This is a genomic window from Streptomyces sp. NBC_00239, assembly GCF_036194065.1.
In the GTDB taxonomy this organism is placed as follows: domain Bacteria; phylum Actinomycetota; class Actinomycetes; order Streptomycetales; family Streptomycetaceae; genus Streptomyces.
This window is the reverse complement of sequence record NZ_CP108095.1, coordinates 3493471-3549363: the sequence shown is the minus strand read 5'-3', so window position 1 is coordinate 3549363 and position 55893 is coordinate 3493471. Positions and strand designations below refer to the sequence as shown.

Annotated in this window: 62 protein-coding genes, 3 tRNA genes and 1 pseudogene (1 of these 66 only partly in view); 59 read left to right on the top strand and 7 right to left on the bottom strand. The window is 68.2% G+C overall.

All coding sequences use genetic code 11. The features are described from left to right. Positions 1-126: 126 nt before the first annotated feature. The 9 genes and pseudogenes from OG764_RS15515 (at position 127) to OG764_RS15475 (ending at position 5806) form a co-directional block, all read left to right on the top strand. Positions 127-199, top strand: a tRNA-Thr gene (locus OG764_RS15515). A gap of 50 nt (positions 200-249) precedes the next feature. Beyond that, a tRNA-Met gene (locus OG764_RS15510) sits at positions 250-322 on the top strand. 98 nt (positions 323-420) lie between these two features. Continuing rightward, the gene (rpmG, locus tag OG764_RS15505) at positions 421-585 is read left to right on the top strand and encodes a 50S ribosomal protein L33 (RefSeq protein WP_007265873.1); all 165 of its coding nucleotides are present in this window, start codon (positions 421-423) and stop codon (positions 583-585) included. Between the two features lie 124 nt (positions 586-709). Then, a complete protein-coding gene (locus tag OG764_RS15500; protein ID WP_328969003.1) occupies positions 710-1165 on the top strand; it encodes a MaoC family dehydratase N-terminal domain-containing protein in 456 nt (151 codons plus the stop codon). A gap of 1 nt (position 1166) precedes the next feature. Then, complete coding sequence (locus OG764_RS15495; protein WP_328969002.1) at positions 1167-1595, top strand: MaoC family dehydratase; 429 nt, start codon at positions 1167-1169, stop codon at positions 1593-1595. Positions 1596-1979: 384 nt separating this feature from the next. After that, complete coding sequence (locus tag OG764_RS15490) at positions 1980-2549, top strand: TetR/AcrR family transcriptional regulator (RefSeq protein WP_328969001.1); 570 nt, start codon at positions 1980-1982, stop codon at positions 2547-2549. Positions 2550-2627: 78 nt separating this feature from the next. Further along, entirely contained in the window at positions 2628-4085 is a 1458-nt protein-coding gene (locus OG764_RS15485; protein ID WP_328969000.1) for a DHA2 family efflux MFS transporter permease subunit, read from the top strand. 78 nt (positions 4086-4163) lie between these two features. Next, positions 4164-5234 (top strand): annotated as a pseudogene (locus OG764_RS15480) (UDP-N-acetylmuramate dehydrogenase); the annotation flags it as partial. Positions 5235-5326: 92 nt separating this feature from the next. Further along, complete coding sequence (locus OG764_RS15475; protein ID WP_328968999.1) at positions 5327-5806, top strand: hypothetical protein; 480 nt, start codon at positions 5327-5329, stop codon at positions 5804-5806. On the opposite strand, the gene OG764_RS15470 is transcribed toward OG764_RS15475, so the two are convergent. Both OG764_RS15470 and OG764_RS15465 read right to left on the bottom strand, forming a co-directional pair. Further along, on the bottom strand, positions 5741-6760 hold the full coding sequence (locus tag OG764_RS15470; RefSeq protein WP_328968998.1) for an adenosine deaminase: 1020 nt from the start codon (positions 6758-6760) through the stop codon (positions 5741-5743). The genes OG764_RS15475 and OG764_RS15470 overlap by 66 nt on opposite strands. 140 nt (positions 6761-6900) lie before the next feature. Next, positions 6901-8127: a pyridoxal phosphate-dependent aminotransferase gene (locus tag OG764_RS15465; RefSeq protein WP_328968997.1), complete on the bottom strand. Its 1227-nt coding sequence runs from the start codon at positions 8125-8127 to the stop codon at positions 6901-6903. 194 nt (positions 8128-8321) lie between these two features. On the opposite strand from OG764_RS15465, the gene OG764_RS15460 reads away from it, so the two are divergent. From OG764_RS15460 to OG764_RS15415, 10 genes are all read left to right on the top strand, one after another. Continuing rightward, positions 8322-8394 (top strand) — tRNA-Trp (locus tag OG764_RS15460). A gap of 105 nt (positions 8395-8499) precedes the next feature. After that, on the top strand, positions 8500-8781 hold the full coding sequence (secE, locus tag OG764_RS15455; RefSeq protein WP_328968996.1) for a preprotein translocase subunit SecE: 282 nt from the start codon (positions 8500-8502) through the stop codon (positions 8779-8781). Positions 8782-8867: 86 nt separating this feature from the next. Then, positions 8868-9797, top strand: a complete 930-nt coding sequence (gene nusG, locus OG764_RS15450) for a transcription termination/antitermination protein NusG (RefSeq protein WP_328968995.1) — start codon at positions 8868-8870, stop codon at positions 9795-9797. Positions 9798-9975: 178 nt separating this feature from the next. Continuing rightward, on the top strand, positions 9976-10410 hold the full coding sequence (gene rplK, locus OG764_RS15445; protein ID WP_266785572.1) for a 50S ribosomal protein L11: 435 nt from the start codon (positions 9976-9978) through the stop codon (positions 10408-10410). A gap of 85 nt (positions 10411-10495) precedes the next feature. Beyond that, on the top strand, positions 10496-11218 hold the full coding sequence (rplA, locus tag OG764_RS15440; RefSeq protein WP_328968994.1) for a 50S ribosomal protein L1: 723 nt from the start codon (positions 10496-10498) through the stop codon (positions 11216-11218). 132 nt (positions 11219-11350) lie between these two features. Then, positions 11351-12226, top strand: a complete 876-nt coding sequence (locus OG764_RS15435; RefSeq protein ID WP_328968993.1) for a hypothetical protein — start codon at positions 11351-11353, stop codon at positions 12224-12226. A gap of 248 nt (positions 12227-12474) precedes the next feature. Then, positions 12475-13002: a 50S ribosomal protein L10 gene (gene rplJ / locus OG764_RS15430; protein ID WP_328968992.1), complete on the top strand. Its 528-nt coding sequence runs from the start codon at positions 12475-12477 to the stop codon at positions 13000-13002. 110 nt (positions 13003-13112) lie between these two features. Further along, positions 13113-13496 carry a 50S ribosomal protein L7/L12 gene (gene rplL, locus OG764_RS15425; RefSeq protein ID WP_328968991.1) on the top strand — a complete coding sequence of 128 codons (384 nt, stop codon included), beginning with the start codon at positions 13113-13115 and terminating at the stop codon, positions 13494-13496. A 558-nt stretch (positions 13497-14054) separates the two neighbouring features. After that, positions 14055-17537, top strand: coding sequence for a DNA-directed RNA polymerase subunit beta (gene rpoB, locus OG764_RS15420; protein WP_328968990.1), 3483 nt, complete (start codon positions 14055-14057; stop codon positions 17535-17537). Positions 17538-17638: 101 nt separating this feature from the next. Next, positions 17639-21538, top strand: a complete 3900-nt coding sequence (locus tag OG764_RS15415) for a DNA-directed RNA polymerase subunit beta' (protein ID WP_328968989.1) — start codon at positions 17639-17641, stop codon at positions 21536-21538. A gap of 81 nt (positions 21539-21619) precedes the next feature. Here OG764_RS15415 and OG764_RS15410 read toward each other — a convergent pair whose 3' ends face one another. Beyond that, the gene (locus OG764_RS15410) at positions 21620-24109 is read right to left on the bottom strand and encodes a YfhO family protein (protein WP_328973022.1); all 2490 of its coding nucleotides are present in this window, start codon (positions 24107-24109) and stop codon (positions 21620-21622) included. Between the two features lie 373 nt (positions 24110-24482). Here OG764_RS15410 and rpsL point away from each other — a divergent pair, with 373 nt between their 5' ends. The 35 genes from rpsL to truA all read left to right on the top strand — a co-directional run bounded on the left by rpsL (position 24483) and on the right by truA (position 46733). After that, positions 24483-24854 (top strand): 30S ribosomal protein S12, encoded by a 372-nt coding sequence (gene rpsL / locus OG764_RS15405; protein WP_007265893.1) that lies wholly within the window; start codon positions 24483-24485, stop codon positions 24852-24854. A gap of 2 nt (positions 24855-24856) precedes the next feature. Further along, the gene (gene rpsG, locus OG764_RS15400; protein WP_109778523.1) at positions 24857-25327 is read left to right on the top strand and encodes a 30S ribosomal protein S7; all 471 of its coding nucleotides are present in this window, start codon (positions 24857-24859) and stop codon (positions 25325-25327) included. Positions 25328-25366: 39 nt separating this feature from the next. Beyond that, complete coding sequence (gene fusA, locus OG764_RS15395; RefSeq protein WP_328968988.1) at positions 25367-27499, top strand: elongation factor G; 2133 nt, start codon at positions 25367-25369, stop codon at positions 27497-27499. 148 nt (positions 27500-27647) lie between these two features. Further along, a complete protein-coding gene (gene tuf, locus OG764_RS15390; protein WP_190182995.1) occupies positions 27648-28841 on the top strand; it encodes an elongation factor Tu in 1194 nt (397 codons plus the stop codon). 500 nt (positions 28842-29341) lie between these two features. Continuing rightward, complete coding sequence (gene rpsJ / locus OG764_RS15385) at positions 29342-29650, top strand: 30S ribosomal protein S10 (protein WP_003948644.1); 309 nt, start codon at positions 29342-29344, stop codon at positions 29648-29650. Between the two features lie 14 nt (positions 29651-29664). Beyond that, positions 29665-30309 carry a 50S ribosomal protein L3 gene (gene rplC, locus OG764_RS15380; RefSeq protein ID WP_328968987.1) on the top strand — a complete coding sequence of 215 codons (645 nt, stop codon included), beginning with the start codon at positions 29665-29667 and terminating at the stop codon, positions 30307-30309. 5 nt (positions 30310-30314) lie between these two features. After that, positions 30315-30965, top strand: a complete 651-nt coding sequence (gene rplD / locus OG764_RS15375) for a 50S ribosomal protein L4 (protein ID WP_328968986.1) — start codon at positions 30315-30317, stop codon at positions 30963-30965. Next, positions 30965-31288: a 50S ribosomal protein L23 gene (rplW, locus tag OG764_RS15370; protein ID WP_037792012.1), complete on the top strand. Its 324-nt coding sequence runs from the start codon at positions 30965-30967 to the stop codon at positions 31286-31288. Before rplD ends, rplW begins: the two co-directional genes overlap by 1 nt. Before the next feature lie 39 nt (positions 31289-31327). Beyond that, positions 31328-32164 (top strand): 50S ribosomal protein L2, encoded by an 837-nt coding sequence (rplB, locus tag OG764_RS15365; RefSeq protein WP_136213227.1) that lies wholly within the window; start codon positions 31328-31330, stop codon positions 32162-32164. Positions 32165-32176: 12 nt separating this feature from the next. After that, complete coding sequence (gene rpsS / locus OG764_RS15360) at positions 32177-32458, top strand: 30S ribosomal protein S19 (protein ID WP_023539342.1); 282 nt, start codon at positions 32177-32179, stop codon at positions 32456-32458. A 41-nt stretch (positions 32459-32499) separates the two neighbouring features. Then, complete coding sequence (gene rplV, locus OG764_RS15355; RefSeq protein WP_007265904.1) at positions 32500-32847, top strand: 50S ribosomal protein L22; 348 nt, start codon at positions 32500-32502, stop codon at positions 32845-32847. Next, positions 32847-33686 carry a 30S ribosomal protein S3 gene (gene rpsC / locus OG764_RS15350; RefSeq protein ID WP_328968985.1) on the top strand — a complete coding sequence of 280 codons (840 nt, stop codon included), beginning with the start codon at positions 32847-32849 and terminating at the stop codon, positions 33684-33686. Before rplV ends, rpsC begins: the two co-directional genes overlap by 1 nt. Before the next feature lie 5 nt (positions 33687-33691). After that, positions 33692-34111 carry a 50S ribosomal protein L16 gene (rplP, locus tag OG764_RS15345; RefSeq protein WP_328968984.1) on the top strand — a complete coding sequence of 140 codons (420 nt, stop codon included), beginning with the start codon at positions 33692-33694 and terminating at the stop codon, positions 34109-34111. Continuing rightward, positions 34111-34335 (top strand): 50S ribosomal protein L29, encoded by a 225-nt coding sequence (gene rpmC / locus OG764_RS15340; RefSeq protein WP_054222532.1) that lies wholly within the window; start codon positions 34111-34113, stop codon positions 34333-34335. The genes rplP and rpmC overlap by 1 nt, the downstream gene beginning before the upstream one ends. Further along, positions 34335-34616 carry a 30S ribosomal protein S17 gene (rpsQ, locus tag OG764_RS15335; RefSeq protein WP_328968983.1) on the top strand — a complete coding sequence of 94 codons (282 nt, stop codon included), beginning with the start codon at positions 34335-34337 and terminating at the stop codon, positions 34614-34616. Before rpmC ends, rpsQ begins: the two co-directional genes overlap by 1 nt. Before the next feature lie 139 nt (positions 34617-34755). After that, complete coding sequence (gene rplN, locus OG764_RS15330) at positions 34756-35124, top strand: 50S ribosomal protein L14 (RefSeq protein WP_003956455.1); 369 nt, start codon at positions 34756-34758, stop codon at positions 35122-35124. A 2-nt stretch (positions 35125-35126) separates the two neighbouring features. After that, on the top strand, positions 35127-35450 hold the full coding sequence (gene rplX / locus OG764_RS15325; protein ID WP_328968982.1) for a 50S ribosomal protein L24: 324 nt from the start codon (positions 35127-35129) through the stop codon (positions 35448-35450). Continuing rightward, positions 35450-36001: a 50S ribosomal protein L5 gene (gene rplE, locus OG764_RS15320; RefSeq protein WP_030298216.1), complete on the top strand. Its 552-nt coding sequence runs from the start codon at positions 35450-35452 to the stop codon at positions 35999-36001. Before rplX ends, rplE begins: the two co-directional genes overlap by 1 nt. Before the next feature lie 5 nt (positions 36002-36006). Then, entirely contained in the window at positions 36007-36192 is a 186-nt protein-coding gene (locus tag OG764_RS15315) for a type Z 30S ribosomal protein S14 (protein WP_003956452.1), read from the top strand. Between the two features lie 223 nt (positions 36193-36415). Beyond that, positions 36416-36814: a 30S ribosomal protein S8 gene (rpsH, locus tag OG764_RS15310; RefSeq protein ID WP_007265911.1), complete on the top strand. Its 399-nt coding sequence runs from the start codon at positions 36416-36418 to the stop codon at positions 36812-36814. Between the two features lie 20 nt (positions 36815-36834). Continuing rightward, the gene (gene rplF / locus OG764_RS15305; protein ID WP_328968981.1) at positions 36835-37374 is read left to right on the top strand and encodes a 50S ribosomal protein L6; all 540 of its coding nucleotides are present in this window, start codon (positions 36835-36837) and stop codon (positions 37372-37374) included. 2 nt (positions 37375-37376) lie between these two features. Continuing rightward, a complete protein-coding gene (gene rplR, locus OG764_RS15300; RefSeq protein WP_030026334.1) occupies positions 37377-37760 on the top strand; it encodes a 50S ribosomal protein L18 in 384 nt (127 codons plus the stop codon). 45 nt (positions 37761-37805) lie between these two features. Beyond that, positions 37806-38408: a 30S ribosomal protein S5 gene (gene rpsE / locus OG764_RS15295; RefSeq protein WP_254372698.1), complete on the top strand. Its 603-nt coding sequence runs from the start codon at positions 37806-37808 to the stop codon at positions 38406-38408. Next, a complete protein-coding gene (gene rpmD, locus OG764_RS15290; RefSeq protein ID WP_005313525.1) occupies positions 38408-38590 on the top strand; it encodes a 50S ribosomal protein L30 in 183 nt (60 codons plus the stop codon). The genes rpsE and rpmD overlap by 1 nt, the downstream gene beginning before the upstream one ends. Position 38591: 1 nt before the next feature. Continuing rightward, the gene (gene rplO, locus OG764_RS15285; protein WP_328968980.1) at positions 38592-39047 is read left to right on the top strand and encodes a 50S ribosomal protein L15; all 456 of its coding nucleotides are present in this window, start codon (positions 38592-38594) and stop codon (positions 39045-39047) included. Positions 39048-39388: 341 nt separating this feature from the next. Beyond that, positions 39389-40705: a preprotein translocase subunit SecY gene (secY, locus tag OG764_RS15280; RefSeq protein ID WP_328968979.1), complete on the top strand. Its 1317-nt coding sequence runs from the start codon at positions 39389-39391 to the stop codon at positions 40703-40705. Next, positions 40705-41364 (top strand): adenylate kinase, encoded by a 660-nt coding sequence (locus OG764_RS15275; RefSeq protein ID WP_328968978.1) that lies wholly within the window; start codon positions 40705-40707, stop codon positions 41362-41364. The genes secY and OG764_RS15275 overlap by 1 nt, the downstream gene beginning before the upstream one ends. A 95-nt stretch (positions 41365-41459) precedes the next feature. After that, positions 41460-42311, top strand: coding sequence for a type I methionyl aminopeptidase (map, locus tag OG764_RS15270; RefSeq protein ID WP_328968977.1), 852 nt, complete (start codon positions 41460-41462; stop codon positions 42309-42311). A 175-nt stretch (positions 42312-42486) separates the two neighbouring features. After that, positions 42487-42708: a translation initiation factor IF-1 gene (gene infA, locus OG764_RS15265; protein WP_003956442.1), complete on the top strand. Its 222-nt coding sequence runs from the start codon at positions 42487-42489 to the stop codon at positions 42706-42708. Between the two features lie 61 nt (positions 42709-42769). Further along, a complete protein-coding gene (gene rpmJ / locus OG764_RS15260; protein WP_003956441.1) occupies positions 42770-42883 on the top strand; it encodes a 50S ribosomal protein L36 in 114 nt (37 codons plus the stop codon). 185 nt (positions 42884-43068) lie between these two features. Continuing rightward, positions 43069-43449 carry a 30S ribosomal protein S13 gene (gene rpsM, locus OG764_RS15255; RefSeq protein WP_146481856.1) on the top strand — a complete coding sequence of 127 codons (381 nt, stop codon included), beginning with the start codon at positions 43069-43071 and terminating at the stop codon, positions 43447-43449. A gap of 68 nt (positions 43450-43517) precedes the next feature. Further along, positions 43518-43922, top strand: coding sequence for a 30S ribosomal protein S11 (gene rpsK, locus OG764_RS15250; RefSeq protein WP_003956432.1), 405 nt, complete (start codon positions 43518-43520; stop codon positions 43920-43922). A 195-nt stretch (positions 43923-44117) separates the two neighbouring features. Beyond that, positions 44118-45140 (top strand): DNA-directed RNA polymerase subunit alpha, encoded by a 1023-nt coding sequence (locus OG764_RS15245; protein ID WP_008739666.1) that lies wholly within the window; start codon positions 44118-44120, stop codon positions 45138-45140. A gap of 164 nt (positions 45141-45304) precedes the next feature. Further along, on the top strand, positions 45305-45766 hold the full coding sequence (gene rplQ / locus OG764_RS15240; RefSeq protein ID WP_328968976.1) for a 50S ribosomal protein L17: 462 nt from the start codon (positions 45305-45307) through the stop codon (positions 45764-45766). 103 nt (positions 45767-45869) lie between these two features. After that, positions 45870-46733 (top strand): tRNA pseudouridine(38-40) synthase TruA, encoded by an 864-nt coding sequence (gene truA, locus OG764_RS15235; RefSeq protein ID WP_328968975.1) that lies wholly within the window; start codon positions 45870-45872, stop codon positions 46731-46733. A 109-nt stretch (positions 46734-46842) separates the two neighbouring features. Here truA and OG764_RS15230 read toward each other — a convergent pair whose 3' ends face one another. Continuing rightward, positions 46843-47652 (bottom strand): hypothetical protein, encoded by an 810-nt coding sequence (locus OG764_RS15230; RefSeq protein ID WP_328968974.1) that lies wholly within the window; start codon positions 47650-47652, stop codon positions 46843-46845. Positions 47653-47724: 72 nt separating this feature from the next. Here OG764_RS15230 and OG764_RS15225 point away from each other — a divergent pair, with 72 nt between their 5' ends. The 5 genes from OG764_RS15225 (at position 47725) to glmM (ending at position 53487) form a co-directional block, all read left to right on the top strand. Then, positions 47725-49344, top strand: a complete 1620-nt coding sequence (locus OG764_RS15225) for an ABC-F family ATP-binding cassette domain-containing protein (protein ID WP_328968973.1) — start codon at positions 47725-47727, stop codon at positions 49342-49344. A 122-nt stretch (positions 49345-49466) separates the two neighbouring features. Continuing rightward, positions 49467-50759: a glycosyltransferase family 87 protein gene (locus OG764_RS15220; RefSeq protein ID WP_328968972.1), complete on the top strand. Its 1293-nt coding sequence runs from the start codon at positions 49467-49469 to the stop codon at positions 50757-50759. Between the two features lie 231 nt (positions 50760-50990). Beyond that, positions 50991-51434: a 50S ribosomal protein L13 gene (rplM, locus tag OG764_RS15215; protein ID WP_328968971.1), complete on the top strand. Its 444-nt coding sequence runs from the start codon at positions 50991-50993 to the stop codon at positions 51432-51434. 42 nt (positions 51435-51476) lie between these two features. Then, a complete protein-coding gene (rpsI, locus tag OG764_RS15210) occupies positions 51477-51998 on the top strand; it encodes a 30S ribosomal protein S9 (protein WP_328968970.1) in 522 nt (173 codons plus the stop codon). A 130-nt stretch (positions 51999-52128) separates the two neighbouring features. Further along, entirely contained in the window at positions 52129-53487 is a 1359-nt protein-coding gene (gene glmM / locus OG764_RS15205) for a phosphoglucosamine mutase (protein WP_328968969.1), read from the top strand. 69 nt (positions 53488-53556) lie between these two features. Here the strand turns inward: glmM and OG764_RS15200 are convergent, their stop codons facing one another. From OG764_RS15200 to OG764_RS15190, 3 genes are all read right to left on the bottom strand, one after another. After that, positions 53557-54525, bottom strand: a complete 969-nt coding sequence (locus OG764_RS15200; RefSeq protein WP_328968968.1) for a DUF389 domain-containing protein — start codon at positions 54523-54525, stop codon at positions 53557-53559. 20 nt (positions 54526-54545) lie between these two features. Further along, positions 54546-55541 carry a type I pantothenate kinase gene (coaA, locus tag OG764_RS15195; RefSeq protein WP_328968967.1) on the bottom strand — a complete coding sequence of 332 codons (996 nt, stop codon included), beginning with the start codon at positions 55539-55541 and terminating at the stop codon, positions 54546-54548. Between the two features lie 246 nt (positions 55542-55787). Beyond that, positions 55788-55893, bottom strand: partial view of a hypothetical protein gene (locus OG764_RS15190; protein WP_328968966.1) — the end only. 368 nt of this gene lie beyond the right edge of the window; the window shows 106 of its 474 coding nt (coding positions 369-474); the start codon falls outside the window, past its right edge; its stop codon occupies positions 55788-55790.

The following is a 55893-nucleotide window of genomic DNA, read 5'->3' as shown; positions in this document are numbered from 1 at the left end:
GGGTTTCGGAGGGGGTTCGGGAGGGCTCCGGGACGGTCGAAAAGCTCCCCGCGAGAGGCCCCCGAGGCCCCTTGCCGCAAAGGATTTGGGCGATCGGCGGGCAACCGTGTAATGTCTTCATCGCTCGCCCCAATAGCTCAGTCGGTAGAGCGTCTCCATGGTAAGGAGAAGGTCTGCGGTTCGATTCCGCATTGGGGCTCTGGTGTGAACGGTCCCTCACTGCTTGCGGTGAGGGGCAGATCACATCAAAGCGGTGTAGCTCAGTTGGTAGAGCAAGCGGCTCATAATCGCTGTGTCACCGGTTCAAGTCCGGTCACCGCTACTCAAGCAGCACCAAAGTAGCCGATTGTGGGGTCGGTCTCCCGATCGGCTACTCTTTTATGCGTTCATCCGTCCACCCGTCCGTCAAGGAGCACTCACGTGGCTGCCACCGACGTCCGCCCGAAGATCACGCTGGCCTGCGTGGAGTGCAAGGAGCGGAACTACATCACCAAGAAGAACCGGCGTAACAACCCGGATCGCATGGAGATGAAGAAGCACTGCCCGCGCTGCAACTCGCACACCGCGCACCGCGAGACCCGCTGACCCTAGCGAGTCTTCGTATACAGGCTTAGTCATGAGGTCGTCCCCATTCAGGGGGCGGCCTCGTGGCGTTTGGGGCAGTCGATCATTCGATCGGCTTGATCAGTTCGACCAGGAGGAGTGAGCCATGGCGCTCGACCAGTCCTTCGTGGGGCGGGCCTATCCGCCCACCGAGCCCTACGAGGTCGGCCGCGAGAAGATCCGGGAATTCGCGGAGGCGGTGGGCGACGCCAATGCCGCGTACACCGACCCGGAAGCGGCCAAGGCGCTCGGCCATCCCGACGTGATCGCTCCGCCGACCTTTGTGTTTGCCATCACGTTCAAGGCGGCCGGCCAGGTCATCGCGGACCCGCAGCTGGGGCTCGACTACAACCGCGTCGTGCACGGCGACCAGAAGTTCGCGTACACCCGCCCGGTGCGGGCGGGCGACCGCCTCTCCGTCACGTCCACCATCGAGGCGATCAAGTCGATGGCGGGCAACGACATCCTGGACATCCGCGGCGAGGTCCACGACGCGACCGGCGAGCACGTCGTGACCGCCTGGACGAAGCTCGTCGCCCGCGCCGCCGCCGAGGAGGCCTGAGATGACCGCCAAGATCTCGTACGAGGAGGTCGAGGTCGGCACCGAGCTGCCGGCCGCGAGCTTCCCCGTGACCCGCGCCACGCTGGTGCAGTACGCGGGCGCCTCCGGCGACTTCAACCCGATCCACTGGAACGAGAAGTTCGCCAAGGAGGTGGGCCTGCCGGACGTCATCGCGCACGGCATGTTCACCATGGCCGAGGCGATCCGCGTCGTCACCGACTGGGCCGGCGACCCGGCCGCGGTGGTCGAGTACGGCGTGCGCTTCACCAAGCCGGTCGTGGTCCCGAACGACGACGAGGGCGCCCTGATCGAGGTCAGCGCCAAGGTGGCCGCCAAGCTGGACGACAACCGGGTCCGCGTGGACCTCACCGCGATGAGCGCGGGCCAGAAGGTCCTCGGCATGTCGCGCGCGGTCGTACAGCTCTCCTAGCCCCACCGCGGCCGCCCCGGCCCGGCAGTCGGGCCGGGGGCTCCGCGCCCCCCTCGCTTCACGGCGGCCCCTTCCCGGGCCGGCGGCCGCCCGCGCGGCCCTCGGCCCGGGAGCCCGCACCCTCGGCCCGGGAGCCCGCACCCTCGGCCCGGGAGCCCGCACCCTCGGGCTCGGGAGCCCGCACCCTCGGGCTCGGGAGCCCGCACCCTCGGGCTCGGGAGCCCGCACCCTCGGGCTCGGGAGCCCGCGCCCCCGGGCCCGGGAGCCCGCGCCCTCGGCCAGGGAGCCCGTTCCCGCCCGGCCCTCCGACCCCCCTCCCCGCCGCTTCCGGCCCGCGCACAGCCACCCTTGACGGAGTTAGTGATTGAGTACTAACTTCGATGCATGGTCAGGATGAGTGCGGGAGAGCGGCGCGAGAGCGTCATCCGCGCGGCGATGCACGAATTCGCGCGCGGCGGGTACTACGGCACGTCCACCGAGGCGATCGCCAAGCGGGTGGGCGTGTCGCAGCCGTACCTGTTCCGGCTCTTCCCGAACAAGCAGGCCATCTTCCTCGCCGCCGCCACCCGCTGCATGGAGGAGACCCGCGAGGTCTTCGCCGACGCCGCGGAGGGGCTGGAGGGCGAGGAGGCGCTGGACGCGATGGCGAACGCGTACACGCAGCTGATCGCCGACGATCCCGACAAGCTCCAGATGCAGCTCCAGACGTACGTCGCCGTGGGGGCCGCCGAGGCCGCCGGCGAGCACGAGTTCGGCGAGATGGTCCGCACCGGCTGGCTGGAGCTGTGGAACACCGTTCACGTGCCCTTGGGCGCGGACGAGAAGGAGACCACGACGTTCATGGCGTTCGGGATGCTGATCAACACCCTCGCCGCCATGGGATTCAAGCCGGACCACCCCATCTGGGAGGGCCTGTACCCCTCGGCCCGGGCCAAGGGGCGCCTGGAGAAGTGAGCGCGCGCCACGGGGTGGCGCGCGTGTTTTTCTGCCCGAGAAAGTTAGTCAGCAATAACTAACAACCAAGGGGAAGCGATGAACCAGCAGCCCACCACCCTGCGCGGACCCGCCGTGTGGGCCCTCGTCATCACCGGCGCCGCCAGCTTCATGGCGGCCCTCGACAACCTCGTCGTCACCACCGCCCTGCCCGCCATCCGCACGGACCTCGGCGGCGCGCTGGAGGACCTCGAATGGACGGTGAACGCCTACACGCTCACCTTCGCCGTCCTCCTGATGCTCGGCGCGGCCCTCGGCGACCGCTTCGGCCGCCGCCGCCTCTTCCTGGCCGGCCTCACCATCTTCACCGGCGCCTCCGCGGCAGCCGCCCTCTCCCCGGGCATCGACGAGCTGATCGCCGCCCGCGCGGTCCAGGGCGTCGGCGCCGCGATCATGATGCCGCTCACCCTCACCCTGCTGACCGCCGCCGTCCCCGCCGCCCGCCGGGGCATGGCCCTCGGCATCTACGGAGCCGTCACCGGCATCGCCATCGCCAGCGGCCCCCTCATCGGCGGCACCCTCACCGAGCACATCTCCTGGCAGTGGATCTTCTGGCTGAACGTGCCGATCGGCCTGGCCCTGCTGCCGCTCGCCCGCTTCCGGCTCGCCGAGTCCACCGCCCCCGGCGCCCGCCTCGACGTCCCCGGCACCCTGCTGATCAGCTTCGGCCTCTTCGGCATCGTCTACGGCCTGGTCAACGCCAACGCCGAGGGCTGGACCAGCGCCCCCGTACTCACCGGCCTGATCGGCGGCGCGGCGCTCACCGGCGGGTTCGTCCACCACGGCTTCCGCAGCAAACACCCCCTGCTGCCCATGAAGCTCTTCCGCAACCGCGGCTTCTTCGGCATCAACGCGGCCAGCCTGCTGATGTTCCTCGGCATGTTCGGCTCGATCTTCCTGCTCGCCCAGTTCCTCCAGGGCGTCGCCGGGTTCTCGCCCACCGAGGCCGGCATCCGGATGCTGCCCTGGACCGCCATGCCCATGCTCGTCGCTCCGCTCGCCGGAATCCTCTCCGACCGCATCGGCGGCCGCCCCGTCGTCGTCGCCGGCCTCGCCCTCCAGGCCGCGGGACTGTCCTGGTTCGCCGCCACCCTGGAGCCCGGCGTCTCCTACGTCCTCCTGCTGCCCGCCCTGATCCTCGGCGGCATCGGCATGGCGCTCTTCATCGCCCCCGCCGCCAACGTGCTGATGTCCACCGTCGGACCCGCCGACCACGGCATGGCCTCCGGCGCCAACAACGCCCTGCGCGAAGTCGGCGGAGCCCTCGGCGTGGCCGTCCTGTCCTCCGTCTTCGCAGGCCAGGGCGGGTACGAGAGCCCCCAGGCGTTCACCGACGGCACCGTCCCGGCCCTCTGGATCGGGGCCGGCGCGGTCGCCCTCGCCGCCCTCGCCGCCCTCCTGATCCCCGCCAGGTCCCGGTCCGCCGCCACCGTGGTCGCCGCGGGCACGACCGCCGGTGCCCGGGAGGACGAGGAGCGCCGTCCGGCCGCCGTATGACCGGCCGCGGTGTGAGCAACCGCGCACCGGGAACCCCCGTACGGTCCGTGGCCCCGCCGGGAAGGCAGGGCCACGGACCGTACTCTTGTCCACGTGCAGGAACTCCACGACGCCCCCCTCGCCCCGCTGACCACCTTCCGGCTCGGCGGTCCGGCCACCCGGCTGGTCACCGCGACCACCGACGCAGAAGTCGTCGACGCCGTCCGCGCGGCCGACTCCCAGGGCACCCCGCTCCTGGTCATCGGAGGCGGCAGCAACCTCGTCATCGGGGACAAGGGCTTCGAGGGCACCGCCCTGCGCATCGCGACCACCGGCGTCCGCATCGACGGCACCACCGTGGAGCTCGCCGCCGGCGAGAACTGGAGCGACGCCGTCGCCCGCACCGTCGAGGCAGGCCTGGCCGGCCTCGAATGCCTCGCCGGCATCCCCGGCTCGGCCGGCGCCACCCCGATCCAGAACGTCGGCGCCTACGGCCAGGAAGTCTCCGGCACCATCACCGAGGTCGTCGCCTACGACCGCAGCCGCGGCGAAACGGTCACCCTGACCAACGCCGAGTGCGAGTTCTCCTACCGCCACAGCCGCTTCAAGGACCGGCCCGACCGGTACGTCGTCCTGCGCGTGCGCTTCGGCCTGGAGGACGCCGACGGCCTGTCCGCCCCGCTCCGGTACCCCGAGACGGCCCGCGCCCTCGGCGTCGAGGCCGGCGACCGGGTCCCGCTCGCCGCCGCCCGCGAGACCGTCCTGCGGCTGCGCGCCGGCAAGGGCATGGTGCTGGACCCCGCCGACCACGACACCTGGTCGGCCGGCTCCTTCTTCACCAACCCGATCCTGACCGACGAGGACTACGCCGCCTTCGTCGCGCGCGTCCACGACCGGCTCGGCGCCGACACCGCCCCGCCCGCCTACCCCGCCGGCGAGGGCCGTACGAAGACCTCCGCGGCCTGGCTCATCGACAAGGCGGGCTTCACCAAGGGCTACGGCAGCGGACCCGCCCGCATCTCCACCAAGCACCCCCTCGCCCTGACCAACCGCGGCGAGGCCACCACCGAGGACCTCCTGGCACTCGCCCGCGAGGTCGTCGCGGGAGTCCACGCCGCCTTCGGCGTCACCCTGATCAACGAACCGGTGACGGTCGGCGTCAGCATCTGAGGACACACCCGAGAAGACCCGAGGACACCGGAGGACCGCGGCCGGCCATGCGCTGCCCCCTGCACGGGACCGGAACGGATCCCACACGCCTGGTGGGACGGACGATCGAGCGGATCGTCGCGTCCTGGCACGTCTACGAGGGCGAACGCTCCGAGGTCCCCCTCGACGTCTGGCTGATCGACGGCCTCGGCGACGCCACCCGCATCACCACCGGATCCGACTGGTGCCTGATCGTCGAGGCCTCCGCCCCGCACGAGTCCTACGAGTCGCACGACATGGGCGCCTGGGGCCGCATCGAGATCGGCGAGGACCTCGGCGACCACCCGCTCCTGCGCCACCTCGGCGAAACGATCTCCTCGGTCGCCGAATTCGCCCTGCCCGAACACGGCCGCACCCACCTGGAGATCGGCTTCCCCGGCGGCCAGGTGCGCGCCGACTGCCACGAGGGCGACCTGCGCCTCACCCGGATCGGCAGCGCGCCGCCCGCCCCCGCCGGCCGGCCCCCGTCAGCCCGCGAGCCAGTCGTCGATGCCCGCGAGGAGCTTCGCACGGACACCCTCGGGCGCCGCTGAGCCTCGCACCGACTGCCGTGCCAGCTCGGCCAGCTCCGGGTCCGTGAACCCGTGGTGGCGGCGGGCGATCTCGTACTGCGCGGCCAGCCGCGACCCGAACAGCAGCGGGTCGTCCGCCCCCAGCGCCATCGGGACCCCGGCGTCGAACAGCGTCCGCAGCGGCACGTCCTCGGGCTTCTCGTAGACGCCCAGCGCCACGTTGGACGCCGGACAGACCTCGCAGGTCACCCCGCGCTCCGCGAGCTTGCGCAGCAGCCGCGGGTCCTCCGCCGCCCGTACGCCGTGCCCGATCCGGGAGGCGTGCAGATCGTCCAGGCAGTCCCGCACCGAGGCGGGGCCGGTCAGCTCCCCGCCGTGCGGGGCGGCGAGCAGCCCGCCCTCCCGGGCGATGGCGAAGGCACGGTCGAAGTCGCGGGCCATGCCCCGGCGCTCGTCGTTGGACAGCCCGAACCCGACGACGCCGCGGTCCGCGTACCGCACCGCGAGGCGGGCCAGGGTGCGGGCGTCGAGCGGGTGCTTCATGCGGTTCGCCGCGATCAGCACCCGGATCCCGAGCCCGGTGTCCCGGGACGCGGCGTCGACCGCGTCGAGGATGACCTCGATGGCCGGGATCATCCCGCCGAGCAGCGGGGCGTACGAGGTGGGGTCGACCTGGATCTCCAGCCAGCCGCCGCCGTCCCGGACGTCCTCCTCGGCGGCCTCGCGGACCAGCCGGTGGATGTCGTCCGGCTCGCGCAGACAGGCGCGGGCGGCGTCGTAGAGGCGCTGGAAACGGAACCAGCCGCGCTCGTCCGTGGCACGGAGCTTGGGCGGCTCGTCCGCGGTCAGCGCGTCGGGCAGCCGCACGCCGTACTTGTCGGCGAGCTCCAGCAGCGTCGAGGGCCGCATCGACCCGGTGAAGTGCAGGTGCAGGTGGGCTTTTGGCAGAAGCGTGAGATCGCGTACGTGCTCCATTTGCTGATCCTGCCGCACGAACGGGTGGTTTGGGAGGGCGTTTTCCCGATCGTGGAGCCGTCCGAACGCAAAAGCGGGCAGTGCCCCGAGTGAGGCACTGCCCGTTTTCGTGTGCTGCGGGACCCGCGGGTCCTACCGGATCAGGCCTTGGCCTCGGCCAGCAGGTTCTGGATCCGGGTGACGCCCTCGACCAGGTCGTCGTCGCCGAGCGCGTACGACAGGCGCAGGTAGCCGGGGGTGCCGAAGGCCTCACCGGGGACGACCGCGACCTCGGCCTCGTCCAGGATCAGCGCGGCGAGCTCGACGGAGCTCTGCGGGCGCTTGCCGCGGATCTCCTTGCCGAGCAGCTCCTTGACCGACGGGTAGGCGTAGAACGCGCCCTCCGGGGTCGGGCAGAACACGCCGTCGATCTCGTTGAGCATCTTCACCATGGTCTGGCGGCGGCGGTCGAAGGCCTTGCGCATCTCCGCGACGGCGTCCAGGTTGCCCGAGACGGCGGCCAGCGCGGCGATCTGCGCCACGTTGGAGACGTTCGAGGTCGCGTGCGACTGGAGGTTCGTCGCCGCCTTGACCACGTCCTTGGGGCCGATGACCCACCCGACGCGCCAGCCGGTCATCGCGTACGTCTTGGCGACGCCGTTCACGACGATGCACTTGTCGGCCAGCTCGGGGACCAGCACCGGCAGCGAGGTGAACGTCGCGTCGCCGTAGACCAGGTGCTCGTAGATCTCGTCGGTCAGCACCCACAGGCCGTGCTCGGCGGCCCAGCGGCCGATCGCGCGGGCGTCGTCCTCGCTGTAGACCGCACCCGTCGGGTTCGAGGGGGAGACGAACAGGACGACCTTGGTGCGCTCGGTGCGCGCGGCCTCCAGCTGCTCGACGCTCACCCGGTAGCCGGTGGTCTCGTCGGCGACGACATCGACGGGGACGCCGCCCGCCAGCCGGATCGACTCCGGGTAGGTGGTCCAGTACGGGGCCGGGACGATGACCTCGTCGCCCGGGTCCAGGATCGCGGCGAAGGCCTCGTAGATCGCCTGCTTGCCGCCGTTGGTCACCAGCACCTGGGCCGGGTCGACCGCGTACCCGGAGTCGCGCAGGGTCTTCTCGGCGATCGCCTTCTTCAGCTCCGGCAGACCGCCGGCCGGCGTGTAGCGGTGGAACTTCGGGTCGCGGCAGGCCTCGACCGCGGCCTCGACGATGTAGTCCGGGGTCGGGAAGTCGGGCTCGCCCGCACCGAAGCCGATCACCGGGCGCCCGGCGGCCTTGAGGGCCTTGGCCTTGGCGTCGACGGCGAGGGTGGCGGACTCGGAAATGGCGCCGATACGGGCGGACACCCGGCGCTCGGAGGGAGGCGTTGCAGAGGTCATGCGGCCCATCGTCCCAGAAGGAAATCGGGGCCCGCACACCGTTTCAGGGACCGGACGTCAGCCGTCCGGATCGCGTCTGTTCGACGTCGGGACCAAGACCACGTACACTCACCTGTCGTTGGCCCTCGCCGATCGCACAGAACGCGTGCACTCCGTGCACTCGCTCCGATGCGGTAGGTTTGGGGACGCAACAAAGGGTCGTAGCTCAATTGGTAGAGCACTGGTCTCCAAAACCAGCGGTTGGGGGTTCGAGTCCCTCCGGCCCTGCTCCACACTCCTTCTCCGGATGTGTGCGCAGGTACGTACTTCGATGCCACGCCGTGCGGCTCAACCGGGCGCGGCACGGCCATGACCCGGATTCAGGTGAGAGACGTGACGGACGCCCTGGGCTCCATCGACATGCCTGACGCCGATGACGACACCCGCGAGAAGAAGGCCCGAAAGGGCGGCAAGCGCGGTAAGAAGGGCCCCCTGGGCCGCCTCGCGCTGTTCTACCGCCAGATCGTGGCGGAACTCCGCAAGGTCGTATGGCCCACCCGTAACCAGCTGACGACGTACACCACTGTGGTGATTGTCTTCGTCGTCATCATGATCGGTCTCGTTACCGTGATTGACTATGGGTTCCAGGAAGCCATCAAGTACGTCTTCGGCTGATCCCCGCGGAGGGCGGCGCCTTGACAGGGCTGCCGCCCCTTTTCGCATGTTCCACCACACTTTGTATCCAGGAAGAAGCAGCCACCGTGTCTGACCCGAACCTGAACGTGAGCCACGACTCCGTCGAGTCCGTCGAGGACGAGCTCGACATCGTCGAGGCGGCGGACGCTGTGGACCCTGACGAGGTTGAGACCGCCGACGCCGAGGCGGGTGAGCCGGCCGAGGAGGCCGCGCTGCACGCCGAGGGCGACGCGGACGACGAAGGCGAGTCCGACGAGGACGCGGCCGACGAGTCCGAGGACGAGGACGAGTCCGGCGACGACGAGGACGACGAAGAGGCCGCCGAGGTCGAGTCCGAGGAAGCGGCCGAGGCCGCCCCGGAGGAGCCCGCCGAGCCCGTCGACCCCATCCAGGCGCTGCGCGACGAACTGCGCCTGCTCCCGGGTGAGTGGTACGTCATCCACACCTACGCGGGCTACGAGAAGCGCGTGAAGGCGAACCTGGAGCAGCGTGCCGTCTCGCTGAACGTCGAGGAGTTCATCTACCAGGCCGAAGTGCCCGAGGAAGAGATCGTCCAGATCAAGAACGGCGAGCGCAAGAACGTCCGCCAGAACAAGCTTCCCGGCTACGTCCTGGTCCGCATGGACCTCACCAACGAGTCGTGGGGTGTCGTCCGCAACACGCCGGGCGTCACCGGCTTCGTGGGCAACGCGTACGACCCGTACCCGCTGACCCTGGACGAGATCGTCAAGATGCTCGCCCCGGAGGCGCAGGAGAAGGCCGCCAAGGCCGCCGCGGAGGAGGCCGGCCTGCCGGCGCCCGCCGTCAAGCGCACCATCGAGGTCCTGGACTTCGAGGTCGGCGACTCGGTCACCGTCACGGACGGCCCGTTCGCCACGCTCCAGGCGACGATCAACGAGATCAACCCGGACTCGAAGAAGGTCAAGGGTCTCGTCGAGATCTTCGGCCGCGAGACCCCGGTCGAGCTCAGCTTCGACCAGATCCAGAAGAACTGATCCGGCGGATCCGGCTCTTCTGAAGCGCAGCTTTCGGACAGGTCAGACCAGCCCTGGAGGGCGGTCTGACCTGCTCGGTTTTCAGCCTCGCACCCATACCCGTTATCGTGGTGCGGTATGCCTCCATCCGGATGACCGGCTGGCGGCGAAAAACTCTCACTAGGACCCGGAGAGAGCAATGCCTCCCAAGAAGAAGAAGGTCACGGGGCTTATCAAGCTCCAGATCAAGGCCGGCGCGGCCAACCCGGCTCCGCCGGTCGGCCCCGCGCTCGGTCAGCACGGCGTCAACATCATGGAGTTCTGCAAGGCCTACAACGCCGCGACCGAGTCGCAGCGTGGCATGGTCGTGCCGGTGGAGATCACGGTCTACGAGGACCGCTCCTTCACCTTCATCACCAAGACTCCGCCGGCGGCGCGCCTCATCCTGAAGCACGCGGGCGTGGAGAAGGGCTCCGGCGAGCCCCACAAGACCAAGGTCGCCAAGCTCACCGGCGCCCAGGTCCGCGAGATCGCCGAGCTGAAGATGCCCGACCTGAACGCCAACGACATCGACGCCGCCGTGAAGATCATTTCCGGCACCGCGCGCTCGATGGGCATCACCGTCGAAGGCTGATCCAGCCACCCCCAGCACCACCAGTGGTAGGGCCAAGCGCTGGTCCGCACCACGACTCCACGCCTGAAACAACACAGGAGCAGAAGTGAAGCGCAGCAAGACTCTCCGCGCTGCGGACGCCAAGGTCGACCGGGAGAAGCTGTACGCCCCGCTCGAGGCCGTCCGTCTCGCCAAGGAGACCTCCGCCGTCAAGTTCGACGCGACCGTCGAGGTTGCCTTCCGCCTGGGTGTCGACCCGCGCAAGGCCGACCAGATGGTCCGTGGCACCGTGAACCTCCCGCACGGCACCGGTAAGACCGCCCGGGTCCTGGTCTTCGCGACCGGTGACCGTGCTGCGGCCGCGGAAGCCGCCGGCGCCGACATCGTCGGCTCGGACGAACTGATCGACGAGGTCGCGAAGGGCCGTCTGGACTTCGACGCGGTCGTCGCCACCCCGGACCTCATGGGCAAGGTCGGCCGCCTCGGCCGCGTGCTCGGTCCGCGTGGTCTGATGCCCAACCCGAAGACCGGCACGGTCACCATGGACGTGGCGAAGGCTGTCACGGACATCAAGGGCGGCAAGATCGAGTTCCGCGTCGACAAGCACTCGAACCTGCACTTCATCATCGGCAAGGTCTCCTTCACCGATGAGCAGCTGGTCGAGAACTACGGCGCGGCCCTGGACGAGATCCTCCGTCTGAAGCCGTCCGCCGCCAAGGGCCGCTACATCAAGAAGGCCGCCCTGGCGACCACGATGGGCCCCGGCATCCAGCTGGACTCCAACCGCACCCGGAACCTCCTCGTCGAAGAGGACCCGGCCGCGGTCTGAGCCTGACGGCTCGCTGAAACACGAGCCCGGCCCCGCACCTCTCCGGAGGTGCGGGGCCGGGCTTTTTCGTTTTCCCGCCGTCCGTATGCACGGGTAGGGTCGAACGCGTTTGCCGAAACTCTGGGGGGAACCATGCACGCGTACCAGAAGAAGACCGCCGGGGCGCTGCTCGCCGCCGCACTGTTGGCCGTAGCGGCGACCGGTTGCGAGGACGGGGCCAAGGAGGGGGCCGGGAAGGCCGCCGACGGCTCCAAGGCCGCAGGCGGCGCCGTGAACGCCTCGCCCGCCGTCGCCCTGGAGCGGGCCAAGAAGAAGTCCAAGGACATCAGCTCGCTGCGGTACACCATGAGCGGGCAGACGCCGGAGGGCAAGGTCGCGGCCGAGGCCCGTCTGGTGCTCAAGCCCAAGGTGGCCATGTCCATGAAGATGGAGTCGCCGGAGAAGCCGGGCGAGAAGTTCGAGGTGCGCCTCGTCGACGGTGCGATGTACATCGGCGGCGGCGCGGAGACCGCGAAGGAGCTCGGCGGCAAGCGCTGGATGAAGCTCGACATGAAGGCGCTGAACGGACAGGCTCCCAAGCAGCTGGACTCCCTCGGCTCGCAGAGCGGCCAGAACCCGGCCGACCAGGCCAGCGAGCTGTCCGCCGCCAAGGACCTCAAGAAGGTCGGCGACGAGAGCATCGACGGGCAGCCGACCACGCACTACGCGGGCACCGTCACCCTCGACCAGATGCGCGCCGGCATCGCCGCCGACCCGCAGACCAAGGAGCGCCGGGAGAAGTCCCTCAAGCAGTACGAGGACCTCGGGATCAAGGCGCTGAACATGGACATGTGGATCGGCAAGGACGACACCACCAAGCAGTTCCGCATCCGCGCCAAGGGCACCAAGGGCCCCGTGGACATGACGGTGAAGTTCCTGGACTACAACAAGTCCGTGCAGGTCACGGCCCCGCCGGCCGGTGAGGTCATGGACCTGGCCGCGATGATGAAGGGCGCCGGCAAGGCCTGATTTGCCTTCGCGTATCCCGTTCACGTACTCTTCCGAAGAAGCCAAAGACCGCTGGTCGTTGCCGTGCCCTTCACGGGGTGCGGCGGCCGAAGGATCCGTTGACGACGGACGACCCGCGTAGGTGACTGTGGAAAGCTCCCGGACTTTACCGTCTGGTCGAGCTACGCCCCGTGCGCCTGCGCCGGGGCGTTTTGTTTTGTTCAGCCCCTTCTGAGCGGTCCTCATCACCCGGAAGGAGGCCGACGCTCATGGCAAGGCCCGACAAGGCTGCCGCGGTAGCCGAGCTCACGGACGCGTTCCAGAGCTCGAACGCCGCCGTGCTGACCGAGTACCGGGGTCTCACCGTGGCGCAGCTCAAGACGCTGCGTCGTTCGCTCGGTGAGAACGCCCAGTACGCCGTGGTGAAGAACACGCTGACCAAGATTGCGGCCAACCAGGCCGGGATCACCGCGCTGGACGAGCACTTCGCTGGTCCGACCGCGGTCGCCTTCATCACCGGTGACCCGGTGGAGTCGGCGAAGAGTCTGCGTGACTTCGCCAAGGAAAACCCGAACCTCATCATCAAGGGCGGTGTCCTTGACGGTAAGGCGCTGACCGCCGATGAGATCAAGAAGCTCGCGGACCTCGAGTCCCGCGAGGTTCTGCTCAGCAAGCTGGCCGGCGCGTTCAAGGGCAAGCAGTCCCAGGCTGCCTCGCTCTTCCAGGCGCTGCCGTCGAAGTTCGTCCGCACTGCGGAAGCGCTTCGCGTCAAGCTCGCCGAGGGCGGTGCCGAGTAATTCGGCTCGCGCACTGATCCACGCCGCCTAGTGCGTGGGTCGTAGCGGGCCGTCACGCCCGCCTCTGTATACATCCGGCACCTGCCGATTTAGTGGAAGGATCGCCCATCATGGCGAAGCTCTCTCAGGACGACCTCCTCGCCCAGTTCGAGGAGATGACCCTCATCGAGCTCTCCGAGTTCGTGAAGGCCTTCGAGGAGAAGTTCGACGTCACCGCCGCCGCGGCCGTCGCCGTTGCCGGTCCGGCCGGCCCGGGCGCCGTTGCCGAGGCCGAGGAGGAGAAGGACGAGTTCGACGTCATCCTCACCGGTGCGGGCGACAAGAAGATCCAGGTCATCAAGGTCGTGCGTGAGCTGACCTCCCTGGGCCTGAAGGAGGCCAAGGACCTCGTCGACGGCACCCCGAAGCCGGTCCTCGAGAAGGTCAACAAGGAGGCCGCCGAGAAGGCTGCCGAGTCCCTCAAGGCTGCCGGCGCGGCTGTCGAGGTCAAGTAACACCTCTGGGGCCTCCTGCTAGGTCCCTGCGAAGGGCGATCACCCGTATGGGTGGTCGCCCTTTGGCGTACCCGCAGTGCCTGACTTGCCCCGGTCTCGTTGGGGAGTAGGGTGATCTTCGTTGCCCTCGCTGCCCCTCCGAACGGGCTCGGTGATGATCCGCACGGGGCAGGGGGCCTTGACGAACGGCACGAGGCGCGCAATTCTCAGGACCGTCGCTACGTCGATCCAAAATCCGAGGCATGGATCGACTACGAAGAGGGCAGTATCGATACGCGCTCTGTGTACGAGGGCCGCAGCGTTGAACAACAAGGGGAAGGCCTGTTGCCGGATTCCGGAAACCTGGTCTGGACATCAGTGAGCCAAGTGGCTACACTGACCCTTTGCGCTGCCTGTTAGCTGCCCCCTGCCCGTCGCCAGGGGCATGCCCACGCTAGAGCACACCTGATTGATCCCCTCTGACCTGGCTTTTTGGTCACTCGAAGAGGCATCCGTCTTCTGTGTACGGCTGGGACCGGTACGCGCGTAGTGAGTCCGAGCCCTCGGAAGGACCCCCTCTTGGCCGCCTCGCGCAACGCCTCGACCAATATGAACAACGGCGCCAGCACTGCCCCGCTGCGCATCTCCTTTGCAAAGATCAAGGAGCCCCTCGAGGTTCCGAACCTCCTGGCGCTGCAGACCGAAAGCTTTGACTGGCTGCTCGGCAATGCCGCCTGGAAGGCTCGCGTCGAGTCGGCTCTCGAGAGTGGACAGGACGTCCCCACCAAGTCCGGTCTGGAAGAGATCTTCGAGGAGATCTCGCCGATCGAGGACTTCTCCGGGTCGATGTCGCTGACCTTCCGCGACCACCGCTTCGAGCCCGCGAAGAACTCCGTCGACGAGTGCAAGGACCGCGACTTCACGTACGCGGCGCCGCTCTTCGTCACGGCCGAGTTCACGAACAACGAGACCGGCGAGATCAAGTCTCAGACGGTCTTCATGGGCGACTTCCCGCTCATGACCAACAAGGGCACGTTCGTCATCAACGGCACCGAGCGTGTCGTCGTGTCCCAGCTCGTGCGTTCGCCCGGTGTCTACTTCGACTCCTCCATCGACAAGACGTCCGACAAGGACATCTTCTCCGCCAAGATCATCCCGTCCCGGGGTGCCTGGCTGGAGATGGAGGTCGACAAGCGCGACATGGTCGGCGTCCGCATCGACCGCAAGCGCAAGCAGTCCGTCACCGTCCTCCTGAAGGCTCTCGGCTGGACCACCGAGCAGATCCTCGAGGAGTTCGGCGAGTACGAGTCCATGCGCGCCACCCTGGAGAAGGACCACACCCAGGGCCAGGACGACGCGCTGCTCGACATCTACCGCAAGCTGCGTCCGGGCGAGCCGCCGACCCGTGAGGCCGCGCAGACGCTGCTCGAGAACCTGTACTTCAACCCGAAGCGCTACGACCTCGCCAAGGTCGGCCGCTACAAGGTCAACAAGAAGCTCGGGGCCGACGAGCCGCTCGACGCCGGTGTGCTCACCACCGACGACGTGATCGCGACGATCAAGTACCTGGTCAAGCTGCACGCCGGCGAGACCGACACGATCGGCGAGAACGGCAACTCGATCGTCGTCGAGACCGACGACATCGACCACTTCGGCAACCGTCGTCTGCGCAACGTCGGCGAGCTCATCCAGAACCAGGTCCGCACGGGTCTGGCTCGTATGGAGCGCGTCGTGCGTGAGCGCATGACGACCCAGGACGTCGAGGCGATCACGCCGCAGACCCTGATCAACATCCGGCCGGTCGTCGCCTCCATCAAGGAGTTCTTCGGCACCAGCCAGCTGTCGCAGTTCATGGACCAGAACAACCCGCTGTCGGGTCTCACCCACAAGCGCCGTCTGTCGGCGCTTGGCCCGGGTGGTCTCTCCCGTGAGCGGGCCGGCTTCGAGGTCCGTGACGTGCACCCGTCGCACTACGGCCGCATGTGCCCGATCGAGACCCCCGAAGGCCCGAACATCGGTCTGATCGGCTCGCTCGCCTCCTACGGCCGCGTCAACGCGTTCGGCTTCGTGGAGACCCCGTACCGCAAGGTCGTCGAGGGCGTCGTCACCGACGACGTCGACTACCTGACCGCGGACGAGGAAGACCGCTTCGTCATCGCCCAGGCCAACGCCGGCCTGTCCGAGGACATGCGCTTCACCGAGAACCGCGTGCTGGTCCGCCGTCGTGGCGGCGAGATCGACTACATCGCCGGCGACGACGTCGACTACATGGACGTCTCCCCGCGCCAGATGGTGTCCGTCGCGACCGCGATGATCCCCTTCCTGGAGCACGACGACGCCAACCGCGCCCTCATGGGCGCGAACATGATGCGCCAGGCCGTTCCGCTCATCAAGGCGGAGGCGCCGCTCGTCGGCACCGGCATGGAGTACCGCTGTGCGGTCGACGCCGGTGACTCGATCCGCGCGGAGAAGGACGGTGTGGTCCAGGAGGTCTCGGCCGACTACATCACCGTCGGGAACGACGACGGCACGTACACCACGTACCGCGTCGCGAAGTTCTCCCGCTCGAACCAGGGCACCTCGGTCAACCAGAAGGTCATCGTCAACGAGGGCGACCGGATCGTTGAGTCCCAGGTCCTCGCCGACGGACCGGCGACCGAAGAGGGCGAAATGGCCCTCGGCAAGAACCTGCTCGTGGCCTTCATGCCGTGGGAGGGTCACAACTACGAGGACGCGATCATCCTGTCGCAGCGCCTCGTGCAGGACGACGTCCTCTCCTCGATCCACATCGAGGAGCACGAGGTCGACGCCCGTGACACCAAGCTCGGCCCCGAGGAGATCACCCGGGACATCCCGAACGTCTCCGAGGAGGTCCTCGCGGACCTCGACGAGCGCGGCATCATCCGCATCGGTGCGGACGTCGTCGCCGGCGACATCCTGGTCGGCAAGGTCACGCCCAAGGGTGAGACCGAGCTGACCCCGGAGGAGCGCCTGCTCCGCGCGATCTTCGGTGAGAAGGCCCGCGAGGTGCGCGACACCTCGCTCAAGGTGCCTCACGGTGAGATCGGCAAGGTCATCGGTGTCCGCGTCTTCGACCGCGAGGAGGGCGACGAGCTTCCCCCGGGCGTGAACCAGCTGGTCCGCGTCTACGTCGCCCAGAAGCGCAAGATCACCGACGGTGACAAGCTCGCCGGCCGTCACGGCAACAAGGGTGTCATCTCCAAGATCCTTCCGATCGAGGACATGCCCTTCCTCGAGGACGGCACCCCGGTCGACATCATCCTCAACCCGCTCGGTGTCCCGTCCCGAATGAACCCGGGACAGGTCCTGGAGATCCACCTCGGCTGGCTCGCCAGCCGCGGCTGGGACGTCTCCGGCCTCGCGGACGAGTGGGCCCAGCGTCTGCAGGTCATCGGCGCCGACAAGGTCGCCCCCGGCACCAACGTCGCCACCCCGGTGTTCGACGGCGCCCGCGAGGACGAGCTGGCCGGCCTGCTGCAGCACACCATCCCGAACCGCGACGGCGAGCGCATGGTGCTCCCGACCGGTAAGGCGCGCCTGTTCGACGGCCGCTCCGGCGAGCCGTTCCCGGACCCGATCTCGGTCGGGTACATGTACATCCTCAAGCTCCACCACCTGGTCGACGACAAGCTCCACGCGCGTTCGACCGGTCCGTACTCGATGATCACGCAGCAGCCGCTGGGTGGTAAGGCGCAGTTCGGTGGCCAGCGCTTCGGTGAGATGGAGGTGTGGGCGCTCGAGGCTTACGGCGCCGCGTACGCCCTCCAGGAGCTGCTGACCATCAAGTCCGACGACGTCACCGGCCGAGTGAAGGTCTACGAGGCCATCGTCAAGGGCGAGAACATCCCCGAGCCGGGCATTCCCGAGTCCTTCAAGGTGCTCATCAAGGAAATGCAGTCGCTCTGCCTCAACGTGGAGGTGCTGTCCTCGGACGGCATGTCCATCGAGATGCGCGACACCGACGAGGACGTCTTCCGCGCAGCGGAGGAGCTCGGTATCGACCTGTCCCGGCGCGAGCCGAGCAGCGTCGAAGAGGTCTGACGGGCCTGACGGGGGGCTCCCTGAAGGAGCCCCCCGTCACCCCCGGGACCGTTCAGACCACTGATCAAGAGACACGACCCCGAAAGAGGGATTGACGCACAGTGCTCGACGTCAACTTCTTCGACGAGCTGCGGATCGGCCTTGCCACCGCGGACGACATCCGAACCTGGTCGCACGGCGAGGTCAAGAAGCCGGAGACCATCAACTACCGCACCCTGAAGCCCGAGAAGGACGGACTCTTCTGCGAGAAGATCTTCGGTCCGACCCGGGACTGGGAGTGCTACTGCGGCAAGTACAAGCGTGTCCGCTTCAAGGGCATCATCTGTGAGCGCTGTGGCGTCGAAGTCACGCGCGCCAAGGTGCGCCGTGAGCGGATGGGCCACATCGAGCTCGCCGCTCCCGTCACCCACATCTGGTACTTCAAGGGCGTTCCGTCGCGTCTTGGCTACCTGCTGGACCTCGCGCCGAAGGACCTCGAGAAGGTCATCTACTTCGCCGCGTACATGATCACGTTCGTGGACGACGAGCGCCGCACCCGCGACCTTCCGTCGCTGGAGGCCCACGTCTCCGTCGAGCGCCAGCAGATCGAGAACCGTCGCGACTCGGACCTCGAAGGCCGGGCCAAGAAGCTCGAGACGGACCTCGCCGAGCTCGAGGCCGAGGGCGCCAAGGCCGACGTGCGCCGCAAGGTGCGCGAAGGTGCCGAGCGCGAGATGAAGCAGCTGCGCGACCGTGCGCAGCGCGAGATCGACCGTCTGGACGAGGTCTGGTCGCGCTTCAAGAACCTCAAGGTCCAGGACCTGGAGGGCGACGAGCTCCTCTACCGCGAGCTGCGTGACCGCTTCGGCACGTACTTCGACGGTTCGATGGGTGCCGCGGCGCTGCAGAAGCGCCTGGAGTCCTTCGACCTGGAGGAGGAGGCCGAGCGCCTCCGCGAGATCATCCGTACCGGCAAGGGCCAGAAGAAGACCCGTGCGCTCAAGCGCCTCAAGGTCGTCTCCGCGTTCCTGCAGACCAGCAACAGCCCCAAGGGCATGGTTCTGGACTGCGTCCCGGTCATCCCGCCGGACCTTCGTCCGATGGTGCAGCTGGACGGTGGCCGCTTCGCGACCTCCGACCTGAACGACCTGTACCGCCGCGTGATCAACCGCAACAACCGCCTGAAGCGCCTTCTCGACCTCGGTGCCCCCGAGATCATCGTGAACAACGAGAAGCGCATGCTCCAGGAGGCCGTCGACGCCCTCTTCGACAACGGTCGTCGTGGTCGTCCGGTGACCGGTCCCGGCAACCGTCCCCTGAAGTCCCTCAGCGACATGCTGAAGGGCAAGCAGGGTCGATTCCGCCAGAACCTCCTCGGCAAGCGCGTGGACTATTCCGCGCGTTCCGTGATCGTCGTCGGTCCGCAGCTGAAGCTGCACCAGTGTGGTCTGCCCAAGGCCATGGCGCTGGAGCTCTTCAAGCCGTTCGTGATGAAGCGCCTGGTCGACCTGAACCACGCGCAGAACATCAAGAGCGCCAAGCGGATGGTCGAGCGCGGCCGCACGGTCGTGTACGACGTCCTCGAAGAGGTCATCGCCGAGCACCCGGTCCTGCTGAACCGTGCGCCCACGCTGCACCGCCTCGGCATCCAGGCCTTCGAGCCCCAGCTGGTCGAAGGCAAGGCCATCCAGATCCACCCGCTCGTCTGCACCGCGTTCAACGCGGACTTCGACGGTGACCAGATGGCCGTGCACCTGCCGCTCTCCGCGGAGGCGCAGGCCGAGGCCCGCATCCTGATGCTGTCCTCGAACAACATCCTCAAGCCGGCCGACGGCCGTCCGGTCACGATGCCGACCCAGGACATGGTCCTCGGTCTGTTCTTCCTGACCACCGACGGTGAGCTGCGTGACACCAAGGGCGAGGGCCGCGCGTTCGGCTCCACGGCCGAGGCGATCATGGCGTTCGACGCCGGCGAGCTCGCCCTGCAGTCGCAGGTCGACATCCGCTTCCCGGTGGGCACCATCCCGCCGCGCGGCTGGGTGGCGCCGGTGGCCGAGGAAGGCGAGCAGGAGTTCCAGCCGGGCGACAGCTTCCGTCTGAAGACCTCGCTGGGCCGCGCGCTCTTCAACGAGCTGCTGCCCGAGGACTACCCGTTCGTCGACTACTCGGTGGGCAAGAAGCAGCTCTCCGAGATCGTCAACGACCTGGCGGAGCGCTACCCCAAGGTCATCGTGGCGGCGACGCTCGACAACCTGAAGGCGGCCGGCTTCCACTGGGCGACCCGTTCGGGCGTCACCGTGGCCATCTCCGACGTCGTCGTGCCCGAGGCCAAGAAGGCCATCGTCGCGGGCTACGAGGCGATGGACGAGAAGGTCCAGAAGCAGTACGAGCGCGGTCTGATCACCAAGGACGAGCGCACGCAGGAGCTCATCGCGATCTGGACCAAGGCGACCAACGAGGTTGCCGAGGCGATGAACGCGAACTTCCCCAAGACGAACCCCATCTTCATGATGGTTGACTCGGGTGCCCGAGGAAACATGATGCAGATGCGACAGATCGCCGGTATGCGTGGTCTGGTGTCGAACGCGAAGAACGAGACCATCCCGCGTCCGATCAAGGCGTCCTTCCGTGAGGGCCTCACCGTTCTGGAGTACTTCATCTCCACGCACGGTGCCCGTAAGGGTCTGGCGGACACCGCCCTGCGTACCGCCGACTCGGGTTACCTCACCCGTCGTCTGGTGGACGTCTCGCAGGACGTCATCATCCGCGAGGAGGACTGCGGCACCGAGCGCGGCCTGAAGCTGAAGATCGCCGTTCGCGGCGAGGACGGCGTGCTGCGCAAGGCCGACGACGTCGAGACCTCGATCTACGCCCGCATGCTGGCCGAGGACGTCGTCATCGACGGCAAGGTCATCGCGCCGGCCAACGTCGACCTCGGTGACGTCCTCATCGACGCCCTGGTCGCCAACGGCGTCGAGGAGGTCAAGACCCGCTCGGTCCTGACCTGTGAGTCCGCGGTCGGCACCTGTGCCTTCTGCTACGGACGCTCGCTCGCCACCGGCAAGCTGGTCGACATCGGTGAGGCCGTCGGCATCATCGCGGCCCAGTCCATCGGTGAGCCCGGTACCCAGCTGACGATGCGTACCTTCCACACCGGTGGTGTGGCCGGTGACGACATCACGCAGGGTCTGCCGCGTGTCGTCGAGCTCTTCGAGGCCCGTACCCCGAAGGGTGTCGCGCCGATCTCCGAGGCCGACGGCCGCGTGCGGATCGAGGAGACCGAGAAGACCAAGAAGATCGTCATCACGCCGGACGACGGCTCCGAGGAGACGGCGTTCCCGATCTCCAAGCGCGCCAAGGTCCTCGTGCACGAGGGTGACCACGTCGAGGTGGGCCAGAAGCTCACCGCGGGTGCCACCAACCCGCACGACGTGCTGCGCATCCTCGGTCAGCGTGCGGTCCAGGTCCACCTGGTCGGCGAAGTCCAGAAGGTCTACAACAGCCAGGGCGTGTCGATCCACGACAAGCACATCGAGATCATCATCCGGCAGATGCTCCGCCGCGTGACGATCATCGAGTCGGGCGACGCCGAGCTGCTTCCGGGCGAGCTCGTCGAGCGCGGCCGCTTCGAGACCGAGAACCGTCGTGTGGTCACCGAGGGCGGTCACCCCGCCTCCGGCCGTCCGCAGCTGATGGGTATCACCAAGGCCTCGCTGGCGACCGAGTCGTGGCTGTCCGCGGCGTCCTTCCAGGAGACGACCAGGGTCCTGACCGACGCGGCGATCAACGCCAAGTCGGACTCCCTGATCGGCCTCAAGGAGAACGTCATCATCGGTAAGCTCATCCCGGCCGGTACGGGCCTCGCCCGCTACCGCAACATCCGGGTCGAGCCGACCGAGGAAGCCAAGGCCGCGATGTACTCGGCCGTCGGTTACGACGACATCGACTACTCGCCCTTCGGCACCGGCTCCGGCCAGGCTGTCCCGCTGGAGGACTACGACTACGGCCCGTACAACGGCTGAGAGTCACGCTCGTGAAGAAGCCCCCCGCCGCTCCGTCCGGAGCGGCGGGGGGCTTCTCCCGTTTCCGGGGCAGGGACGGCCTCAGGGGCGGCGGCCGTGGCCGTGGCGGCGGCGCAGGGCGGAAGCGGTGCCGGCGGCCAGGAGCAACAGGCCCAGCCCGCCGCCCGCCAGGCCCCGTACGAAGCCCGGCGGGGTGTAGGTGCAGGAGACCTCGCGGCTGCCGGGGGGGAGGGCCACGGCGAGCAGGCCGTGGAAGGGCCGCTGCGGGGCGGAGCAGTGCCAGCCGGGTCCGGCGGTCGTCGCGAACACCGCGGTACGGGCCCGGGCGGCGCCGTCGGCGGCCGCGGGCAGGGTGGCGGCGAGGGAGTGCCCGCCGGCCCGGATCGCGGTGGCCCCGGTCGCGGTCAGCCGCCGTACCGCCGAGTCCAGGGCGGCCCGGTCCAGGCAGCCCACGGGGTGTGCGGGGGCGTCGCCCGGGCTGCGGGTGCGGACGGCGACGGCCACCCGCCCGTCGGCCGGTACGGGGCCCAGCCGCAGCACGCCGGCCGTCTCGTCCCGCACGGTCAGGGCGGCGCCGCCGTACGTGAGGCGGCCGAGGAGGGCGGGGGAGTACCAGTAGGCCTCGGTGCCCGGGGTGCAGTGGGCGGTGTAGTGCCGCACGCCGGTGACGCCCGGGCCGCGGGTGACGGGCGGGACCTCGTAGACCGTGCTGCCGAGCGCGGCCTCCTGGCGGGCGTACACGCTGTCGGCCGAGTGGGGCGGGGCGTACCGGCCGGTGCGTACGGTCACGAGCGGGGGAGCGGGGAAGGTGTCGCCGGTCCAGCCGCCGCCCGGCTCGGGCCGCACCCGGGCGCCGACCGAGAACAGCGCGTCGAGCACCGGGCTGTCGGAGCCGAAGAGCGTGCGCCCGTCGTTGGTGTAGCCGTACCCGAGGGCGTCGAGCGTGCGGAAGGCGGCCGCCGGCAGGTAGCTGCTGTAGTACTGCGGGCCCTGGGCGCGCAGCGCGAGCCCGTCGTTGTACGAGAGCTCCGGGCGTCCGGGGTCGGTCCGGTACGCGGGCCAGCCGTCCAGCCGGCGGACGGCGGCGAAGCGGGCGTCGACGGCGGGACCGGCGGTGGCCCGGGGCGCGGCCCACTTCTCGCGGGCCCGGCGGGCGTCGGCCACGGCCGCGGAGCCGGCGGACTCGGCGAGCACGGCCGTGGCCATCAGCACGGCGCCGGCCGCCACCAGGCCGCGGCGCCGCCGCGGGCCGCTGCCCCGGAGGTACAGGCACAGCCCGGCGACCGACAGGGAGCCGCCGCCGAGGACCGCGACCCAGGTCCAAGGGGTGAAGTCGTCGCTGTCGCGGAGCAGGAAGGCGGCCGCGGCCAGCAGGCCGGCGGCGAGGACCAGGCGGCCGGGGCGGGGCCGGGCCGCCAGCCCCAGCCAGGCCGTGATCACGAGCAGGCCGGCGAGGACGAAGGTCTCCCGGTAGGGGTTGCCGTTGGGGACCGCCAGGCCGTGCCACGCGTACTGGGTCGGCGGGAACTGGAAGGAGGCCGTGACCAGGACCAGCGCGGCGGCCCAGACCAGCCGGGTGCGGCGGGCCACCGCCGGGTCGAGGAGGAAGGCCAGCGTCAGGACCAGGCCGAGGGAGGCCACGTACAGGCGGGCGTGGCCGCCCCAGTGGTAGGCGCCGGGCAGCAGTCCCGCCAGGAACGGGCCGGTGTCCGTGGGCTCGAAGGTGGCGGCCCGGGTGGGCTGGGCGGCGCGGCTGGCGAGGAGCGCGGGCAGCAGCAGCGGGAGGGTGAGCAGGACGCCGGTGGCCGCGGCGGTCGCGGCGCGCCGGACGGCGCGGATCCGCTGCCGGGCGGAGCAGCGGATCAGGGTCAGGCGCACCGCGAGGAGGACGGCGGCGGCCATCGTGGCCATCATCGCCGTGTAGAAGTTGCCCAGCCAGGCGAGGGCGACCAGCAGGGTGGCGGCCGGCCAGCGGCGCCCCTGGAGGCACCACTCGACGGCGGTGCCGAGCAGCGGCAGCGCGACCAGGCCCCACAGCCACATCGGGATGTACGAGGCGTCGGCCACCGCCCAGCCGCACAGGCCGTAGCAGGCGCCGAGCAGCCCGCGCTGCCAGCCGGGACCCGGGGCGAGCCGGCCGAGGTAGCCGGCCATGAGGGCGGCGGCGAGCCCCAGGGTGAGCGGGGTGAGGGCGAAGACGGCCAGGTCCACGCGGTGCCGGGGGACCAGTACGGCCAGCCAGGACAGGGGGTTGCCCAGGTAGGTGTGGTGATCCGCCAGGAACTGCTGCCCGAAGCCGGTGTGCCAGCTGAGGAACAGGTCGCCGGCCGCCTTGCCGTGGACCACGTCCCACAGCCCCTGGTGGAAGGGCACGTACTGGTTGGCCTGGTCGTTCAGGGCCCGGGGGCGGCCGCCGAAGGGCCGGGCGCCGCGCAGCAGCCAGGCGGTGGTGAAGGCCGTCGTGGTGACGAGGAAGGCGAGGCCCGGTCCGAGCAGGCGGTGGCGTCGGCGGGAGGCCGGGCGGGGTGGCTCGGCGGGCGGGCCTGGAACGGTGATCGGCTCCGCTGCCACGGTCCCCAAGATGCTGCTCCCTACGCTCTGACCTGCTGGTCTCTCCCGACCCGCTGGAACTTTTTGCCGTGAAAGTACCGTTTGAGAGCTTAGGTGCGGGCCGGGCGAAAGGCCCGGAGGTCATCCGGGGGGTCGCGGGGCGTGGGCATTTGTTTTGACCGGAGTGGACGCGATAGGTACGCTCAGACCTTGTGCCTGGGGTGTGCCTGGGCTCCTGTGCGTGTCCATCCACCGCACGAGAGTCCGCAGCGGCCGCCGCAATCTGTGCGTTTCCGCGTTTCGCGGAGGCTTGCAGTGTTCGACACACCCGACCGCGTGGGTCGGCGATGTTCCAGGTTAGTTTTACGATCGGCACACAGAAACCGGAGAAGTAGTGCCTACGATCCAGCAGCTGGTCCGGAAGGGCCGGCAGGACAAGGTCGAGAAGACGAAGACGCCCGCGCTTGAGGCTTCGCCCCAGCGCCGTGGCGTCTGCACGCGTGTGTTCACGACCACCCCGAAGAAGCCGAACTCGGCGCTCCGTAAGGTCGCGCGTGTGCGTCTGACCTCCGGTATCGAGGTCACCGCTTACATTCCGGGTGAGGGACACAACCTGCAGGAGCACTCGATCGTGCTCGTGCGTGGTGGCCGTGTGAAGGACCTGCCGGGTGTTCGTTACAAGATCATCCGCGGTGCGCTTGACACCCAGGCTGTCAAGAACCGCAAGCAGGCCCGCAGCCGCTACGGCGCCAAGAAGGAGAAGTAAGAATGCCTCGTAAGGGCCCCGCCCCGAAGCGCCCGGTCATCATCGACCCGGTCTACGCATCTCCTCTGGTGACGTCGCTCATCAACAAGATCCTCCTGGACGGCAAGCGCTCCACCGCCGAGCGCATCGTCTACGGCGCCATGGAAGGCCTCCGCGAGAAGACCGGCAACGACCCGGTCATCACGCTGAAGCGCGCGCTGGAGAACGTCAAGCCGTCGCTTGAGGTCAAGTCCCGCCGTGTCGGTGGCGCGACCTACCAGGTTCCGGTCGAGGTCAAGCCGGGTCGCCAGTCGACCCTCGCGCTGCGCTGGCTCGTGGGCTACTCCCGCGCCCGCCGCGAGAAGACCATGACCGAGCGCCTCATGAACGAGCTGCTCGACGCCTCCAACGGTCTTGGCGCTGCCGTCAAGAAGCGCGAGGACACGCACAAGATGGCCGAGTCCAACAAGGCCTTCGCGCACTACCGCTGGTAGTCCCACCCCACATCGAGACCGAGAGAAGACCGAAGCCTCATGGCTACCACTTCGCTTGACCTGGCCAAGGTCCGCAACATCGGGATCATGGCCCACATCGACGCGGGCAAGACGACCACCACCGAGCGCATCCTGTTCTACACCGGTGTGTCGTACAAGATCGGTGAGGTCCACGACGGCGCCGCCACGATGGACTGGATGGAGCAGGAGCAGGAGCGTGGTATCACCATCACGTCTGCCGCCACCACCTGCCACTGGCCGCTCGAAGATGTTGACCACACCATCAACATCATCGACACCCCGGGTCACGTCGACTTCACCGTCGAGGTGGAGCGTTCGCTCCGCGTGCTCGACGGCGCCGTCACCGTCTTCGACGGTGTCGCCGGCGTGGAGCCGCAGTCCGAGACTGTCTGGCGTCAGGCGGACCGCTACGGCGTCCCGCGCATCTGCTTCGTCAACAAGCTCGACCGCACCGGTGCCGAGTTCCACCGCTGTGTCGACATGATCAAGGACCGCCTCGGTGCGGTTCCGATCGTCATGCAGCTCCCCATCGGCGCCGAGATGGACTTCCAGGGCGTTGTCGACCTGGTCACCATGAAGGCGTTCGTCTGGTCCGCCGAGGCGACCAAGGGCGAGATGTACGACATCGTCGACATCCCGGCCACGCACACCGAGGCTGCGGCCGAGTGGCGCGGCAAGCTGGTCGAGACCGTCGCCGAGAACGACGACGAGATCATGGAGCTCTTCCTGAACGGCGAAGAGCCGTCCGTGGAGCAGCTGCACGCCGCCGTCCGCCGGATCATCCTGAACTCCGGCAAGGGCAAGGGCGAGCCCACGATCACCGCGGTGTTCTGTGGCACGGCGTTCAAGAACAAGGGCGTCCAGCCCCTGCTCGACGCCGTCGTCCGCTACCTCCCCTCGCCCCTGGACATCGAGGCCATCGAAGGCCACGACGTCAAGGACGCCGAGGTCGTCGTGAAGCGCAAGCCTTCCGACGAGGAGCCCCTCGCGGCGCTGGCGTTCAAGATCATGAGCGACCCGCACCTCGGCAAGCTCACCTTCGTCCGGGTTTACTCGGGCCGCCTGGAGGCCGGCACTGCGGTGCTGAACTCCGTCAAGGGCAAGAAGGAGCGCATCGGCAAGATCTACCGCATGCACGCCAACAAGCGTGAAGAGATCGATGCGGTGGGCGCCGGCGACATCGTCGCCGTCATGGGCCTGAAGCAGACCACCACCGGTGAGACGCTGTGCGACGACAAGAGCCCGGTCATCCTGGAGTCCATGGACTTCCCGGCCCCGGTCATCCAGGTCGCCATCGAGCCCAAGTCCAAGGGTGACCAGGAGAAGCTGGGTGTCGCCATCCAGCGTCTCGCGGAGGAGGACCCCTCCTTCCACGTTCACTCGGACGAGGAGACGGGCCAGACCATCCTCGGCGGTATGGGCGAGCTGCACCTCGAGGTGCTGGTCGACCGTATGAAGCGCGAGTTCAAGGTCGAGGCCAACGTCGGCAAGCCGCAGGTCGCGTACCGCGAGACGATCCGCAAGGCCGTCGAGCGTCACGACTACACGCACAAGAAGCAGACCGGTGGTACCGGTCAGTTCGCCAAGGTGCAGATCGCGATCGAGCCCATCACCGAGACCGACGGTCCGGCGTACGAGTTCGTGAACAAGGTCACCGGTGGCCGCATCCCGAGGGAGTACATCCCCTCGGTCGACGCGGGTGCGCAGGAGGCCATGCAGTTCGGCATCCTGGCGGGCTACGAGATGACCGGCGTCCGCGTCATTCTTCTCGACGGTGGCTACCACGAGGTCGACTCCTCCGAGCTCGCCTTCAAGATCGCCGGTTCGCAGGCCTTCAAGGAGGCCGCGCGCAAGGCTTCTCCCGTGCTCCTTGAGCCGATGATGGCCGTCGAGGTCACCACGCCCGAGGACTACATGGGTGACGTCATCGGCGACATCAACTCCCGCCGTGGCCAGATCCAGGCCATGGAGGAGCGTCACGGCGCTCGCGTCGTGAAGGGCCTCGTGCCCCTTTCGGAGATGTTCGGCTACGTCGGCGACCTCCGCAGCAAGACCTCGGGTCGCGCCAGCTACTCGATGCAGTTCGACTCCTACGCCGAGGTTCCCCGGAACGTCGCCGAGGAGATCATCGCGAAGGCCAAGGGCGAGTAACTCTCCCGAGTACACGCTTTAGGCTTGTCACCGGAGCCCCGGGGCAGAAGGAGCACCGCTCCAGAATCCCCGGGGGGCCGGCATCCCAGCAAAGATCACCTGGCGCCGATGAGTAAGGCGTACAGAACCACTCTCCAGGAGGACCCCCGTGGCGAAGGCGAAGTTCGAGCGGACTAAGCCGCACGTCAACATCGGCACCATCGGTCACATTGACCACGGTAAGACGACCCTCACGGCCGCCATTACCAAGGTGCTGCACGACGCGTACCCGGACCTGAACGAGGCCTCGGCCTTCGACCAGATCGACAAGGCTCCCGAGGAGCGCCAGCGCGGTATCACCATCTCCATCGCGCACGTCGAGTACCAGACCGAGGCGCGTCACTACGCCCACGTCGACTGCCCGGGTCACGCGGACTACATCAAGAACATGATCACCGGTGCCGCGCAGATGGACGGTGCCATCCTCGTGGTCGCCGCCACCGACGGCCCGATGCCGCAGACCAAGGAGCACGTGCTCCTGGCCCGCCAGGTCGGCGTTCCCTACATCGTCGTCGCGCTGAACAAGGCCGACATGGTGGACGACGAGGAGATCCTGGAGCTCGTCGAGCTCGAGGTTCGCGAGCTGCTCTCCGAGTACGACTTCCCGGGTGACGACCTTCCGGTCGTCCAGGTGTCGGCGCTCAAGGCCCTCGAGGGTGACAAGGAGTGGGGCGAGAAGCTCCTCGGCCTCATGAAGGCCGTGGACGAGTCGATCCCGACCCCTCCGCGTGACACCGACAAGCCCTTCCTGATGCCGGTCGAGGACGTCTTCACGATCACCGGTCGCGGTACGGTCGTCACCGGCCGCATCGAGCGTGGTGTCCTGAAGGTCAACGAGACCGTCGACATCATCGGTATCAAGGAAGAGAAGACCACCACCACGGTCACCGGTATCGAGATGTTCCGCAAGCTGCTCGACGAGGGCCAGGCCGGCGAGAACGTCGGTCTGCTCCTCCGTGGCATCAAGCGCGAGGACGTCGAGCGCGGCCAGGTCATCATCAAGCCCGGTTCGGTCACGCCGCACACCGAGTTCGAGGCCGCCGCGTACATCCTGTCGAAGGACGAGGGTGGCCGTCACACCCCGTTCTTCAACAACTACCGCCCGCAGTTCTACTTCCGTACCACGGACGTGACGGGCGTTGTGACCCTGCCCGAGGGCACCGAGATGGTCATGCCCGGTGACAACACCGACATGACGGTCAACCTCATCCAGCCTGTCGCGATGGAAGAGGGCCTGAAGTTCGCCATCCGTGAGGGTGGCCGGACCGTCGGCGCCGGCCAGGTCACCAAGATCACGAAGTAATTCGTGCTCTGACCTGGTAGCTCTTCGGAGCAGCCATGCAGGAAGGAAGGGCCTCGTCCCACCGCGAGAGCGGCGGGGCGAGGCCCTTCTGGATGTGAGATGGGGTACCCTCCCCGCTTGCGATTGGCGCGCCCAGCGTCCTGTATGGCAAACTGTTCAAGTTGCTCGGTTGAGTACCGATGCTGCGCGCCTCCCGCCGGGAGGACCGGAAGCGAGTCCCACAGTACTCGTCGCCTTTATCTGCCTCTCGGGGCAGCAATGGGGCGGACGTACGGGAATCTTTCGGGAAGCGTCAGCGGGGTGCCTGCCAGGCACTCGGTGGGTGTTCCTCCCCCGAAGCGCGGTCAAGGACCGCACCCCCTTGAAGAGGGAATTTCCGTATGGGAATTTTCTGAAAGGGAGTGCGACACACCCGACCGCGTGGGTCGGAGAGAAGCGGCCAAACAGGCAGTCCGCCGAGTACCAGAGCGTTCCACAGAGACAAAGGACTACTAGTAGCCATGGCGGGACAGAAGATCCGCATCCGGCTCAAGGCCTACGACCACGAGGTCATCGACTCCTCGGCGAAGAAGATCGTCGAGACGGTGACCCGCACTGGTGCGTCGGTCGCGGGCCCGGTGCCGCTGCCCACTGAGAAGAACGTGTACTGCGTCATCAAGTCGCCGCACAAGTACAAGGACTCTCGCGAGCACTTCGAGATGCGCACGCACAAGCGCCTGATCGACATCCTCGACCCGACGCCCAAGACCGTTGACTCGCTGATGCGCCTGGACCTTCCGGCCGGCGTTGACATCGAGATCAAGCTCTGAGAGGCGCGGAGAAGATGGCAAAGCTGATCAAGGGCGTCCTGGGCGAGAAGCTCGGCATGACCCAGGTCTGGGACGAGAACAACCGGGTCGTCCCGGTGACCGTCGTCAAGGCCGGGCCCTGTGTCGTGACCCAGGTCCGCTCCAACGACATCGACGGCTACGAGTCGGTCCAGATCGCCTTCGGCGAGATTGACCCGCGCAAGGTGAACAAGCCCCTCAAGGGTCACTTCGCCAAGGCCGACGTCACCCCGCGCCGCCACCTGGTGGAGCTCCGCACCTCCGACGCCAGCGAGTACACGCTCGGCCAGGAGATCACTGCCGAGGTGTTCGAGTCCGGCGTCAAGGTTGACGTCACGGGCACGAGCAAGGGCAAGGGCTTCGCCGGTGTCATGAAGCGCCACAACTTCCGTGGTGGCAAGGCTTCCCACGGTGCCCACCGCGTGCACCGCAAGCCGGGTTCGATCGGTGGCTGCGCCACCCCGGGCCGCGTCTTCAAGGGTATGAAGATGGCCGGCCGCATGGGTAGCGACCGTGTCACCACCCAGAACCTGACCGTTCACGCCGTTGACGCGGAGAAGGGCCTGCTCCTCATCAAGGGCGCGGTTCCTGGTCCGAACGGCGGCCTCGTCCTGGTCCGCACTGCGGCCAAGGGGGCCTGAGGACTATGAGCACCATTGACATTCTGTCGCCCGCAGGCGACAAGACCGGGACCGTCGAGCTCCCGGCCGAGATCTTCGACGCCAAGGTCAGCATCCCGCTGATCCACCAGGTCGTCGTCGCGCAGCTGGCCGCTGCCCGTCAGGGCACGCACAAGGTCAAGACGCGTGGCGAGGTCCGCGGTGGTGGTAAGAAGCCGTACCGCCAGAAGGGCACCGGCCGCGCGCGCCAGGGTTCCACCCGTGCGCCGCAGTTCGCCGGCGGTGGCGTCGTCCACGGCCCGCAGCCGCGTGACTACTCGCAGCGGACGCCCAAGAAGATGAAGGTCGCCGCTCTGCGTGGCGCCCTCACCGACCGGGCCCGTCACTCCCGCATCCACGTCGTCTCCGGCGTGGTCGAGGGTGCCGCCTCCACGAAGGCCGCCAAGACGCTGTTCGGCAAGATCTCGGAGCGCAAGAACCTGCTCCTGGTCGTCGACCGCGCCGACGAGGCCGCGTGGCTGTCCGCCCGCAACCTGCCCCAGGTTCACATCCTGGAGCCGGGCCAGCTGAACACGTACGACGTGATCGTCTCTGATGACGTGGTCTTCACTCAGGCCGCTTTCGAGTCCTTCGTGTCTGGCCCCCAGACCGCTGAGACCGAAGGGAGCGACGCCTGATGTCCGAGGCGACCGTTACCAGCAAGACCTTCACTGACCCGCGCGACCTGCTGATCAAGCCGGTTGTCTCGGAGAAGAGCTACGCGCTGCTCGACGAGAACAAGTACACGTTCATCGTCGCGCCCGGCGCCAACAAGACCCAGATCAAGCAGGCCGTCGAAGCGGTCTTCTCGGTCAAGGTCACCGGGGTCAACACGATCAACCGTCAGGGTAAGCGCAAGCGCACCAAGACCGGTTTCGGCAAGCGCGCGAACACCAAGCGCGCCATCGTGACCCTCGCTGAGGGCGACCGAATCGACATCTTCGGCGGCCAGGCCTCCTAACGGAGGTCTAGTCGTCCGGAATCGGACGAGGACTGAGAAATGGGTATCCGCAAGTACAAGCCGACGACCCCGGGCCGTCGTGGCTCCAGCGTCGCCGACTTTGTCGAGATCACGCGGTCCACGCCGGAGAAGTCGCTGGTTCGCCCGCTGCACAGCAAGGGCGGCCGTAACAACACCGGTCGGATCACCGTTCGCCACCAGGGTGGCGGACACAAGCGCGCCTACCGCGTGATCGACTTCCGTCGTCACGACAAGGACGGCGTGCCGGCGAAGGTCGCGCACATCGAGTACGACCCCAACCGCACCGCGCGCATCGCGCTGCTGCACTACGCCGACGGCGAGAAGCGCTACATCATCGCGCCGCGCGGTCTGCAGCAGGGTGACCGGATTGAGAACGGCCCGACGGCCGACATCAAGCCCGGCAACAACCTGGCGCTTCGCAACATCCCGGTTGGTACGACGATCCACGCGATCGAGCTGCGTCCCGGTGGCGGTGCGAAGTTCGCCCGCTCCGCCGGTGCGTCCGTGCAGCTGCTGGCGAAGGAGGGCACGATGGCCCACCTTCGTATGCCGTCCGGTGAGATCCGTCTCGTCGACGCGCGCTGCCGCGCCACCGTCGGCGAGGTCGGCAACGCCGAGCAGTCGAACATCAACTGGGGCAAGGCCGGCCGCATGCGCTGGAAGGGCGTTCGCCCCTCCGTCCGCGGTGTCGCGATGAACCCGGTCGACCACCCGCACGGTGGTGGTGAGGGTAAGACCTCCGGTGGTCGTCACCCGGTCTCCCCGTGGGGTCAGAAGGAGGGTCGTACTCGCTCGCCGAAGAAGGCTTCGAGCAAGTACATCGTCCGCCGCCGCAAGACGAACAAGAAGCGCTAGGAGCGGGTTTAGATGCCGCGCAGTCTCAAGAAGGGACCCTTCGTCGACGGACACCTCATCAAGAAGGTGGACGTACAGAACGAAGCTGGTACCAAGAACGTCATCAAGACCTGGTCCCGTCGCTCGATGATCATCCCGGCCATGCTGGGTCACACCATCGCGGTGCACAACGGCAAGATCCACGTCCCGGTGTTCGTCACCGAGTCGATGGTCGGCCACAAGCTCGGCGAGTTCTCGCCGACTCGCACCTTCCGCGGCCACGTCAAGGACGACCGGAAGTCGAAGCGCCGCTAAAGCGGGGTGGAACGACTATGACTTACACCGAAGGGACAACCATGGAAGCCAGGGCCCAGGCGCGGTACATCCGCGTCACGCCCATGAAGGCCCGCCGAGTGGTGGACCTTATCCGTGGCATGGATGCCACGGAGGCTCAGGCGGTCCTGCGTTTCGCCCCGCAGGCCGCGAGCGTGCCGGTCGGCAAGGTGCTGGACAGCGCCATTGCCAACGCCGCACACAACTACAACCACCCGGACGCCTCCACGCTGGTCATCAGCGAGGCGTACGTGGACGAGGGCCCGACCCTGAAGCGGTTCCGTCCGCGTGCGCAGGGCCGTGCCTACCGGATCCGCAAGCGGACCAGCCACATCACCGTGGTCGTCAGCAGCAAGGAAGGTTCCCGGTAATGGGCCAGAAGGTAAACCCGCACGGGTTCCGGCTCGGCATCACCACCGACTTCAAGTCGCGTTGGTACGCCGACAAGCTGTACAAGGACTACGTCAAGGAAGACGTCGCCATCCGTCGGATGATGACGTCCGGCATGGAGCGCGCCGGCATCTCGAAGGTTGAGATCGAGCGCACCCGTGACCGCGTGCGTGTGGACATCCACACCGCTCGTCCGGGCATCGTCATCGGCCGCCGTGGCGCCGAGGCCGACCGCATCCGCGGTGACCTCGAGAAGCTCACGGGCAAGCAGGTCCAGCTGAACATCCTCGAGGTCAAGAACCCCGAGCTCGACGCTCAGCTGGTTGCTCAGGCCGTTGCCGAGCAGCTCTCCTCCCGCGTCTCCTTCCGTCGCGCCATGCGTAAGAGCATGCAGGGCACGATGAAGGCCGGCGCCAAGGGCATCAAGATCCAGTGTGGTGGCCGTCTCGGCGGCGCCGAGATGTCCCGCTCCGAGTTCTACCGCGAGGGTCGTGTGCCGCTGCACACGCTGCGCGCGAACGTGGAGTACGGCTTCTTCGAGGCCAAGACCACCTTCGGCCGCATCGGCGTGAAGGTTTGGATCTACAAGGGCGACGTCAAGAACATCGCCGAGGTTCGCGCCGAGAACGCTGCGGCCCGTGCGGGTAACCGCCCGGCCCGTGGTGGCGCGGGCGACCGTCCGGCCGGTGGCCGTGGCGGACGTGGTGGCGAGCGTGGCGGCCGTGGCGGCCGCAAGCCGCAGCAGGTTGCCGGCGCCGAGGCCCCCAAGGCCGAGGCTCCCGCTGCCGCTCCGGCTGAGAGCACCGGAACGGAGGCCTGACCGACATGCTGATCCCTCGTAGGGTCAAGCACCGCAAGCAGCACCACCCCAAGCGCCGCGGTATGGCCAAGGGCGGTACTGAGGTCTCGTTCGGTGAGTACGGCATCCAGGCGGTCACCCCCGCCTACGTGACGAACCGCCAGATCGAGGCGGCTCGTATCGCGATGACCCGTCACATCAAGCGTGGCGGCAAGGTCTGGATCAACATCTACCCGGACCGTCCCCTGACGAAGAAGCCGGCCGAGACCCGCATGGGTTCCGGTAAGGGTTCTCCCGAGTGGTGGATCGCGAACGTGCACCCGGGCCGGGTCATGTTCGAGCTGTCCTACCCGAACGAGAAGATTGCTCGTGAGGCGCTCACCCGCGCTGCTCACAAGCTTCCGATGAAGTGCCGGATTGTTCGGCGCGAGGCAGGTGAGTCGTGATGGCGACGGGAACCAAGGCGTCCGAGCTGCGTGAGCTCGGCAACGAGGAGCTCGTTGGCAAGCTGCGCGAGGCCAAGGAGGAGCTGTTCAAGCTCCGCTTCCAGGCGGCCACGGGTCAGCTGGAGAACAACGGCCGGCTCAAGTCCGTCCGTAAGGACATCGCTCGCATCTACACCCTGATGCACGAGCGTGAGCTCGGTATCGAGACGGTGGAGAACGCCTGATGAGCGAGAACAACGTGACTGAGAAGACCGCGCGCGGCTTCCGCAAGACCCGTGAGGGTCTGGTCGTCAGCGACAAGATGGACAAGACCGTCGTCGTCGCCGTCGAGGACCGCGTCAAGCACGCCCTGTACGGCAAGGTCATCCGCCGTACGAACAAGCTCAAGGCGCACGACGAGCAGAACGCTGCCGGCGTCGGCGACCGCGTCCTCATCATGGAGACGCGTCCGCTGTCGGCGAGCAAGCGCTGGCGCATCGTCGAGATCCTCGAGAAGGCCAAGTAAAGGAAGTTCGCGCAAGCGAACTCCAACGACACAAGCCTGAGGGGTTTCCCTTGGGTTCGTTCCGCCAGGCTCGGTGGGGGCTCTCGCTCTTCGGGAGTGAGGCCCCCGCCGGGAACCGGCAGACAAACAGGAGATAGACGTGATCCAGCAGGAGTCGCGACTGCGTGTCGCCGACAACACTGGTGCCAAGGAGATCCTTTGCATCCGTGTTCTCGGTGGCTCGGGTCGCCGCTACGCGGGCATCGGTGACGTCATCGTTGCCACCGTCAAGGACGCGATCCCCGGCGGCAACGTGAAGAAGGGTGACGTCGTCAAGGCGGTCATCGTTCGCACCGTCAAGGAGCGCCGCCGCCAGGACGGCTCGTACATCCGCTTCGACGAGAACGCCGCTGTCATTCTCAAGAACGACGGCGACCCTCGTGGCACCCGTATCTTCGGCCCGGTCGGCCGTGAGCTGCGCGAGAAGAAGTTCATGAAGATCATCTCGCTCGCGCCGGAGGTGCTGTAAGCATGAAGATCAAGAAGGGCGACCTGGTTCAGGTCATCACCGGTAAGGACAAGGGCAAGCAGGGCAAGGTCATCATGGCCATCCCTACTGAGAACCGCGTCCTCGTCGAGGGTGTCAACCGGGTCAAGAAGCACACCAAGGCCGGTCAGACTGCCGGTGGCTCGCAGGCCGGTGGCATCGTGATCACCGAGGCTCCGGTCCACGTGAGCAACGTGCAGCTGGTCGTGGAGAAGGACGGCAAGAAGGTCGTCACCCGCGTCGGCTACCGCTTCGACGACGAGGGCAACAAGATCCGCGTTGCCAAGCGGACGGGTGAGGACATCTGATGGCTACCACTCCGCGTCTCAAGACGAAGTACCGCGAGGACATCGCGGGCAAGCTGCGTGAGGAGTTCTCCTACGAGAACGTCATGCAGATCCCCGGCCTCGTCAAGATCGTGGTCAACATGGGTGTGGGCGACGCCGCCCGCGACTCCAAGCTGATCGACGGCGCCATCCGCGACCTGACGACGATCACCGGTCAGAAGCCGGCCGTCACGAAGGCCCGCAAGTCCATCGCGCAGTTCAAGCTGCGTGAGGGTCAGCCGATCGGCTGCCACGTCACCCTCCGTGGTGACCGCATGTGGGAGTTCCTGGACCGTACGCTGTCGCTCGCGCTGCCGCGTATCCGTGACTTCCGTGGTCTGTCGCCGAAGCAGTTCGACGGCCGTGGCAACTACACCTTCGGTCTCACGGAGCAGGTCATGTTCCACGAGATCGACCAGGACAAGATCGACCGTACCCGGGGTATGGACATCACCGTGGTCACCACGGCGACCAACGACGACGAGGGCCGCGCCCTCCTTCGTCACCTCGGCTTCCCCTTCAAGGAGGCGTAAGCGAGATGGCGAAGAAGGCTCTCATCGCGAAGGCTGCCCGCAAGCCCAAGTTCGGTGTGCGTGCGTACACCCGCTGCCAGCGCTGCGGTCGCCCCCACTCCGTGTACCGCAAGTTCGGCCTGTGCCGCGTCTGCCTTCGTGAGATGGCTCACCGTGGCGAGCTGCCGGGCGTGACCAAGAGCTCCTGGTAAATCCCCCTGGTCCGCAAGGACTTGGGAAGTACCAGGCACTCTCGGTAAGCATCTGGACGGCGGATGCCCGGCCCCGCATGCCTTAGGCTTGTGTGGTTGGGCGCCCGCCGCCCATAACGACTTACTACGCCGTAGGTCCCCGCACCGCACCCGTCCCGCCACTGAGCGGGGAGAGGGATGGCGCATACAGGAAACCCCGGCGAGAGAGGCCGAAGGCCACTTCATGACCATGACTGACCCGATCGCAGACATGCTGACCCGTCTGCGTAACGCTAACTCGGCGTACCACGACACCGTGGTGATGCCGCACAGCAAGATCAAGTCGCACATCGCGGAGATCCTCAAGCAGGAGGGTTTCATCACCGGCTGGAAGGTCGAGGACGCCGAGGTCGGCAAGAACCTCGTCCTCGAGCTGAAGTTCGGGCCGAACCGTGAGCGCTCCATCGCGGGCATCAAGCGGATCTCGAAGCCCGGTCTGCGCGTGTACGCGAAGTCCACCAACCTGCCGAAGGTCCTGGGCGGCCTGGGCGTGGCGATCATCTCCACGTCCCACGGTCTCCTGACCGGCCAGCAGGCAGGCAAGAAGGGCGTAGGTGGGGAAGTCCTCGCCTACGTCTGGTAGTCGGGAACGGAGGAAAAGCAATGTCGCGAATCGGCAAGCTCCCCATCCAGGTTCCCGCCGGTGTGGACGTCACCATCGATGGCCGCACGGTCACCGTCAAGGGCTCCAAGGGTTCCCTGACGCACACCGTTGCCACCCCCATCGAGATCGTTAAGGGCGAGGACGGCGTTCTTAACGTCACCCGCCCGAACGACGAGCGTCAGAACAAGGCCCTGCACGGCCTGTCCCGCACGCTGGTGGCGAACATGATCACCGGTGTGACCACGGGGTACGTCAAGGCTCTCGAGATCAGCGGTGTCGGTTACCGCGTGGCCGCGAAGGGCTCCAACCTGGAGTTCCAGCTCGGCTACAGCCACCCGATCCTGGTGGAGGCGCCCGAGGGCATCTCCTTCAAGGTCGAGTCGCCGACCAAGTTCACGGTCGAGGGCATCGACAAGCAGAAGGTCGGCGAGGTCGCCGCCAACATCCGCAAGCTGCGGAAGCCCGACCCGTACAAGGCCAAGGGTGTCAAGTACGCCGGCGAAGTCATCCGCCGCAAGGTCGGAAAGGCTGGTAAGTAGCCATGGCATACGGTGTGAAGATCGCCAAGGGCGACGCGTACAAGCGCGCGGCCAAGGCTCGCCGCCACATCCGCATCCGCAAGAACGTCTCGGGTACGGCGGAGCGTCCGCGCCTCGTCGTGACGCGTTCCAACCGCAACATCGTTGCTCAGGTCATCGACGACCTCCAGGGTCACACCCTGGCGTCCGCGTCGACCCTGGACGCTTCGATCCGCGGTGGCGAAGGCGACAAGAGCGCCCAGGCCCAGGCTGTCGGCGCGCTCGTCGCCGAGCGTGCCAAGGCTGCGGGTGTCGAGACCGTCGTGTTCGACCGCGGTGGCAACCGATACGCCGGGCGCATTGCCGCTCTGGCTGACGCCGCCCGCGAAGCCGGGCTGAAGTTCTAAGCCCCGGTTCCGGGACTCACGGACGTAACAGAGAGAGGTAATCCAATGGCTGGACCCCAGCGCCGCGGAAGCGGTGCCGGTGGCGGCGAGCGGCGGGACCGGAAGGGTCGCGACGGTGGCCCTGCCGCCGAGAAGACCGCTTACGTTGAGCGCGTTGTCGCGATCAACCGCGTCGCCAAGGTTGTCAAGGGTGGTCGCCGCTTCAGCTTCACCGCGCTGGTCGTGGTGGGCGACGGTGACGGCACTGTAGGTGTCGGTTACGGCAAGGCCAAGGAAGTTCCCGCGGCCATCGCCAAGGGTGTCGAGGAAGCCAAGAAGAACTTCTTCAAGGTTCCGCGCATCCAGGGCACCATCCCGCACCCGATCCAGGGCGAGAAGGCGGCCGGCGTTGTCCTGCTGAAGCCTGCTTCCCCCGGTACCGGTGTTATCGCCGGTGGCCCGGTGCGCGCCGTTCTGGAGTGCGCCGGCGTTCACGACATCCTGTCGAAGTCCCTGGGCTCCGACAACGCGATCAACATCGTGCACGCGACCGTGGCGGCCCTCAAGGGCCTGCAGCGTCCCGAGGAGATCGCGGCTCGCCGTGGTCTGCCCCTCGAGGACGTCGCCCCCGCGGCTCTGCTTCGTGCACGTGCTGGGGCGGGTGCGTAATGGCTCGCCTCAAGATCACGCAGACGAAGTCGTACATCGGCAGCAAGCAGAACCACCGCGACACGCTGCGTTCGCTCGGGCTCAAGCGCCTGAACGACGTCGTCGTCAAGGAGGACCGCCCCGAGTTCCGCGGAATGGTGCACACCGTCCGCCACCTCGTGACGGTTGAGGAGGTTGACTAACATGGCTGAGAGCAGCCCGCTGAAGGCCCACAACCTCCGTCCCGCCCCCGGCGCCAAGACCGCGAAGACCCGTGTGGGTCGTGGTGAGGCGTCGAAGGGTAAGACGGCCGGTCGTGGTACGAAGGGCCAGAAGGCCCGTTACCAGATCCCGGAGCGCTTCGAGGGTGGGCAGATGCCCCTCCACATGCGTCTCCCGAAGCTCAAGGGCTTCAAGAACCCGTTCCGCACGGAGTACCAGGTCGTGAACCTGGCCAAGCTGGCCGAGCTCTACCCCGAGGGTGGAGAGGTCACCGTGGCCGGTCTCGTCGAGCGCGGTGCCGTGCGCAAGAACAGCCTCGTCAAGGTCCTGGGCCAGGGCGAGATCTCCGTGGCGCTGCAGGTTTCGGTTGACGCCGTCTCCGGCTCCGCCAAGGAAAAGATTGCCGCCGCCGGCGGCACCGTCACCGAGCTCGTCTGAATTTCGGACGCTCTCGGCTGACAGCCGGCAGTAAGAAGCCTGGCCGGTACCCCTTTCGGGGGGTGCCGGCCAGGCTTCTGTCGTTTCCGGAATGGCGCGTCCCGCACGCCTTTCCGCTGTGATTCCCGTCAGGTCGTATCCGTCGAAAGCCGTACGGTCCGGGGCAAGCTCCCCGCAGGTCCAGATCGGATGTTTCACGCTGAGGTACCTGCCGGGTAAGGTGGCGTTGCTAATCTCCGGAGCAGTCTGCACCCTCGACCAGGGGCGGCTGCCTCGTCTGTAACCGCCGACTTACCAAACCGTCACCTCACGCGCGTAACGCGGGGGTCGCAGGAGGCACCGTGCTCACCGCGTTCGCCCGGGCGTTCAAGACGCCCGACCTGCGCAAGAAGCTGCTCTTCACGCTCGGCATCATCGTGCTGTACCGGCTCGGGTCACAGATCCCGATCCCCGGCATCAGCTACAAGAACGTCCAGGCCTGCCTCAACCAGCCGGGTCAGGGCGGTCAGGGCCTCATGGGCCTGATGCAGATGTTCAGCGGTGGCGCCTTGCTTCAGATCACCATCTTCGCGCTCGGCATCATGCCGTACATCACGGCGAGCATCATCCTGCAGCTGCTGACCGTGGTCATTCCCCGGCTGGAGAACCTCAAGAAGGAGGGGCAGGCCGGTACCGCGAAGATCACGCAGTACACGCGTTATCTGACGGTCGCCCTTGCCGTTCTTCAGGGCACCGGCCTGGTGGCGACCGCCAAGAGCGGCGCGCTCTTCCAGGGCTGCCCCGTCGCCGGTCAGATCGTTCCGGACCAGTCGATCTTCACCATCATCGTCATGGTCCTCACCATGACCGCCGGCACCTGTGTCGTCATGTGGCTCGGTGAGCTCATCACCGACCGCGGCATCGGCAACGGCATGTCGATCCTGATGTTCATCTCGATCGCCGCCGGCTTCGTCGGCTCCCTGTGGACCATCAAGCTCCAGGGCAAGATCGCGGACGGCTGGGTCGAGTTCGGCGTCGTCATCCTGGTCGGCCTCGCGATGGTGGCCCTGGTGGTCTTCGTCGAGCAGGCCCAGCGCCGGATCCCGGTCCAGTACGCGAAGCGCATGATCGGCCGCCGCGCCTACGGGGGTACGTCGACGTACATCCCGCTCAAGGTGAACCAGGCCGGTGTCATCCCGGTCATCTTCGCCTCGTCGCTGCTGTACATCCCGGCGCTGATCGTCCAGTTCAGCGGGTCCACCTCCGGCTGGGCCGTCTGGATCCAGAAGCACATGGTGAAGGGCGACCACCCCTACTACATCGCCCTGTACTTCCTCCTGATCGTGTTCTTCGCCTTCTTCTACGTGGCGATCTCGTTCAACCCGGAGGAAGTCGCGGACAACATGAAGAAGTATGGTGGGTTCATCCCGGGCATCCGGGCTGGTCGACCCACTGCCGAGTACCTGAGCTACGTGCTCAACCGGATCACCTGGCCGGGGTCGCTGTACCTGGGTCTCATCGCTCTTGTGCCGACGATGGCGTTGGCCGGCTTCGGCGCGAACCAGAACTTCCCGTTCGGCGGGACGAGCATCCTGATCATCGTGGGTGTGGGTCTGGAAACCGTGAAGCAGATCGAGAGCCAGCTCCAGCAGCGCAATTACGAAGGGTTCCTCCGCTGATGCGAATCGTCCTCGTCGGGCCTCCCGGGGCGGGCAAGGGAACGCAGGCCGCGTTCCTCGCCAAGAACCTGTCGATCCCGCACATCTCCACGGGCGACCTCTTCCGGGCCAACATCAGCAAGGGCACCGACCTCGGGGTCAAGGCGAAGGCGTACATGGACGCCGGCGACCTGGTCCCCGACGAAGTCACCATCGGCATGGCCCAGGACCGCATGGAGCAGCAGGACGCCGAGGGCGGGTTCCTGCTCGACGGCTTCCCGCGCAACGTCTCGCAGGCCGAGGCGCTCGACGCGATGCTGAAGAACGCGGGCATGAAGCTCGACGCCGTCCTCGACCTGGAGGTCGAGGAGGACGAGGTCGTCAAGCGGATCGCCGGCCGCCGGATCTGCCGCAACGACTCGGCGCACGTCTTCCACGTCTCGTACGCCCCGCCGAAGACCGAGGGTGTCTGCGACATCTGCGGTGGCGAGCTGTACCAGCGCGGTGACGACACCGAGGACACCGTGCGCAACCGGCTGGACGTCTACCACACCCAGACCGAGCCGATCATCGACTACTACAAGACCCAGGGTCTCGTCGTGACGATCTCGGCGCTGGGCGAGGTCCACGACGTCACGCAGCGCGCCATGGACGCGCTGAAGAAGCCCGCACAGGGCTGAGACGGCAGCAGTACCACTTCCAGTACGGCCGCGGTGTCCTCCGGACCCCGCGGCCGTACTGTTGAGCAGAGACGTTTCGCACGAGAGGCACAGGCATGGTCCAGATCAAGACCCCGGAGCAGATCGCGAAGATGCGCGAGGCGGGGCTGGTCGTCGCCGCCATCCACGCGGCGACCCGCGAGGCGGCCGTGCCGGGCGCCACGACGCGGGATCTGGACATGGTGGCCCGCAAGGTCATCGCCGACCACGGTGCCAAGTCGAACTTCCTCGGGTACGGCGGCTTCCCCGCGACCATCTGCACGTCCGTGAACGAGGTCGTGGTCCACGGCATCCCGGACGACAAGACCGTCCTCAAGGACGGCGACATCATCTCCATCGACGCCGGCGCGATCGTGGACGGCTGGCACGGGGACGCGGCGTACACGGCCTTCGTGGGCACCGGGCACGCGCCGGAGCTGGTCGAGCTGTCCCGGGTGACCGAGGAGTCGATGTGGGCCGGCATCGCGGCCATGAAGCTCGGCAACCGCCTGGTCGACATCTCCAAGGCGATCGAGACGTACATCAAGCGGCAGCCGCGGCCCGCCGCCGGTGACCACAGCCTCGGCAAGTTCGGGATCATCGAGGACTACGGCGGCCACGGCATCGGCACCGAGATGCACATGGACCCGCACCTCCTGAACTACGTCTCGCGCAAGCGCGGCAAGGGCGTGAAGCTGGTCCCGGGCATCTGCCTGGCCATTGAGCCGATGGTGAGCCTGGGCACCCCCCAGACCGAGGTGCTGGCGGACGACTGGACGGTCATCACCACGGACGGCACCTGGTCCTCGCACTGGGAGCACTCCATCGCCCTCACCGAGGCCGGCCCCATCGTCCTGACCTCCCCGGACTGCGGCAAGGCGAAGCTGGCGGAGTACGGCGTCACGACGGCGCCCGACCCGCTGGGCTGAGCCGGGCCCGGCTCAGTACCGATTTGCCTGGTTAATGATCTACGGTGTAGGGCAAACTTCCCGGATTCGTCTTTCTGGGTGCCCTGACGTAGACTGACTCGTCGGCTCCTTTGCATCCGCATGTCTTCATGCGAAGCGGGGAGTCGATCAAGGTAGCCGATTCGAAAGGCGAAGCGTGGCCAAGAAGCAAGGTGCCATCGAGATCGAGGGCACCGTGATCGAGTCTCTCCCGAACGCAATGTTCAAGGTGGAGCTCCAGAACGGTCACAAGGTCCTCGCGCACATCAGCGGAAAGATGCGGATGCACTACATCCGTATCCTCCCGGATGACCGGGTCGTCGTGGAGCTGTCTCCGTACGACCTGACGCGTGGCCGGATCGTCTACCGATACAAGTAGATCTTGCCCCGCACCCCGCTTCTGCGTGGGTGGTGGCACTGACCCGGAGAACCTCACCAACATGAAGGTCAAGCCGAGCGTCAAGAAGATCTGCGACAAGTGCAAGGTGATCCGCCGTCACGGCCGGGTCATGGTCATCTGCGACAACCTGCGCCACAAGCAGCGCCAGGGCTGACGCACGCCGACCGACCTGCTCTTTCGCAGTTCTTCGCGCGACGTAAGTACGTAAACATGCAGAGCCCGCCCAGCCCCCACGGGGCCGGCGGCACCTCCGGCGGGGGCCGGGGACCCGAGCTGTACCTCATACGGCGGATCGGGAGTGGCTTTGCTGAAGACCCCCGAACACACAGGAGCCATTGAATGGCACGCGTTTCCGGTGTTGACATCCCGCGCGAAAAGCGTGTGGAGATCGCACTCACCTACGTCTTCGGTATCGGGCGCACCCGGTCCAAGGAGATCCTCGCCTCCACCGGCGTGAACCCGAACACCCGCGTTCGTGACCTGGCCGAAGAGGACCTGGTCAAGATCCGCGAGTACGTGGACGCCAACCTCCGCACCGAGGGTGACCTCCGCCGCGAGATCCAGGCCGACATCCGCCGCAAGGTCGAGATCGGCTGCTACCAGGGTCTGCGTCACCGCCGTGGCCTGCCGGTCCACGGTCAGCGCACCAGCACGAACGCCCGTACCCGCAAGGGCCCGCGTCGCGCGATCGCCGGCAAGAAGAAGCCGGGCAAGAAGTAGTCCTCAGCGGACACGCTTTCCAGCGGTCTTGCGCTGTAGGACCGACCACCTCCCTGTAGGAGTAAGAGATGCCCCCCAAGGGTCGTCAGGGCGCTGCCAAGAAGGTGCGCCGCAAGGAAAAGAAGAACGTCGCTCACGGGCACGCTCACATCAAGAGCACGTTCAACAACACCATCGTTTCGATCACCGACCCCTCGGGCAACGTGATCTCCTGGGCCTCTGCCGGCCACGTCGGCTTCAAGGGCTCGCGCAAGTCCACCCCCTTCGCCGCGCAGATGGCCGCCGAGTCGGCCGCCCGCCGCGCGCAGGAGCACGGCATGCGCAAGGTTGACGTCTTCGTCAAGGGTCCGGGCTCCGGCCGCGAGACCGCGATCCGCTCCCTCCAGGCCACCGGCCTCGAGGTCGGCTCGATCCAGGACGTCACCCCCACCCCGCACAACGGCTGCCGCCCGCCGAAGCGCCGCCGCGTCTGATCCGGGGCGGCGCCCTTCCCCGCAGTGGCGGGGATGATCCGCGCCGCCGCGTCTGACGCAGTGGACGCACCTGTGCGTCTTTGAGTGTCCGGGCGGTACGAACCCCTCACGGGGGACGTACCGCCCGTACCCTTGTAGTTCGCAGTACCCCGTCGGGCGTCAAATAGTGGGCGTCCACGACTGAAGGAAAAAGACATGCTTATCGCTCAGCGTCCTTCGCTGACCGAAGAGGTCGTCGACGAGTACCGCTCGCGGTTCGTGATCGAGCCGCTGGAGCCGGGCTTCGGCTACACCCTCGGCAACTCGCTCCGCCGTACGCTCCTGTCCTCGATCCCGGGTGCCGCCGTCACGAGCATCCGCGTGGACGGCGTCCTGCACGAGTTCACCACCGTGCCGGGTGTCAAGGAAGACGTCACCGACATCATCCTCAACATCAAGCAGCTGGTCGTCTCCTCGGAGCACGACGAGCCGGTCGTGATGTACCTGCGCAAGCAGGGTCCCGGCCTGGTCACCGCTGCCGACATCGCGCCCCCGGCCGGTGTCGAGGTGCACAACCCGGACCTGGTCCTCGCCACGCTCAACGGCAAGGGCAAGCTGGAGATGGAGCTGACCGTCGAGCGCGGTCGCGGCTACGTCTCCGCCGTCCAGAACAAGCAGCTGGGCCAGGAGATCGGTCGCATCCCGATCGACTCCATCTACAGCCCGGTCCTCAAGGTCACCTACAAGGTCGAGGCGACCCGAGTCGAGCAGCGCACCGACTTCGACAAGCTGATCGTCGACGTCGAGACCAAGCAGGCCATGCGCCCGCGCGACGCCATGGCGTCCGCCGGCAAGACCCTGGTCGAGCTGTTCGGTCTGGCCCGCGAGCTCAACATCGACGCCGAAGGCATCGACATGGGCCCGTCCCCGACCGACGCCGCCCTGGCCGCCGACCTGGCGCTGCCGATCGAGGAGCTCGAGCTCACCGTTCGGTCGTACAACTGCCTCAAGCGCGAGGGCATCCACTCCGTGGGTGAGCTTGTCGCCCGCTCCGAGGCCGACCTGCTCGACATCCGCAACTTCGGTGCGAAGTCGATCGACGAGGTCAAGGCGAAGCTGGCCGGCATGGGCCTGGCCCTCAAGGACAGCCCGCCCGGGTTCGACCCGACCGCCGCCGCCGACGCCTTCGGCGCCGACGACGACGCGGACGCCGGTTTCGTGGAGACCGAGCAGTACTGATCGTCGGCCGCGGCCGGCGTCCGAGGTCTTCGGCCTCGGACGCCGGCCCGGCCGGATTTTGACTTACGGAGGGTGAAAGCCCTCCGTACACCCTGCCCGCAAGAGCGGGCGGGGACTGACACCGGTACCTCGCACGGCCGGTGCAGCACACAAGGAGAATCACCATGCCGCGTCCCGCCAAGGGTGCCCGTCTGGGCGGCAGCGCCGCGCACGAGAAGCTGCTCCTCGCGAACCTCGCGAAGTCGCTCTTCGAGCACGGCCGCATCACCACGACCGAGGCCAAGGCCCGCCGCCTGCGTCCGGTCGCCGAGCGTCTGATCACCAAGGCGAAGAAGGGCGACATCCACAACCGTCGCCAGGTGCTGCAGACGATCACGGACAAGAGCATCGTCCACACGCTCTTCACCGAGATCGCGCCGCGCTACGAGAACCGCCCCGGTGGTTACACCCGCATCACCAAGGTCGGCAACCGTCGTGGCGACAACGCCCCGATGGCCGTCATCGAGCTGGTCGAGGCGCTGACCGTCGCGCAGCAGGCCACCGGTGAGGCCGAGGCCGCCACCAAGCGTGCCGTGAAGGAGGCCGAGGCGAAGTCCGAGGCCACCGAGGAGACCACGGAGGCCTGATCTTCGGATCGCCTTCCTGGACGGCTCTGAACGGGCCCGCCCCCTTCCCGGGGCGGGCCCGTTCTGCGTTCGTTTGAAAGACACAGCTGAGAGGATCTGTCACGTGAGTGACGAGGTGGAGCCCGGGTTCGTCCGGGTGCGGCTGGACCTGTCGTACGACGGCAAGGACTTCTCCGGCTGGGCGAAGCAGCGCGTGCTGCGGACGGTCCAGGGCGAGCTGGAGTCGGCGTTGCAGACCGTGATGCGGCTGTCCGAGCCGGTCGAGCTGACCGTGGCCGGACGTACCGACGCGGGGGTGCACGCCCGCGGGCAGGTCGCGCAGTTCGACCTGGCCGAGGAGGTGTGGGCCGAGCACCACGACAAGCTGCTGCGCCGCCTCGCGGGCCGGCTGCCGCACGACGTACGGGTCTGGAAGGCCGCCGAGGCCCCCGCGGGCTTCAACGCGCGCTTCTCGGCGATCTGGCGCCGCTACGCCTACCGCGTCGGCGACCACCAGGGCGGGGTCGACCCGCTGCGCCGCGGGCACGTGCTGTGGCACCAGTGGCCGCTGGACGTCGACGCCATGAACGAGGCCTCGCGGGCCCTGCTCGGCGAGCACGACTTCGCGGCGTACTGCAAGAAGCGCGAGGGCGCCACGACCATCCGCACGCTCCAGCAGCTGAGCTGGGAGCGGGCGGAGGACGGGATCATCACGGCGACCGTCCGCGCCGACGCCTTCTGCCACAACATGGTCCGCTCGCTGGTCGGCGCGCTGCTGCACGTCGGCGACGGGCACCGGCCGACCGACTGGCCGGGCAAGGTGCTGGCGGCGGCCGTACGGGACTCCTCCGTGCACGTGGTCAAGCCGCACGGGCTGACCCTCGAAGAGGTCGGCTACCCGGCCGACGAGCTGCTGGCCGCGCGCAGCAAGGAGGCCCGCAACATGCGGACCCTGCCGGGCGGGGCCACCGGGGCCGGCTGCTGCTGACCGCAGAGCCGTACGCGGCCGGGCGCAGGAGCCCGTACGCGTGCCGGCCGGAAATGCCGGTGCACGGGCCGGGCGGGACCCTCCAGGGGTCGCCCGGCCCGCGGGGCGGTCAGCGGCCGGCGGAGGCGTCCGCGAGCGCCCGACCGCGTTTGACGATGCGCTGGAAGGTGTACTCGGCGAGGTCGTTGCCCGCCGTGTACACCGCCTTGTCCTTCTTGGTGACGTCCTTGCCGGACTGGAATCCGGACAGGGTCACGTACAGGAAGCGGCCGTAGGCGTTCGTGGTGCGGCGGCAGACCTTGGCCTTCACGCAGGCCTTCTTGCCCTTGGAGGGCTGAAGGGCGGTCATCGCGCCCGGCAGTTCCTCCTTGGCCCTGGCGGCCTGCTCGGTGGTCTCGAAGGCCGCGACGCCGACCGTGGTGGCGATGCCGTCGCGCTGGAAGGTGCCGCGGACGAGCTTGCGGCAGCCGTGCCGGGCCAGGACCTCGGCCACCGCGTCCGGCGCGGCCTTGGCGCAGTCGGTCTTGGTGTCCCCGGCGGTCTGGACGTACTTCCGGTCGCTGACCTCGGCCGTCTTCCCGGGGAAGAAATCGCCGGAGTTGAACGGCAGGCCGTCGCGCTTGGCGTCCGCGAGGTAGTCCAGCGGGTGCGGTGTGGCGGTCGGCGCCGCGGAGAACGGCGGCGCGGAGCTGCCGGCCGGCCCGGCCCGCCGGTCTTCCTTGTGGTTCGTGTCACCTCCGCCGCCACCGCCGAGCACGAGCGCACCGGCCACGACCCCCGCCACGGTGAGCGCGGCGACCGACCCGGCGGCGGTCCACAGCAGCTTCCTGCGGCGGTTCTCGGCGGCCGTGGCCTCGGCCAGCGCGGCCCAGTCGGGCGTCTGCGGACGCGGTGGAACAGATCCCTCCCCAAAGCTCATGCGGCGCATCCTAGGCGGTGCCCGGGGAAACCGGCTTGGGTGTCCGCGGGGACGGCCGTCACAATGCGTGGCATGGGACATCTTGAAGCCAGCCACCTGGAGTACTACCTGCCCGACGGGCGGGTTCTGCTTCCCGACGTCTCGATCCGCGTGGGGGAGGGCTCGGTGGCCGCCCTGGTCGGGGCGAACGGCGCCGGCAAGACGACCCTGCTGAAGCTGGTCTCCGGCGAGCTCCAGCCGCACGGCGGCGGGGTCACCGTGAGCGGCGGGCTCGGGGTGATGTCGCAGTTCGTGGGCTCGGTGCGGGACGAGACGACCGTGCGGGACCTGCTGGTCTCGGTGGCCCAGCCGCGCATCCGGGAGGCCGCGAAGGCGGTGGACCGGGCCGAGCACCTGATCATGACGGTCGACGACGAGGCCGCGCAGATGGCGTACGCGCAGGCGCTCAGCGACTGGGCCGACGTCCAGGGCTACGAGGCGGAGACCCTGTGGGACGTCTGCACGATGGCCGCGCTCGGGATGCCGTACGACAAGGCGCAGTTCCGCGAGGTGCGCACGCTCTCCGGCGGTGAGCAGAAGCGGCTGGTGCTGGAGGCGCTGCTGCGCGGTCCGGACGAGGTGCTGCTGCTCGACGAGCCGGACAACTACCTCGACGTCCCGGGCAAGCGGTGGCTGGAGGAGCAGCTCAAGGCCACCCGCAAGACCGTGCTGTTCGTCTCCCACGACCGTGAGCTGCTCACCCAGGCCGCCCAGAAGATCATCAGCCTTGAGGCGAGCCCGATGGGCACGGACGTGTGGGTGCACGGCGCGGGCTTCGGCACGTACCACGAGGCCCGCAAGGAGCGCTTCGCCCGCTTCGAGGAGCTCAAGCGGCGCTGGGACGAGGAGCACGCCCGGCTGAAGGCCCTGGTGCTGCGGCTGCGCAACCAGGCGGCGAGCAGCCCCGACATGGCCTCCCGGTACCGGGCGATGCAGACCCGGTTCCAGAAGTTCGAGGAGGCCGGCCCGCCGCCGGAGCCGCCCCGCGAGCAGGACATCCGGATGCGGCTCAAGGGCGGGCGCACCGGCGTGCGCGCGCTCACCGTGGAGAACCTGGAGCTCACGGGGCTGATGAAGCCCTTCTCGCTGGAGGTCTTCTACGGGGAGCGGGTCGCGGTGCTGGGCTCCAACGGCTCCGGCAAGTCGCACTTCCTGCGGCTGCTGGCCGGCGAGGACGTCAAGCACACCGGTGCCTGGAAGCTGGGCGCCCGCGTGGTCCCCGGCCACTTCGCGCAGACCCACGCCCACCCCGAGCTGTTCGGGCGCACCCTCGTCGACATCCTGTGGACGGAGGCCGCCAAGCCGCTCGGCGCCGCGATGTCGGTGCTGCGCCGGTACGAGCTGGAGCGGCAGGGCGACCAGCCGTTCGAGAAGCTGTCGGGCGGGCAGCAGGCCCGGTTCCAGATCCTGCTGCTGGAGCTGTCGGGCACCACGGCGCTGCTGCTGGACGAGCCGACCGACAACCTCGACCTGGAGTCGGCGGAGGCCCTCCAGGACGGCCTGGAGTCGTACGACGGCACGGTGCTGTGCGTGACCCACGACCGCTGGTTCGCGCGCTCGTTCGACCGCTACCTGGTCTTCGGTTCCGACGGCGTCGTACGCGAGACCACCGAGCCCGTCTGGGACGAGCGGCGGGTCGAGCGGAAGCGCTAGCGTGAGCGCGCGGCCCTGACGCGGGGCCGGCGGACGTGGTCCGGCGCACCCGGGGGACCGGCTCCCCGGGGGCGCGCGTCGAGGGGAAAACGGCTGTGGGTCCGAGAGCTGTGATCCGGTGCGTGGACGGGGCGGAGCAGGGCGCCGGCGCGTCGCTGCGGGAGTGGCTGCTGCGCCCCGCCCCGCGGGTCTGGTGCTGGCTCTCGGCCGCCACGCTGCTCGCGGTGGCGGTCTCCGCCGCCATCCGGTCGCCGGCCGGCGGCCTGGACAACGCCTTCGTGGTGAAGGCCGCCGACGCGCTGCTGGCCGGGCACTCGCCGTACGCCGACAAGCGCTTCCTGTACCTGCCGAGCGCGGTCCTGATGGCGGTCCCGGAGGCCCTGCTCCCGGAGCCGCTGCTGCGCTGGGCGGCGCCGCTGGGCACCACCGGCCTGGTGCTCGCCGGCTGGTGGTGCGCCCTGCGGATCTTCGCGGTGCCGAGCCGCTCCCGACTGGCGGTCCTGGGCTTCCTGGGCCTCGCGCTGCTGTTCCGGCCGTACGGAAACCTCGTCCTGCTCTCCAACTGGACCTGCGTCTCCGCGGCGGCCCTGCCCGCCGCGCTGCTGCTCGCGCAGCGCGGGCGCTGGCCGGCGGCGGGGCTGGTGGTCGGAGTGGCCGTCGCCTGCAAGCCGATGCTCGTACCGCTCGCCCTGCTGTTCGTGTTCGCCCGGCAGTGGCGGGCGCTGGCCGCCATGGGGCTGGTGCCCGCCGTCACCTCGCTGCTCGGCGCGCTGCTGATGCCGAGCCCGCTGCTCTTCGTCACCAAGACCGTGCCCTTCCTGCTGAAGGGCCAGGACTCCTTCGCGCTGCCCTGGGACGCCTCCCCGGTGGCGATCGGGCCGCGGCTGGGGCTTCCGCAGCCGGTGGCGCTCGCGCTGGCCGCCGCGGGCGCGCTGGCCGGGCTGTGGTGCGCCCGGAGGCGCTGGCACCGAGACGGCCCCGGCCCCGGTTCCGATTCCGGCTACCGCCCCGTCTCCGGTCTCGATGTGGACGAGGGGCAGCGGCTGGCGGAGACCGCGTCGATGGTGATGCTCGCCGCATTCCTGGTCTCGCGGCCCTCCTTCGACCACTACCTGCTGGTCGTGCTGCCCCTGCTGCTGGCCTCGGGTCTGCGGCCGGATTCGGCGCCGCGGTCCCCGTGGTTCTGGGTCTCGCTGGTGCCGCAGGCCCTCGCGATCCCCTTCGTGTCCGGCGGCCACACCCGCGCTTTCAAGGACTGCTTCACCCTCTGTGCGCTGGCGGGGACGCTCATGTGGAGGTGTGCGCGTCCCGGGCGGGTTATTCTGGGACCCGTAACAACTGCGGGGTCCCCACCCAGGACCGAACCGGAGTGCGCCGCGACGCCAGCAGAACCGGCATCGCGGACCGCGTTTTGACCCGTGCGGGTCTGCTTGGGTATCCTGCTGGTTTGTTATGCGTATTGGCTTTCTCATTCTCACGTGAAAGGGCCTTGCGCCGGTCCACCGGACCGATGACCAGCGGTTCACACGGGTTGCGTCCCCGATGTGAACGAGGGCTGTCGTGATCGTCCGTGGTGACCCTGTCAGGACCTTCCCGTGGGGCTTGCGCCCTTGGGATACCACCACTGAAGAAGCGAAGGCATACGCGTGCGTACGTTCAGCCCCAAGCCCGGCGACATCTCGCGCCAGTGGCTCGTCATCGACGCCCAGGACGTTGTCCTCGGCCGTCTGGCGACCCAGGCCGCTGCCCTCCTGCGGGGTAAGCACAAGCCGACTTACGCCCCCCACATGGACATGGGCGACTTCGTCATCATCATCAACGCCGACAAGGTCCACCTGTCGGGCAACAAGGCGTCGCAGAAGATGGCGTACCGCCACTCCGGCTTCCCGGGTGGTCTCCGTGCCGTCCGCTACTCCGACCTTCTCGCGAACAACCCGGAGAAGGCCGTGGAGAAGGCCATCAAGGGCATGCTCCCCAAGAACACCCTGGGCCGTCAGATGCTGACGAAGCTGAAGGTCTACTCGGGCGACCAGCACCCCCACGCTGCCCAGCAGCCGGTGCCGTTCGAGATCACCCAGGTCGCGCAGTAGTTCCGGCCACCCCCTAAGACGTAGAAAATTCTGAGGAGCATCGTGGCCGAGACCACCGCCGAGACGACCCCCGTCGACGAGTTCGAGGGCAACGTCGAGGAGTACACCAGCGAGTCTGAGGTCGTCGTCGAGGGCGACTACACCTCCGAGTCCCTTGCCGGTCGCTTCGGCGACCCCCAGCCGGCCGCCGGCCTGGGCCGTCGCAAGAACGCCATCGCCCGCGTCCGGATCGTTCCGGGCACCGGCAAGTGGAAGATCAACGGTCGCACCCTCGAGGACTACTTCCCGAACAAGGTGCACCAGCAGGAAGTCAACGAGCCCTTCAAGGTGCTCGAGCTCGACAACCGCTACGACGTCATCGCCCGCATCTCGGGTGGCGGCGTCTCCGGCCAGGCCGGCGCCCTGCGCCTCGGCGTGGCCCGCGCCCTCAACGAGGCGGACGTGGACAACAACCGCGCCCCGCTGAAGAAGGCCGGCTTCCTCTCCCGCGACGACCGTGCGGTCGAGCGCAAGAAGGCCGGTCTCAAGAAGGCCCGTAAGGCCCCGCAGTACAGCAAGCGCTAATCTCCGCCTGCTGTTCTGCACGAATCCGCCCCGGCGGCACACTCTGTGCTGCCGGGGCGGTTCGTTTATCGCCACAAGCGACGTATATCTGTCTCAAAAGCGCCAGAACTCGGTAACTCGGAGGACAACAGTGGGACGACTCTTCGGCACGGACGGTGTACGCGGCGTCGCCAACGCGGATCTGACGGCTGAGCTGGCGCTCGGCCTCTCCGTGGCGGCCGCACATGTGCTCGCCGAGGCGGGCACCTTCGCCGGGCACCGCCCGACCGCCGTGGTCGGCCGCGACCCCCGCGCCTCCGGCGAGTTCCTGGAGGCCGCCGTGGTGGCCGGCCTCGCGAGCGCGGGCGTGGACGTCCTGCGGGTCGGCGTGCTGCCCACCCCCGCCGTGGCGTACCTGACCGGCACGCTCGGAGCCGACCTCGGCGTGATGCTCTCCGCCAGCCACAACGCCATGCCCGACAACGGCATCAAGTTCTTCGCGCGCGGCGGCCACAAGCTCGCCGACCACCTGGAGGACAAGATCGAGTCGGTCTACGAGGAGCACCGCACCGGTGCCCCGTGGGACCGGCCGACCGGTGCGGGCGTGGGCCGGGTCTCCGACTACACCGAGGGCGTCGAGCAGTACGTCTCCCACCTGATGGGCGCCCTGCCCAACCGCCTCGACGGACTGAAGATCGTCCTCGACGAGGCGCACGGCGCGGCCGCCCGGGTGTCGCCCGAGGCCTTCGCGCGGGCCGGTGCCGAGATCGTCACCATCGGCGCGGAGCCGGACGGCCTCAACATCAACGACGGCTGCGGCTCCACCCACCTGGGGCTGCTCAAGCAGGCCGTCATCGAGCACTCCGCGGACCTGGGCATCGCCCACGACGGCGACGCCGACCGCTGCCTGGCCGTGGACGGCTTCGGCAACGAGATCGACGGCGACCAGATCCTCGCCGTGCTGGCGCTCGCCATGCAGGAGTCCGGCGCGCTGCGCGGGGACACCGTGGTCGCGACCGTCATGTCGAACCTCGGCTTCAAGCTGGCCATGGAGGCCAAGGGCATCCAGCTCGTCCAGACGGCGGTCGGCGACCGCTACGTCCTGGAGTCGATGAAGGAGCACGGCTACGCGCTCGGCGGCGAGCAGTCCGGCCACGTGATCATCCTCGACCACGCGACCACCGGCGACGGCACCCTGACCGGCCTGCTGCTGGCCGCGCGGGTCGCCGCCACCGGCGTGCCGCTGGCCGAGCTGGCGGCGGTCATGAACCGCCTGCCGCAGATCCTGATCAACGTCCCGGACGTCGACAAGTCCCGCGTCACCACCTCCGGCGAACTGGCCGCCGCCGTCGCCGAGGCGGAGCGGGAGCTCGGCTCCACCGGCCGTGTGCTGCTGCGCCCCTCGGGCACCGAGCCGCTCGTCCGGGTGATGGTCGAGGCCGCCGACATCGAGCAGGCGCACGCCGTCGCCGGCCGGCTGGCCGACGTCGTCAAGTCCGCGCTCGGCTAGGCCGTCCCCTCCCGGTCCGCGCCTTGCGGGTCGGCTCTTTCCGGGCCCCTCCGCCGCCGGTCCCCCCGGTCACCGGCGGCGGGTGCCCCCCGGCGCACCCGGCTTGCGGATCATCCGTCCCGCCTGGGTGCGCCACAGCAGTTTCCAGGCCACCAGGGTCAGCACGCCCGCGAGGACGATCCCCAGCAGGTTCAGCATCAGCTGGAGCGCGGAGCCCCACATCTGGCCGACGTCGCCGTACGCGAGGGCCACGGCGGCGTTCGCGGCGGCCGGCACGGTCGTCACCGAGATGGCGACGCCGACCAGGGCCCCGGACTTCGACGAGGTGAGGGACAGCACCCCGGCCGCGCCGGCGAGCATGGCCACCACGAAGGAGAACGGGTCCGGCTGCCAGATGAATCTGGTGTTGGGCCGCGGGTTTTCGAGCATCGACGAGTCGAACTGCCCGATCGCGTCCATCACCAGACTGAAGACGGTGGTGGCGATGATGGCCGCGGCGAATCCGATCAGCAGGGCGCTCAGCGAGCGCAGCGCCAGCTTCGGGGCGCGATGCACCAGGCCCGTACAGATGCCGGCGAGCGGGCCGAACTCCGGGCCGACCGCCATCGCGCCCACGATCAGGACGGCGTTGTCGAGCACGACACCGCAGGCCGCGATCATCGTCGCCAGGATCATGAAGGCGACGTAGGTGATGGTGAGGGTCGACTCCTCGTGGGTCGCCTCCGCCAGCTGCTCCCACAGGACGGCGTCCGCGGCCTCGCCCGGCGCCTCCTCCTCGGCCTCCTCGGCGCGTGTCGACAGCGAGAGGTCGATGTCCTCGACGGCGATGGAGCCGTCCCGGTCGATGCCGAGCCCGCGGAGGGCGTTCAGGAGCTCGTCGCCCGCCTCCCGGGCGACGTCGCACAGCACCAGGTCGCCCCGCGGGTCGCGGGCGGCGCCCGGCAGTACGACCAGATGGGTGGTTCCGACCGTCGACTCGATGGCCGTGATCACGGCGTCCGTGCGGTCGGGCGGGGCGATGATCCGCAAATGCAGCATGCCCGCACCCTAAAGGCCCCCTACAGCTTGCGCAGGCTCAGCCTCTGCACCTTGTGGTCGGGGCCCTTGCGCAGCACGAGGGTGGCCCGGCCGCGGGTGGGGGCCACGTTCTCCAGCAGGTTCGGCCGGTTGATGGTCCGCCACATGGTGCGCGCGTAGTCCATGGCCTCCTCCTCGGAGACCTGGGTGTACTTGCGGAAGTAGGAGAAAGGATTCTGGAACGCGGTCTCGCGGAGCCTCGCGAACCGGTTCAGGTACCAGCGCTCGATGTCCTCGGGCCGGGCGTCCACGTACACGCTGAAGTCGAAGTAGTCGGCCAGGCCGACCCTGGTCTTGCCGTCCTTGCCGGGCAGGGCCGGCTGGAGCACGTTCAGGCCCTCGACGATCAGGATGTCCGGGCGGCGGACGGTCAGCAGCTCGCCGGGCACGATGTCGTAGATGAGGTGCGAGTAGACGGGGGCGGTGACCTCGTCCTTGCCCGCCTTGATGTCGGCGACGAAGCGGGTCAGGGCGCGCCGGTCGTACGACTCCGGGAAGCCCTTGCGGGAGGTCAGCCCGCGCTCGCGCAGCTCCTTCATGGGGTAGAGGAAGCCGTCGGTGGTGACGAGCTCGACCCGCGGGTGCTCGGGCCAGCGGGCGAGGAGTGCCTGCAGGAGGCGGGCGACCGTGGACTTGCCGACGGCCACGCTGCCGGCGACCCCTATGACGAAGGGGGTACCCGTCTGGGCGCCGTGGCCGTTGCCCGCGTCGCCGAGGAACGTGTTGAGGGTTCCGCGGAGGTTGCTGGTGGCGCCGACGTACAGGTTGAGCAGGCGCGACAGCGGGAGGTAGACGTCGCGCACCTCGTCGAGGTCGATGACGTCGCCGAGGCCGCGCAGCCGCTCGACCTCGTCGGCCGTCAGCGGGAGCGGAGTGCGCTCGCGCAGGGCGCTCCACTCGTCCCGGGTGAGGTCTACGTACGGCGACGCCTCGGTCCGGCGCCGGTCGGTTCCGCTTCGTGGCGGCGAAGTGATCACAGGGTCATTGTCGGCGCTGGCGGTCGAATGTGGGTCGTGGGGTAGGTCACGTGGTGTCCCGGTGGACCGCGGCGGCCGCGCCGTGGGGCGGTCGCCGGCCGGGTTGCCGGGCTCCGGGGCCTCGGGTTCGTGCGTCATGCGGGAGATTCAGTCATGCGTACCACCACCTTCGTCCACCGTACGGTCATGACCGCCGCCGCGTGTGTCCGGCCCCGCCGGCGACCGGCTGCGGTGCGGGCGGTGCGGTCAGTAGCCGTCGACGCGCTCGCCCTCGGGGACCTCGTAGCAGCCGGAGACGAGGGTGACGCCGAGCGAGGGCGGCGGGTCGCCGGGCTTGTGCCGCTCCCGCAGG

Coding starts and splice junctions, on each gene's coding strand:
- OG764_RS15500 (WP_328969003.1), top strand. CDS start 710: ATGGCGCTCGACCAGTCCTTCGTGGGGCGGGCCTATCCGCCCACCGAG.
- OG764_RS15495 (WP_328969002.1), top strand. CDS start 1,167: ATGACCGCCAAGATCTCGTACGAGGAGGTCGAGGTCGGCACCGAGCTG.
- OG764_RS15490 (WP_328969001.1), top strand. CDS start 1,980: ATGGTCAGGATGAGTGCGGGAGAGCGGCGCGAGAGCGTCATCCGCGCG.
- OG764_RS15485 (WP_328969000.1), top strand. CDS start 2,628: ATGAACCAGCAGCCCACCACCCTGCGCGGACCCGCCGTGTGGGCCCTC.
- OG764_RS15470 (WP_328968998.1), bottom strand. CDS start 6,760: ATGGAGCACGTACGCGATCTCACGCTTCTGCCAAAAGCCCACCTGCAC.
- OG764_RS15465 (WP_328968997.1), bottom strand. CDS start 8,127: ATGACCTCTGCAACGCCTCCCTCCGAGCGCCGGGTGTCCGCCCGTATC.
- rplK (WP_266785572.1), top strand. CDS start 9,976: ATGCCTCCCAAGAAGAAGAAGGTCACGGGGCTTATCAAGCTCCAGATC.
- OG764_RS15435 (WP_328968993.1), top strand. CDS start 11,351: ATGCACGCGTACCAGAAGAAGACCGCCGGGGCGCTGCTCGCCGCCGCA.
- rplJ (WP_328968992.1), top strand. CDS start 12,475: ATGGCAAGGCCCGACAAGGCTGCCGCGGTAGCCGAGCTCACGGACGCG.
- rplL (WP_328968991.1), top strand. CDS start 13,113: ATGGCGAAGCTCTCTCAGGACGACCTCCTCGCCCAGTTCGAGGAGATG.
- rpsG (WP_109778523.1), top strand. CDS start 24,857: ATGCCTCGTAAGGGCCCCGCCCCGAAGCGCCCGGTCATCATCGACCCG.
- fusA (WP_328968988.1), top strand. CDS start 25,367: ATGGCTACCACTTCGCTTGACCTGGCCAAGGTCCGCAACATCGGGATC.
- rpsJ (WP_003948644.1), top strand. CDS start 29,342: ATGGCGGGACAGAAGATCCGCATCCGGCTCAAGGCCTACGACCACGAG.
- rplC (WP_328968987.1), top strand. CDS start 29,665: ATGGCAAAGCTGATCAAGGGCGTCCTGGGCGAGAAGCTCGGCATGACC.
- rplD (WP_328968986.1), top strand. CDS start 30,315: ATGAGCACCATTGACATTCTGTCGCCCGCAGGCGACAAGACCGGGACC.
- rplW (WP_037792012.1), top strand. CDS start 30,965: ATGTCCGAGGCGACCGTTACCAGCAAGACCTTCACTGACCCGCGCGAC.
- rplB (WP_136213227.1), top strand. CDS start 31,328: ATGGGTATCCGCAAGTACAAGCCGACGACCCCGGGCCGTCGTGGCTCC.
- rpsS (WP_023539342.1), top strand. CDS start 32,177: ATGCCGCGCAGTCTCAAGAAGGGACCCTTCGTCGACGGACACCTCATC.
- rplV (WP_007265904.1), top strand. CDS start 32,500: ATGGAAGCCAGGGCCCAGGCGCGGTACATCCGCGTCACGCCCATGAAG.
- rpsC (WP_328968985.1), top strand. CDS start 32,847: ATGGGCCAGAAGGTAAACCCGCACGGGTTCCGGCTCGGCATCACCACC.
- rplP (WP_328968984.1), top strand. CDS start 33,692: ATGCTGATCCCTCGTAGGGTCAAGCACCGCAAGCAGCACCACCCCAAG.
- rpmC (WP_054222532.1), top strand. CDS start 34,111: ATGGCGACGGGAACCAAGGCGTCCGAGCTGCGTGAGCTCGGCAACGAG.
- rpsQ (WP_328968983.1), top strand. CDS start 34,335: ATGAGCGAGAACAACGTGACTGAGAAGACCGCGCGCGGCTTCCGCAAG.
- rplX (WP_328968982.1), top strand. CDS start 35,127: ATGAAGATCAAGAAGGGCGACCTGGTTCAGGTCATCACCGGTAAGGAC.
- rplE (WP_030298216.1), top strand. CDS start 35,450: ATGGCTACCACTCCGCGTCTCAAGACGAAGTACCGCGAGGACATCGCG.
- OG764_RS15315 (WP_003956452.1), top strand. CDS start 36,007: ATGGCGAAGAAGGCTCTCATCGCGAAGGCTGCCCGCAAGCCCAAGTTC.
- rpsH (WP_007265911.1), top strand. CDS start 36,416: ATGACCATGACTGACCCGATCGCAGACATGCTGACCCGTCTGCGTAAC.
- rplF (WP_328968981.1), top strand. CDS start 36,835: ATGTCGCGAATCGGCAAGCTCCCCATCCAGGTTCCCGCCGGTGTGGAC.
- rplR (WP_030026334.1), top strand. CDS start 37,377: ATGGCATACGGTGTGAAGATCGCCAAGGGCGACGCGTACAAGCGCGCG.
- rpsE (WP_254372698.1), top strand. CDS start 37,806: ATGGCTGGACCCCAGCGCCGCGGAAGCGGTGCCGGTGGCGGCGAGCGG.
- rpmD (WP_005313525.1), top strand. CDS start 38,408: ATGGCTCGCCTCAAGATCACGCAGACGAAGTCGTACATCGGCAGCAAG.
- rplO (WP_328968980.1), top strand. CDS start 38,592: ATGGCTGAGAGCAGCCCGCTGAAGGCCCACAACCTCCGTCCCGCCCCC.
- OG764_RS15275 (WP_328968978.1), top strand. CDS start 40,705: ATGCGAATCGTCCTCGTCGGGCCTCCCGGGGCGGGCAAGGGAACGCAG.
- map (WP_328968977.1), top strand. CDS start 41,460: ATGGTCCAGATCAAGACCCCGGAGCAGATCGCGAAGATGCGCGAGGCG.
- rpmJ (WP_003956441.1), top strand. CDS start 42,770: ATGAAGGTCAAGCCGAGCGTCAAGAAGATCTGCGACAAGTGCAAGGTG.
- rpsM (WP_146481856.1), top strand. CDS start 43,069: ATGGCACGCGTTTCCGGTGTTGACATCCCGCGCGAAAAGCGTGTGGAG.
- rpsK (WP_003956432.1), top strand. CDS start 43,518: ATGCCCCCCAAGGGTCGTCAGGGCGCTGCCAAGAAGGTGCGCCGCAAG.
- OG764_RS15245 (WP_008739666.1), top strand. CDS start 44,118: ATGCTTATCGCTCAGCGTCCTTCGCTGACCGAAGAGGTCGTCGACGAG.
- rplQ (WP_328968976.1), top strand. CDS start 45,305: ATGCCGCGTCCCGCCAAGGGTGCCCGTCTGGGCGGCAGCGCCGCGCAC.
- OG764_RS15230 (WP_328968974.1), bottom strand. CDS start 47,652: ATGAGCTTTGGGGAGGGATCTGTTCCACCGCGTCCGCAGACGCCCGAC.
- OG764_RS15225 (WP_328968973.1), top strand. CDS start 47,725: ATGGGACATCTTGAAGCCAGCCACCTGGAGTACTACCTGCCCGACGGG.
- OG764_RS15200 (WP_328968968.1), bottom strand. CDS start 54,525: ATGCTGCATTTGCGGATCATCGCCCCGCCCGACCGCACGGACGCCGTG.